Genomic DNA, 55,988 nt, shown 5'->3' with positions numbered 1-55,988 from the left:
GGGCGGCAGCGGCCTGGACCCCCATGACGCTCACGTGGTGGGCGACCACGTCGTGCAGCTCGCGGGCGATGCGCAGCCGCTCCTCGACGACCCGGCGGTCGGCGAGCTCGTCGGCCTGCTCGGCGAGCTGGCGGGCCTGCCGCTCCACCTGGTCGCGGGACCGCGCCTGCCGCCAGGCGGCCTGCCCGCCGACGATGCCGCCGCCGAAGAACGCCACGTTCATCAGGACGGTGTAGACGACGTTGGCCGCGACCAGCGGGAAGATCCCGCGCGGCGCCTTGCCCCTGCCCAGCTGGCGGACCAGGTCCGCCACCGCGCTGCCCAGCGCGAACTGCCAGGTGATCCACCCGAACATCAGCACGAGCACCGCGGCGACCACGCCCAGCATCGCCTGCCGGGAGCGCGCCCACGCCACCCCGCTGAACAACGAGAACACGTAGACGCACTGCATCGGGAAGGACTGCATGACCTCGGGCACCGTCAGGCCCACGAGGAAGAGGTGGGCCTGCAGGAGACCCAGGACGAGGAGCGGGTGGCTGCGGCGCCATACCAGCGGCAGCACCCCGACCGCGATCAGCAGCTGGTAGAGCCACCCCGGGTGGTCCAGGTAGGTCGCGTCCACGAAGCTGCGGAAGAGCTCCATCCCCAGCCCGGCCAGCGCCCAGACGACCAGGGCGATCCACAGGTCGTTGCGTCGCTGCGCGGAGGTCGGGCCGGGCCGCTCCCACAGGTCGTCCGTGGCGAAGAAGTCGCGCAGGTGCGCGGCCACGGCGGACGTCGGTCTGGGCATGCGGGTCAGCCTAGGGTCGGGCGTCGACGGACCACCTCCCCCTGCGGGGGATTCCCGGGGTATGTCGGGAAGCCCACCTAGGCTGGCCGCCATGACCGTCTCCCGCCTCGCCCCGCCCGCCGCTCGGGGTCCGGGCGCGGATCGCGGACGGACTCACCGCGCGACCGGGGACCGGCTGCGACGCTGGCTCCTCGCCCTGCTGATGCTGCCGGCCGTGGCCTGGACGTCGGGACCGCTCCCGCCCGCCGCGGCCGGTCCCTCCCCCCGCCCGGTGGTGGTCGTCGGACTCGCCGGGCTCGCCGTCGACGACCTCTCCCCGGCCACGACCCCGCACCTGTGGCGGCTCGTCGAGCGCGGGGGCGTCGGCGCCCTCGTGGTCCGGTCCGTGCACCTCGACACCTGCCCGGTCGACGGGTGGCTCACCCTCGCAGCGGGCACCCGGGCCGCCCAGCCCGAGGACGGGCCCTGCCGCACGCTGCCCGCACCACCCACGAGCGGGGGCGGGGTCGTGCCCGGGTGGTCGGACTACGTCGCCGCGGCGACCACCACCCGGCAGGACGCCCACCTCGGGGCGCTGGCCGACACCCTGACCCGCCACGGCACCTGCGTGGCCGCCGTCGGACCGGGTGCCGGCGTCGCGGCCGCCTCGGGGAGCGGGCAGGTGGCGCGCTGGTCGGCATACGCCACCTCCGGGCTGCGCGAGCGGCTCGCCGCATGCCCGGTGACCCTGGTCGACCCGGGCGCGGTGCGGGCGAGCGATCCCGACCGCGCCGGCCAGGTCCGTGCGCTCGACCTGCGGCTGGGCGAGGTCCTCGCCGCCGCACCGGCCGACGCCACCGTCGTCGTGGCGGCGCTGGCCGACGACGGCGCGGGAGCCCGGCTGCGACCGGTGGTCGTGGGCCCCGCCGGTGACCAGGGCGGCGCCGAGGGGGTGGGCGTCCTGCGCTCGGCCGCCACCCGCCAGCCGGGCTACGTGCTGCTGACCGACGTGGCGCCCACGGTCGCGGCCTGGGCCACCGGGGTGCGGCACCCGACCTGGGCCGCCGAGCCGTGGACGGTGCAGCCGGACGACGCCCCCGCCGCGGCCCGCGTCGCCGCCGTCGCCGACCACGCCGACGCCGCCCGCCTGGTGCAGCCGGTGGCGCTGGCCTTCTGGCCGACGTGGGCGCTGACGCAGCTGCTCGCCTGCCTGGTCGTGGGCCTGCTCTGCCGCCGGGCCGACCCGGACCGACGCGGGCGGCTGCTGCGCGGGCTGTCCCGGGGGGTCGTCGCGATGTCCTGCGTCCCCGCGGCCACCTACCTCGCCGGGCTCGTGCCCTGGTGGCGCGGCGGGGCCGTGGCCCTGTGGCTCGTGATCTATGCGTTCGCCGGCTCGCTCGCGGCCGTGGCCCTGCTCGGACCCTGGCGCCGGCGCCCCTTCGGCCCGCCCGCGGCCGTGGCGGCGCTGACCGCGCTGACCGTCGGGGGCGACGCGGTGACCGGCTCGCACCTGACGCTGTCCACGCTGCTCGGCGAGCAGCCGACCGTCGCCGGCCGCTTCTACGGCCTCGGCAACGTCGCCTTCTCCCTGCTCGCGACGGCGACCCTGCTGGTCATGGTCGCCGTCGCCGGGCACGATCGCCGCGCCGGGCGTCCCCGACGCGGCGCCCTCCTCGCGGGCCTGGTCGGCCTGGCCGCCGTGGCGGTCGACGGGCTGCCGACGTGGGGCGCCGACCTCGGCGGCCCGATCGCGCTGCTGCCCGCCGTCGTCGTCTTCGTCCTCGTCGCGCTCGGGCTGCGGCTGACCTGGAGCCGGGTGCTCGGCATCGGTCTGGTCACCGCGCTCGCCGTGACGGCCCTGGCCGTGGCGGACTACCTGCGACCCGCCGGATCACGCTCGCACCTGGGCAGGTTCGTGCAGACGCTCGGGGACGGGGGCGCCGCCGACGTGGTCGCCCGCAAGGCCGCCCAGAACCTCCAGATGCTGCTCACCGCGCCCCTGGCCTTCCTGGTGCCGATCGGGCTGCTGGCCGCCGCGTGGGTCGTGGCGCGGCCCGACTCGACACTCGGGCGGCTGCTGCGCCCCGGCTACGAGCAGGTCCCCCTGCTGCGCACCGGGCTCGCCTCGATCCTGCTGGTGTATGCCGTCGGCTTCGCCACCAACGACTCGGGCGTGGCCATCCCCGCGGTGGGCGCCACCGTGCTGATCCCGCTCGTGGTGGCCACCGTCCTCGCCATACGCCACCCGCGTCCCTGACCCCGTCCGCCCCTCGACCCCCATCCGGGGACCTGTGCTGCGCTCGCAGCCCGGCAACCGCACGTCCTGGGCCCCCAGAAGGTGCTTCTGCTGAGCTGCCGGGGGGCAGGAGGCACGCACGTCGAGCGTCAGGTGCGGCGGTCGTGGGGGTCGGGAGCGTGGCGCCCCGGGGCGACGTCGCGGCTGGAGGTAGGGCGATCAGCGGCCGAGCCGGCGGCGCAGCCGGCGCACGGCCAGGGCGCGCAGGACGTCGCGGTACTGCTCGGCGCGGTGGAGCTGTCCGCGCCAGTCCGACCCGGTCACCCGGTGGTGCAGGGCGCACGGCACCTCGAGCACCCGCAGCCCGGCCGACAGCACGTCCACCGTGAGGGCGGTCTCGACGCCCCATCCTGGCGCCAACGGCGTGCCGGCCTCGAGGGCAGCCGGGTTGAGGCAGCGCATCCCCGACAGCGGTTGGGTGGGGGTCCACCCGGTGAGCTCCTGGATCCCGTCCCGGGCTAGCCCGACGACCAGGCCCCGCCCGCCGCCGGGCGACCGCTGCGGGGGGAGGACAGCGATGGTCATGTCCGCCTCGCCCTGCGCGACCGGGGCGACGAGCACGTCGACCTCGGCCGCGGACTCCTCGAGATCGGCGTCGACGAAGAGCACGAGCCGCCGGCCGGTCCCGACGCGGCCCTCCCGCGCGTCCCGGCGTGCGACCACGTCGAGCCCGGTCTGCAGGGCGGAGGCCTTGCCACGGTTGCGGGGATGGCGGGCGACGAGGGCACCCGCCTGCGACGCGATGTCCTGGGTGGCGTCGCGCGAGCCGTCATCCACGACCACCACGAGGTCGACCCCGGGCAGCCCGAGGGCCGCCCGGACGGTGGCGGCGATGCGCGCGGCCTCGTCCTTGGCCGGGATGATCACGGCCACCGACGCGCCTGCGCCGGCCGCGTCAGGCCGGCTCGTCCCAGGACCGGCCGCATCGGGCCCGGTCGCACCCGGCGGGGTCTGCGTCACCTGGGGCCACCCGCTCAGCGCAGGGTGATCTGTCGGCTCTGCAGACCGGAGCGGGCACGACGCTCGTCGGCGGTCAGCGGCTCGGTGGCCGCCAGCGCCTCGGCATACCGCTCGCTCATCTGCCGCATCGGCGCGGCCCAGCTCTCCGGCTCGGCCTCGGGGTCGACCTCCCACACGGGCACGAGCAGCCCGCACGCGCGGAAGGCGCCGAGCAGACGGTGCGACTCGTCGAGCGAGGACTGGCCGCGGGCCTGCAGGCGGGCCAGGGCGTCGGTGGCGGCGTCCTCGTCGTCGGCCAGGACCTGGCGGACATAGGTGCGCTCGCCGATCTCGCACCAGTAGGCCGAGGCGACGCCGTCGAGCTTGACGGTGGGGATGGCGGACTCGTTGGCCCGCTGCAGCGACTCACGACCCTCGGCGTCGAGCTCGCCCTCGGGCACCCAGAACTCGAAGCCCTCGTGCACCTCGATCTCGACCGGGGTCGCGGGGTCGATCAGGTCCTGCAGCCGGGGGGTCTCGGCCGTGGCGAGGGTGAGCGTCGCGACGGGGTTGCCTGGCTCGGTCTGCGCGGCGACCAGGATCGCCTGGGCGAGGTCGCGGGAGGCGTCACCGCTGGAGGTGCCGGACTGCAGCCCGACGAGGACCTCGCCGTCGGCGCGGCGCAGTCCCGGCCAGGCCATCGGCAGCACGGTGCAGACCGAGACGGAGGAGATGTCGCCGATGGGCTCGCGCAGGGCCAGGGTCGCTGTGGCCGCGGGGACGATCTCCCGCATGGCGACCAGGTCGGTCTCGCCGTCCAGGCCCTCGAAGGGACGGCGCACGAACGGCGCGGGACGCGTCTTGGTGGTGTCGCCCTTGCGACGAGATGCCTTGCCCATGGGGCCACCCTAGCCGCAACCGGACGGGGCTCAGCGGGTCCGGCGCCGGGAGGGGCCGCCCAGGGAGGCCCACACGACGATCCCGGCGGGCTGGTCGAGGACCCCCCACTCGTGGGCATAGGCCCGCACGATGCGCAGCCCCCGTCCGCGGGTCTGCCAGGGGGTGATGCGGACCGGCTGCGGGTGGTGGGCGCCACCCGCGTCGGTCACGTCGACCTCGACGACGCCCTTGCGCAGGGTCCAGTGGACGCGGAGGACGTCGTCGGCGAGGGGGGCACCGTGCTGGACGGCGTTGGCGACCAGCTCGGAGAGCACCTGCACGGCCTCGTCGACGGTGCGGTCGGAGACCTCCTTCCCGGCGAGGGTATGCCGAAGGGCGGTGCGCGCCTCCGCGGCGCTGGCCAGTGCCCAGGGCAGCAGGCGGGACTCGTCGACCTCGTCGAGGGTGCGGACGCGGGGTGGCATGGCGCTCCAGGTGCTCGTCAGTCGACGACGAGCCGCAGCGCGAAGCTGCCGTCGCTCGTCCCAGTCTGGTCGGAGACCAGACCGATGCTGCGCAGGGCCCGCACCAGCGCGCGCCGGTCGGCGGGCACCTGGTCCAGATAGCTCGGCTCGAGCCGGTCCAGGGAGAGGTAGAGCGAGGTCGTCGAGGAGGTGGACGGGACGGCCTTGCGGAAGTCCTCCTCGGCCCCGAGGGTGCCGCCCTGCGCGAGGGTGTCGCGATAGGCCTGGTCGAAGGCGACCGTGAGGGTCTGGCCGTTGGCCTTGGCGCTCAGGGGGAGCGCGTCCGGCTGGGCCCCCGTCTGCTGGCCGAGCTTGGCCTGCATCGCGCGCACGACGCGCTCGCCCTTGGCGGCATCGGTGGTGACGCGGATGCCTGCGAGGAGCGGGTGCTGGTCGTCGACCGCGCCCAGGTCCTGGTCGGCGACGCTCAGCACGAGCTGCTTGCCGAGCAGGGTGGTCAGGTCGTCCGGGAGGGCGAGCCCGAGGGACTGCCGCACCTGGGCCACCAGCTCGCTCGACGACGGTGAGCGGGGGTCGCTCGCGTGCTGACGATCCAGCTCCTTCAGCACCGAGGGCCAGTTCTCGCGCACGGCCTGGCCGGCGCCTGCGACGCCGAGGCTGAGCATCGTCCCCGCGGGCACGGCACCGATGTCGACCTTGTCCGTGACGACCTCGCTCGCGGTGCGCCGGGCGCCACGCTGGATGCCCGCGAGCTCGACGTGACCGGGATCGAGCCGGACCGCCGCCGCGAGCCGCCCGGCCCGGTCGAGCTGCGTCTTCAGCCCGGCGACATCGGCAGGGGTGGCGCCCGGGGAGGGTCGGGTGGCTCCCGCCGGTCGCGGGGACTGCGTGGCCCGGTCCATCGCGTCGACCAGGGGTCGCAGGTCGGCCTTGGCCAGCGTCGTGAGGTCTCCCCAGAAGGACATCAGCCCGTCGCTGCCCAGGTCCGCCATGTCGGCCTGGAAGTGCGGGTTGTCGGCGAGGGTGCTCGCGGCCGCGGCGGTCAGCACCGCGTCGCCCTTGCCCTTGGGGGCGACGATGGCGTAGCCGTGGCGGAACCGCAGGTCCGTCGTCGCCTGGTCCACCCCCAGCTTGGGCAGCCCGGCCCGAGCCTTGGTCTCGTCGGTCACCGCCAGCACGAGCAGCGGCACCAGACCCGCGCCGTCGGCCGGCAGGTAGGCCGCTGATGCGGCGCGCTCGCCCAGCCAGGGCTTGACGTCCCGGTCGAAGTCCACGTCCTTCAGGGCGCGGTCCTCGCCCTTGGCCATCTCGAGGACGGCCTTACGGGGGTCCTTGTCCTCCCCCATCGCGTCCTTGACCTCGGGGAGCGTGCTCATCAGGCGGAAGGCCGCGATCTTCTGCCCCAGGTCGGGGTTGAGGTCGAGGCGGACGTACCCCACGGCACGACCGGGCACCACCTCGGCCGGGCCCGGGCCCACGCCCCCGAAGAGCCCCTGGTGGTATGCCGCATACGCGCCACCGCCTCCCAGCAGTGCCAGCACCGCCGCCCCACCCAGCACGCGCGGAGCCCGGCGCCGCCGACCGGGCCGGCGGACGTCGTGGACCGTCGAGCCGCGGGGGTGGCGCTGCTCCGTGGGGGCGTCTGCCCGGGGCCCGGCAGACCGAGAGGCAGCGACTCGGGTCTCCCTGGACCGGGACACAGCAGCCCGGGCCTCCCCCGAACGGGACACAGCAGCCCGGGCCTCCCCCGAACGGGACACAGCAGCCCGGGCCTCCCCCGAACGGGACACAGCAGCCCGGGCCTCCCCCGAACGGGACACAGCAGCCCGCGTCTCCCCCGAACGGGACGGGACCCGGGGCTCCCCGGGCCGAGGCGCGGCAGACCGGGACGCGGCAGGACGGGCCTCCCCCGACCGGGACACAGCAGCCCGCAGCTCCCCCGGACGAGACGCCGCAGGCCGGGCCTCACCGGACCGGGGGACAGCAGCTCTGGTTCCGGCCGAACGAGCCGCAGCCCGGGGCTCCCCGGGCCGAGGCGCAGCAGGCCGAGGCTCCTCCTGCCAGGAAGGCGCAGGTCCAGGCCCCGCGGACCGCGGCGGCCCGCCGCGCCTGGCCCCGCTGCGGGGCACGTCGGAGCGCCCTCCGCGTCGTGGCAGGTCCTCATGCTGGTCGGACATGGTGCTCCTGTTTCCGTGGTCCCGATTGGCCCCACGCTAACGCGTCGGCTCACCCGGGTACCGCTTCAGCCCGCCGCCCCGGCGCATACCTTCCCCACGCACCGGGTAGGTCTGTGACGAATACCCCTCTGACGCACAGGAGCCAAGATGCGGGACCAGACGAGTGACCGGTACGACCCCAACCACCCCGACCACGTCCTGGAGACCGAGCGCACCTACGAGGAACGGGCCCGCACCGAGCTCGACGCCACCGAACGCACCCACCTGACCGGCAACGATGCCGGCGGGGTCGCCATGACCCGCCACGAGGAGGAGCTCTTCGTCACCACCCGCCCGGTGGTGACCGGTCGGCTGCGCCTGTCCAAGCGCGTGGTGACCGAGGAGCGCACGGTCGTCGTCCGCCGGGAGGAGCTCGTCGTCGAGGAGATCCCCGTCGACGAGCACGACCGCGAGCAGGACCTCGCGGGCAACCCCGCGAAGGCCGCAGCCGTCGAGGCCTCTCGCGAGCACCGTCCCGTGGCGCTCGACGAGCACGGCGAGGCCGCGCCGGTGCACGAGATCGTGCTGCACGAGGAGCGCGTCGTCACCCAGGTGATCCCGGTGGAGCGGGTGCGCGTCTTCGTCGACCGGGTCACCCGTGAGGAGACCGTGTCGGCGGACCTGGCCAAGGAGGTCGTGGAGGTCGAGCACGTCGCCCCCCGGGGTGAAGGCCACTCGGGTGGCGCTGGGCTCACGGGCGACTACCGAGGATCACACCGCAACCGCTGACGCGACAGCTCGCCGACCTTCCACGAGGCCGGGCCGCCCCGAGGGTCCCGCCGCGCCGCGGGGCCCTCGTCCCACCGTCTTGCGCACCTGGATCAAGGACCGCACCGCGGCCTTCACGGACGCCGACTGGTTCACCGCGTGGGGGCAGGAGGTCGTCCCCGGCATCGTGCCCGGCGACCGCATCATCATGGGCGACGGCATCCTGCAGGCTTACGACGAGCTCGGCTACGGCGACATCGCCCGGCAGGGGGTCGTCGCCCACGAGCTCGGTCACCACGTGCAGTTCTGGATGGGCATGATCACGCCCATCCAGCGTCGTCGTGCGGCCGCCTCGGCCTGCCAGCTGCAGGAGACCTCGCGTCCCAGGCGCAAGGTCCTCGGCGCCCGCGCGTTCCAGCAGATCGTCGACGCGGCGCTGCCGACGATCGTGGCCCCCGACAAGGCCAAGGTCGCCTGAGCAGGCACGACGGTCGTAGGCCGGTCCCCCGCTCGTCGGCGGGTGACCGGCCTTCGGCGTGCCGCCTGGTCAGACGCCGGGGAGCTCCCGCCCGCGCGCCAGCCAGGACTCCGCGTCCGCGGCGAAGGGCTCCTCCTGGGCGACGACCGCGGCCATCAGGCGCTGCGCCTCGGCCTCGGCGTGGACGACGAGCTCGGGCGGATAGGCCATCTCGAGCTGGTGATCGGCGAACTCGTCCTCGTCGTCGAGGTAGGACGAGCCGTCGCGCCGTTCCACGACGTCGAGGTCCAGGTCGACCATGCTGACGGTGAGGATCCCCCCGATCCGGGACCACAGCGGCGGGGTGGTGATGTCGACGTAGTGCCGGACGCCGTGGGGTGCGGCGTGGGTGGTGAGCACGTGGCCGGACTCGCGCGGCACGCACATCACCGCGTCGTGCTCGGCGACCTCGCTGCGGCCGGGCCGGGCGAGCGGGGTGCCGGCAGGCATCCACAGCCAGCGGCCGTGGGCGTCGTGGCCGGCATACCGCGCGGCATACTCCCAGTGCCGCCCGCCGTCCCACTTGGTGAACCTGATGTCGACGCGCTCGCCCACCGTCCGCTGCATGCCCGCAGGCTAGCCCCACCGCTGCCCGGGCCCTCGCACCGGCTGCGACAATGGGGGTCGTGACCCTCCTCGACCGGTTCTACGACTCGCTGCTGCGCCCCTCCCTGTATGCCGTGTCCGGTGGTGACGCCGAGACCGTGCACCGCCGCACGGTGACCGCGATGTCCCTGGCCGACCGGCGTCCGCAGCTGCTGGCTCCCCTGGCCCGGCTGACCCGCACGGACGACCCGGTGACGGTCGGCGGGGTGCGCTTCGCCAACCGCGTGGGTCTGGCGGCCGGCATGGACAAGGACGGGCACGCCCTGTCGGTGTGGCCGGCGCTGGGCTTCGGCTTCGTCGAGGTGGGGACCGTGACCCGGCACCCGCAGCCGGGCAACCCGCGGCCACGCCTGTTCGCCCTGCCGGAGAGCGACGGGGTGATCAACCGCATGGGCTTCAACAACGCCGGGGCCGACGCCCTCGCCGCCCGGCTGGACCGCCATCGGCCCGCCGGCACGCTGGGCATCTCCCTCGGCAAGTCCAAGGTGACCCCGCTGGAGGACGCGGTCGAGGACTATCGCTACTCCTTCGGGCGGCTGGCCCGGCACGCGGACTACGTCGCGATCAACGTCTCCTCGCCCAACACCCCCGGCCTGCGCGAGCTGCAGGACAAGGACGCGCTGCGGGCGATCGTGTCCGCGCTGCAGGCCGACGGGCGGGCCCTCGGCCGGGCCGTCCCGATCTGGGTCAAGGTCGCCCCCGACCTCACCGACGCCGCGCTCGCCGACCTGGTCGGGGTCTGCCTCGACGAGCAGGTCGCGGGGATCATCGCCACCAACACCACCCTGTCCCGGGCGGGTCTCGCGGCGTCCGAGCGGCGGTATGCCGACGAGGCGGGTGGCCTGTCCGGTGCGCCCCTGCGGCTGCGGTCGCTGGACGTCGTGCGCCTGGTCGCCCGGGAGAGCGGGGGCCGCATCCCGATCATCGGGGTGGGCGGGCTGCGGACGCCGGAGCACGCGCTGGCGATGCTCGACGCGGGCGCCTCGCTCGTGCAGGTCTACTCGGCCCTGGCGCTGCACGGCCCGCAGGTCGTGCCGCCCATGGCGCGGGCGCTGGCCGGGCGCGCCTGAGCGCCCGACATACCCCTGGGACGACGCTGCCGGGGCCACGGCGTCCGTGAACCCCGGCAGCGTCGGCGTGGTCAGTGCTTGAAGGCGTCCTTGACCTTCTCGCCGGCCTGCTTGAGGTCGGACGCCATCTGGTCGCCCTTGCCCTCGGCCTGCATCTCGCGGTCGCCGCTGGCCTTGCCCGCAGCCTCCTTGAGCTTGCCGGACGCGTCCTGCGCAGCGTTGTCGAACTTGTCGTCGAGACCCATGGCGGGCTCCTCTCGATCGCCGTTCCCGGAACGGGTGCGCCCCGGTCGTTCCTGGTCATACCCGGTCGCTGTCGGTAGTACACGCGCTCCGGCCGCCACCTCGGTCGGGGCGGGCCGTGGCCTCGACCGAGCCGACGCCCTGACCAGGGCCCCTATGCTGTCGGCGTGAATTCGGAGGAGCCACCTACCCGCGAGGAGCGTCTGCTCGAGCGCCTGTGGTCCGCTCGCTATGCCGCTCCCAAGGCGCTCCGGTCCGGGCTCGACGCGGTCGGTGAGGGGCCGGGGCGGCAGGTCCTCGAGGCCTTCGTCGCCTGGCGCGAGCAGCGGCTCGACGAGGTGATCGCCACCACGGCGCGAGTCCTGGACGAGGGGAAGGTCGACCCTCGGTGGACCACCCGGGCGCTGGGGCTGCAGGCGGGGGTGCTCGCCGAGCTGGGTCTGGCCGAGGAGGCCGTGGCCGCGCACGAGGCCGAGGTGGCCCTCGCCCGTCGGTGCGACGACGCGGTGGCCCTGGCCCAGGCCGTCCACGACCTCGGCGTCGCGCTGCAGGTGGTCGACCCCGACCGGGCGGCCGAGCTCTATCTCGAGGCGATCCTGCTGGCCCGCGGCTTCCGCACCGGCTGGGGCCTGGAGGACACCCGGCACTCGTGCGCGATCGAGGCCCTCGCCGTCATCAACCTCTACGACCTGCACAGCGTCCGGGGCACCGGCCTGGCCCTGGAGGTCCCGGGACTGGAGGCGGCGGAACGGCTGGCGCTGCGCGGCTGGCCCGAGCTCGCCGGCCACATCCGGGCCGTCCGGGCGCTGGCCCGGCTGGACGCGGGTGATGTCGCCGGGGCCCGGCGTCTCGCCGCCGGCCTGCCGCGACCCGAGGACATGCGCGACGTCACGAACGCCTGCACCGTGGTGCGGGTGCTGGCGCGGCTGGGCCTGCTCGAGGGGCGCCACGACGAGGGCCGGCAGCTCCTGGAGAGCTTCGCCCGACGCCTGCCCGACGGCCACCTCGCCGAGCTCCTCGCCGACCTGGTCGAGCTCCTGGAGGAGCAGGGCGACCTGGTCGAGGCCGCCCGGGTCCGGCAGGCGCGCGAGGACTGCCTGGCGCGCGTCCACGAGACCCAGGCGCGCTCCGCGGAACGCGCGCTCGCCGTCTGGCAGCGCGTCCGTCAGGTCCCGCCCGACACCGAGGCGGACCAGGCCGGCGTGGCCCGCGTCGACGAGCACCGGCTCGCCACCGTGCGACCGCTCACGACGCTGGACGCCGTCTCCGGGCTGCCCAACCGGATGCACCTCGCCGAGCTCGACGTCTCCGGGACGGCCGGGGCCCAGCTCGCCGTGATCGACCTGGACACCCTCACGACGGTGGCCCACGGGCTGGGCCGGGAGGCGGCTGACGCGGTCGTGCGGCGGGTGACCACCGAGCTGCGAGCCCGGTGCGGCAGCCGCGACCTGTGCGTGCGGTATGCCGAAGGAACCTTCGTGGTCACCCGCCCGCCGACCGACGACTCCCCGCTCACCTGCGCCCTGGAGCCGCTGACCCGGCTGGACGCCTCGGCCGAGAGCCCCCTGGTCACCGCCTCGATCGGCGTGGTGACCGTGGGGGCGGACGACGAGCGGCTGGCCGAGGCGATCGCGCGCGGCCTGGAGCTGGTCGAGTGCGCCCGGGAGGCGGGCGGGGCGCGCGTCGTGCGGGCCTGAGCCTCCGCTAGGCCGGGGCGCCTTGCTCGCGCGTGCCGGGCGGGACCCGGCCCGTGCCGAGGCCGGCCTGCCAGCGGGTGATCGAGTCGTCCAGCTCGTCAGCGAGGTAGTCGAAGAACGCGGCGTTCTCCGTGAGCCGTCGTCGGGCCGCGCCGTCGGGCACCGCCTGCGAACCCTCGACCAGCACCTCTCCCCACACCCGCAGCAGGTCCAGGCTGCGGGCGACGTAGTCGGACCAGACCTCCTCCTGCAGCACGAACAGGTCGCGCCGGGAGCCCCGCTCACGGGTGCGGCGGACGAGCCCCACGGACTCGAGGTAGCGCGCCGCCCCGGAGATCGCCGCCGGGCTGACGTCCAGCGCCTCGGCCAGGTCGGCGGCGGTCGCGGCCGCGTCGTCCAGGCTCAGGAGGTGGGAGAAGGTGCGTGCCGCCATACGAGGCATGCCGCTGCCTGCACCCAGGTCGCCCATGCGGTCGACGAAGGCGTGGCGCGCGTCTTCCCGACCAGCCGTCATACCAGGACGGTAACCGGAGTTCACTCACGACACAATGCTCTGACTATTCACAAAGGTGTGAAACCTGGTTAGGGTCAGGGTGTCCCGGCGCGCCTCGCCTGGCTCACCACCGACCCCGCGGAGCAGTCACATGGTTGACGAACCCACCGGCCTCGCCCTGGAGATCCAGGACCTGACCAAGATCTTCGGCTCCACGCGGGCGCTCGACGGGCTGACGATGCGGGTCCGGCGCGGGGACGTGCACGGCTTCCTGGGCCCCAACGGAGCAGGCAAGTCCACGACGATCCGGATCCTGCTCGGGCTCCTGCGCGCCGACGGGGGCAGCGTGAGCGTCCTCGGTCGCGACCCCTGGAGCGACGCCCCCACGCTGCACCGTCGCCTCGCCTACGTGCCCGGTGACGTCAACCTGTGGCCGGGGCTCACCGGCGGCGAGGCCATCGACCTGCTCGGCCGGTCCCGGGGCGGCCTGGACGAGCGGCGCCGCGAGGAGCTGCTGCAGCTGTTCGAGCTGGACCCCCGCAAGCGCTGCCGGACCTACTCCAAGGGCAACCGCCAGAAGGTCGCCCTCGTGGCCGCCCTGGCGTCCGACGTCGACCTGCTGCTCCTCGACGAGCCCACCAGCGGCCTGGACCCGCTGATGGAGCGGGCCTTCACCGACGAGATCCGCCGCGAGCGCGACCGCGGCCGCACGGTGCTGCTGTCGAGCCACATCCTCAGCGAGGTCGAGGCCCTCTGCGACCGGGTGAGCATCGTCAAGGCCGGCCGGATCGTCGAGTCGGGGACCCTCGCGGACCTGCGCCACCTCACCCGCACCCTGGTCACCGCGACGGTGGCCCATCCCCAGCCGCTCGACCTCGCCGACATCCACGGCGTCCACGACCTGCTCGTCGAGGGCGACCGGGTCACCTGCCACGCCGAGCCGGAGGCCCTGTCCGAGCTGCTCGCCCGCCTCGCCCCGCTGGGCGTGCGGTCGCTGAGCAGCTCCCCGCCCACCCTGGAGGAGCTCTTCCTGCGGCACTACGAGGGCGGGCGGCCCGGGGGCGAGCCGGAGCAGGGTGGGCGATGAGCACCCTCACCGGCACGGGCTTCCTCGCCCGCGCGCTGCTGCGTCGCACCCGGTGGTCCTGGCCGGCCTGGCTGCTCGTCCTGGCCTCGATGTTCCCCGCGTCGGCGGCGGCCTATCGCACGGCGGTCCCCGAGGGGCCGGCGGGGGTGGCGATGGCCGAGTCGCTGGCCGGCAAGCCCACGATGCGGGCGATCCTCGGCCCGCCGTACGACCTGCTCCACGTGGGCGCCTTCGTCATGTGGCGGGTGGGCACCTTCCTCGTCACGGTGGCGGCGATCATGGCGCTGCTCGGCGTCGTCAACGCCACCCGGGCCGAGGAGGAGGACGGACGGCTGGAGCTGCTGCGCTCCGGCACCGTCGGGCGCCACGCACCGCTGGCCGCCGCGCTGCTGGTCACGCTCGGCGCCTGCGGCCTGCTCGGCCTGCTCGCCGGGGTGTCGCTGCTGGGGCCCAGCGGCGATCCGCGGGGCTCGCTCGTGCTGGGGCTGGCAGTCACGCTCGGCACGGCGGTGTGGGCGGGCGTCGGCGCCGTCGCCGCCCAGGTCTGCGAGTCCGCGCGGGGCGCACGGGGACTCGCGCTCGGCACCCTGGGTGCGGCCTACGCGGCGCGGGCCCTCGGGGACGGTGCGACCCCGCGCAACCCCCTGCTGCAGTGGGCCTCTCCCCTGGAGTGGCCCGCCCTGTCGCAGCCGTATGCCGGAAACCGCTGGTCGGTGCTCCTGCTCCCGGCCGCCCTCACCGCGCTGCTGATCACCTTCGCGATGGTCCTCGAGGGGCGCCGGGACCACGGCGCCGGGCTGCGTGCCGCCGGCCTCGGGCCCGCCCGCGCGACCTGGGAGCTGCGGGACGCCACGACCCTCGCCAAGCGGCTGGGCCACACCACGGTGCGCTCGTGGACCGCGGGGCTGGCGATCTTCGCCTACGGGATGGGCACGCTCGCGGCGTCCACGGACGACCTGCTCCGCGAGTCCCCGGACCTGGCCGACCGCTTCCGGCGGATGGGGGGTGGGGCGGCGAGCCTCACCGACGCGTTCTACGTCGCCATCATCGGCGTCCTCGTGCCCCTGGTCGCCGTGCTCTCCCTGCAGCTCTTCGCGCTGCTGCGGCGGGAGGAGGAGCGCGGCCACGCCGAGCTGCTGCTGTCGACCGACACCTCCCGCACCCGGCTGCTGCTCAGCCACCTGGTGCCTGCGACCTGGGCGCCGACGCTGGCGCTGGTCGTGATCGGGATCTTCCTGGCGCTGCCGCAGTTCGTGGGTGACGTGGGGCTCTTCGGCACCCTGCTGGTGGCCGCGCTCGCCCAGCTGCCCGGCGTCCTGGTGATCACCGGCCTCGCCGTGGCCGTCCACGGGTGGGCACCCCGGCTGGCCGTGCTGCCCTGGCTCGTCGTGAGCTGGTCGCTGGTGATGGGATGGTTCGGCGCGGCTGTGGGCCTGCCCGACCGGGTGGTGCGGGCGACCCCCTTCGCGCCCCTGTCCCAGCCGCCCGCGGACCCCTTCGACCCCGGTCCGGCGCTGGTCTGCGCGGGCCTGGCCGTGCTGCTGACCGTGATCGGACTGGTGGGTTACCGACGGCGTGATCTCTGCGCGGGCTGAACGCCGCGCGGCTCGTCCGTCCCTGCGGATCGCAGCCTCGGGCGAGCGGACTCCGGGTGCGGGTTCGCGGAGGGGGCGAGCCACGCAGGGAGTGGGAGTGCCGACGAGCTGGTGACAGCGGTCCGGGCGCAGAGGAGCCGCCCGCCCCGGGGTCGGGCGCGTCCCCCTCGCGCGCCCGGCCCCCGGGAGCGGGCGGCCTCTGACGGAGATTACAACACCTGTTGTCATGCCATGACAATGGGTATTTCTCGGCATACTGAGGGTCGTGACCGACCGACGCGCCCAGGTGCTGGAGGCCGCCCTGGAGCTGCTGGCCGAGGGCGGCGCTCGCGCGCTAACCCATCGCGCGGTGGACCGGCGGGTGGGAATTCCCTTGGGCAGCACCGCGAACTACTTCCCGACCGGCAGTCGCTCGAGGCCGCGGTGCTTGAGGAGATCTCCGCCGAGGACCAGCGGGCCTCCCAGGAGATCGGGGTGGAGGCAGCCTTCGCCGGGCTCGACCAGGCAGCGGAGCACCTCGCCAAGTTCATCCGAATGGGTGTGGACGGCCCCCTCGCCGTGGCATGCCGGGCCGCCATCGCCCTGGGGATGGCGGGGGTGGACATCTCGCCCCGCCAGCTGCGCAACGAGCGCGACCTCGTCGGCTGGTTCGGGGAGCTGGGCGTCCCGGACCCCGAGCGGCGGGCCAGGGTGGTGGGGTCCTACATGGACGGCGTGCTGCTGCGACACAGCACCTGGCAGACCGACGGCACGGTCGAGGAGTGGACCCGGACGATCCGGGCGCTGCTCGACTGAGCCTGCGGACGCGCCCGGACCAGGCTCGGCATACGCCCGGATCGCCGCCGATCGCGCCGGTCAGTCCCGGGCGGCGAGGAGCAGTCCGCCGGTGACGGCGACGTTGCTCATGAAGTGGTTGCGCTCGGCGAAGGCCTTGCCCGGGTCGTCCATGGTCCAGAAGGCGTGACCGACGACGTTGGTCGGCTGCAGCAGGCCCGCGAGCAGCAGGGCCGCGCGGCGGGGCACGACACCGAGGGCGAGGGCCGCGCCACCCGCGGTCATCAGGGCGCCGTTGAGCCGCACCAGGTCTCGGGAGGAAGGCAGCTGGGGCAGGCCGTAACGCTCCTTGGCCTGGTCGACCAGCGCGGCGGGATAGGTCGGGTCGCCGGTCAGCTGGTTCAGACCGCCTCCGACGAAGAGAGCACCGAGGCAGGCGCGGGCGACCATCGTGACGGGGTGGGGCATGAGGGGGCCTTCCGTGGGGGGGGGACCGGATCGGGCTGTGCCACCCCAACCTACCGGGGGCGGTCGGATCCGCCTGGGCGGCGAGAGCAGGCGGATCCGACGACCGGTGGTAGGTCTCAGGCGTGGGGGTGGTTGGCCACCTTGTCGACGAGCTTCACGCCCTCGACGTCGACGTCGGGGACGATCCGGTCCAGCCAGCGCGGGAGATACCAGGCACGCTCGCCGAGCAGGTGCATCACGGCCGGGGTCAGCGTCATCCGGACCACGAAGGCGTCGATCAGCACGCCCAGCGCAAGCCCGAAGCCGATCGGCCGGATCATCGTCAGGTGGGCGAAGATGAAGCCCGCGAACACCGACACCATGATGATCGCCGCCGCCGTGACCACCGCCGCCGCGTGGCTGAAGCCGCTGCGGACCGCGGTGCGGGCGTCCTGCCCGTGCACGTGCGCCTCGCGCATCCCGGACACGAGGAACATCTGGTAGTCCATCGCCAGGCCGAAGAGGACGCCGATCAGCAGGATCGGCAGGAAGCTCAGGACCGCGGACGGCCGGTGCACCGCGAAGACCGGCCCGAGCACGCCGTTCTGGTAGACCCCCACCACGCCGCCGAAGGCCGCGACCAGCGAGAGCAGGAAGCCGCCGGTCGCGATGAACGGCACCACCAGGGAGCGGAAGACCATGAGCAGCAGCACGAGCGAGAGCCCGACCACGATCACCAGGTAGATCGGCAGCGCCGAGGCGAGCTTGGCGGAGATGTCGATGTTGGCGACGGTGGCGCCGGTGATCTCCACGTCGGCGCCGGTGCGCTCCTTGATGGTGGGCGCCTCCTCGCGGATCTGCTTGACCGTGCGCACCGTCTCGGCGTCGGCCGGGCCGCCGTGCGGGATGGCCTGGTAGACCGCGGTGCGGCGGTCCTCCGACAGTCCGGCGGGCAGCACCCGGTCGAGCCCGGCCACCGCGGCGAGGCGCTCGCCCACGTCGAGCTGCTTGCGCTTCGCGTCGGTCGCGGACAGGCCCGCGGGCAGCGAGGCGACGGCGATGACCGGGCCGTTGGCCCCCGCACCGAACTTCTTCTCGATCGTGGAGTAGGCCTGGTAGGCCGTCGACGACTCGGGCTCGCTGCCACCGTCCGGCAGCCCGAGGCGCAGCCCCGCCGCGGGGAAGCCGAGCAGCGCCACCAGCACGAGGCTCGCGAGGATCGCCAGCACGGGCCGGCGGGTGACGGCCGCACCCCAGCCCCGGTCGAGGTGCTCCTCGTCAGGGCGGTGCTCGGCCTGGTTCGGGCGGCCACGGTCGTCGAAGCCGTGCTTGCGCCATACCCGCCCGGGCATGATCCGGTGCCCGGCGAGGGAGACCAGCGCGGGGAGCAGGGTGAGGTTGACGAGCACGGCGCACAGGACGGACCCGGCAGCCGCGAAGCCCATGGTCGCCAGGAAGCCGATCCCGGTCACCGCCAGGGCGGCCAGCGCGATGAAGACCGTGGTGCCGGCGAACCCGACCGCGTTGCCCGCCGTGCCGATGGCCAGGGCGATCGACTCGGTGCGGTCCATGCCGGCCTTGAGCTGCTGGCGGTGCCGGTTGACGATGAACAGCGCGTAGTCGATCCCGACGGCGATGCCGATCATCAGCCCGAGGGTGGGCGTGGTCGAGGTGAGGACGGTGAACTTGCTGACCGCCATCACCACGCTGATCGCGACGGCCACCCCGATGAGCGCCATGAGCAGGGGCAGCCCGGCCGCGACGAGGGTGCCGAGCATGACGAGCAGCACCAGGCCGGCGACGACGATGCCGAGGACCTCGCCAGGGCCGGCGATGCTCGACACGTCGTCGGTGAGCTCCTTGCCGAAGTGGGCGGTGACCCCCGCGGCCGCGAGCTGGTCCTTGGCGGCGACGACCTTGCGACGCTCCTCGGGCGCGACCGCGTTGGTCTCGCTCGTGAAGCGCACCTGCGTCATCGCCGTGGTGCCGTCCTGGGACACGAAGCGGGTGCCCTTGGCCAGGTCGGCCTCCCGCTTGCCGAGCTGCAGCTGCGCCTTGCCCGCCGCGAGCTTGGCGCGCCCGTCGGCGAGCTGGCGGTCGGCGGCCGCGAGCTGGGCGGCACCGGCGTCGACCTGCTTCTGGTATGCCGCGGCCTGCGCCGGCTTGATCAACCCCGCCGTGGCGGCGGCGCGCAGCTGGGACTGCTTGGCGGCGAGCTGCTGACGGCCGGCGGTGATCTTGGCCGCACCGGCGTCGATCTTGGCCTGGTTGGCGTCGAGCTGGCGCTGGCCGGCGGCGAGCTTGCTGCTGCTGCCGTCGAGCTGGGCCTGCAGGACGAAGGGGTCGAGCGCCCCGGCGACGGCCGGCTGGGCCTTCCACTCTCTGATGGCCGCGGCGACGGCAGCCTTCTGGGCGGGGGTGAAGGTGCCGGTCCGAGACTGGAAGACCACGGTCCCGACGCCACCGGACGCGGCGGGAAGCTCCTTCTTGAGCCGCTCGAGGGTGCGCTCGAACTGCAGTCCGGGGACGGACATCTGGGTGCTCAGCGGCTGGTGCAGCGCGGCGGCAGCACCGCCGGCCCCGCCGAGCAGGAGGAGCCACGCGAGGATCACGGCCCAGGGCTTGCGGGCCGAGAAGAGTCCGAGGCGATAGAGCAGGGAGGCCATAGGTAGGTGCTCCAGCAGGTCGAGGTGGCCGGGTGGGGTCAGGCGGGGGCCCCGCTGAGGCCCTGGTCGAGGTAGCCGAAGGCAGCGACCAGGTGCTCCCGCAGGTGGGTGGAGACGGTGACGGTGGAGTCAGGCGTGGTGGTGTCGGCGGCGCCGGCGTCGGGCGCGGCGGAGGCCGGCACGGCCGCCACCCAGGCGAGGAGCGCAGCCCGGCCCGTGGCGAGGACGCAGGCGGACAGCACCTGCAGCCGCAGGGAGTCGGGTTCGGCACCCAGGCGCCCGGCGAGGACCGAGGCGACCTCGGCCTCGGCCTGCCCCCAGACCTCACGCTCGACGCGGTCGGCGGTGGCGTCGGCGCAGCAGGAGCGGACGACGGTCGCGAACCGCTCGACGAGGTCCATGTCGGGGGCGCTGAGGGCCGCGGACAACGAGTCGATCAGCGGCTCGTCGACGGGCCGGGCGCGGAAGGCCGCGAGGGCCGCCCCCAGGAAGTCGATCGAGGGGACGGCGAGGACCGCGTCGGTGGTGGGGAAGTAGTTGAAGAAGGTCCGGCGCGACACCCCGGCCCGCGCCGCGATGGCATCGGCGGACAGCGCCGCGAGGCCCTCCTCGCGGAGCAGCTCGACGGCGGCCTCGACGAGGGCCGCGCGGGTCTCGAGCTTGGCGAGGTCACGTCGGGTCTGCACGTCGCCAGACTAGCTCTCTTGCACTGAGTGCACCAAAACTTCCAGGAGATTCGGGCTGCCGCGGCGCCGGCCAGCAGACCTGCAAGGACGAGCCGCTCACCCCGCGCTCCCGCACCCGCCACCACCTGGCAGCCACCCCGCCCGCTCGCGCCCGATGCTGCCCGCCGACCACCCCGTTGCGACCTGGAGTTCATCAAAACCGTTGTCACACAGCGCAATTGTCTGATCGCAGCTAGTTTCTCCCCATGACTCAGCCACCGGCCCCGAGCCGTCGCACCGTCCTCGGCGGGATCCTCACCGCCTCCGCGCTGTCCCTCACCGCGCCGGCCGCCTCGGCCGCACCGCGCCTTCGCACCGACGACGACGACGTCGTCGACCACCTGATCGTCGGGTCCGGCTACGGCGGCGCGGTCCTCGGTCACCGCCTCACCGCCGCCGGCCACCAGGTCCTGATGCTCGAGATGGGCCAGGACTGGTCCACCCCCGGCAAGGACGGCAAGGTCTTCACGAAGATGACCGAGCCCGACGAGCGGTCCATGTGGTTCCGCGACCGCACGGTGATGCCGCTCGCCACCTTCCTCGGCGTCCCGATCGACAAGGTCATCCCCCGCGGACCCGGCGTGCTGGACCGCATCGACTTCGCCTCGATGAGCGTGTATGCCGGGCGCGGCGTCGGCGGGGGCTCGCTCGTCAACGGCGCGATGGCGGTGGCCCCGCCCCGGTCGCTGGTCGAGGAGCGGATGCCGGACGTGAACCCCGACGCGTTCTACTCGACATACCTCCCGCGCGCCCAGCAGACGCTCGGGGTCCGCTCGCACGACGCAGCCTTCGTCGCCGAGTCGCCGTACTACCAGTTCTCACGGGTGGGCCGCGCCTCCGCGGAGAAGGCCGGTTTCCCGGTCGTGGAGGTGCCGTCGCTCTACGACCCCGATCACCTCCAGGCCGAGGCGGAGGGGAGGGCGCCTGCCTCCGCGACCGCGCAGGAGGTGATCTTCGGCAACAACCACGGCAAGCGAGACCTGACGAAGTCCTACCTCAGGCTGGCCCGGGCCTCCGGACGGCTCACGATCCGCACCCTCGTGCGGGCCACCACGCTCGCGCGCCGCCCTCAGGGTGGGTGGACCGTGACGATCGAGTCGGTCGGGCCGGACGGCACCATGCGTCCCGCCGGCACCGTCGCGGCGAAGCGGGTCTACCTCGCCGGCGGCAGCGTCGGCACCACCGAGCTGCTGCTGCGCTCGCAGGCGCACGGGACCCTCGCCGACCTGCCGGACGCCGTCGGGCAGGGCTGGGGACCGAACGGCAACATCATGGTCGGCCGCGCCAACCACGTCACCAGCCCGACCGGCATGAAGCAGTCCACGATCCCGGTCCACGGCATCGACGCCTGGACCGGCGCCGCCCGCGCGGACCGCGTCTTCGCCGAGATCGCTCCGCTGCCGGCGGGCATCGAGACCTGGGTGAGCCTCTACCTGGCGATCACGGACAACCCGAGGCGGGGGTCCTTCGGCTGGGACCCGGCACGCGACCGGCTCACGCTGGACTGGTCGCCCGAGCATGCCGCCCCGTCGGTGGCGGCCACCGAGCGGGTCCTGGACGCGATCAACCGCGCCGCCGGCACGAGCTACCGCGTGGACCTGTTCGGCACGGGCAAGGCCTTCAGCGACGGCTTCACCTATCACCCCTTGGGTGGAGTGCTGCTGGGGCAGGCGACCGACGCGGGTGGTCGGCTCCGCGGCCACGAGGGGGTGTATGTCGTGGACGGCTCCCTCCTGCCCGGCGTCGTGGGTGTCAATCCCTACCTGACCATCACGGCCGTCGCCGAGATGATCGCCGAGGGCGCCGTCCGGGACGCGAGCGCCTGAGCCGCCGTGCCGGGCCCCGCCCGCGGCGCCGCCTGCGTCGCAGCGCCCGGGTCCGGCCCGCTCAGGAAGCGGGGGCCACCTGGTCGAAGAGGGCGCGCAGGCCCTGCTCCAGGGTCTCCGCGGCCGTCTCGTCGCCGAGGTAGTGCGCCACCAGGCAGTGCTCGAACAACCCGTCGAAGGCGGCGTAGACCAGCAGCGGCGGCGGCGCGGGGACCCCGGCGAGGTCGGCATACCGCTGCGTCACGTGCCGCATCATCTCCAGCAGCTCGTCCTCGACGCCGTGCACCACCTCGCGCAGGGAGGGTTCGTACATCGACTGGGCGCGCAGGTCGTACCACAACCGGTGCATCGTGCACTCCTCGGCCATGGTGCGGCGGCACTCGGCGGCCATCCCGTCGCGCACCTCCGCGCAGGTCGCGGCGGACGCGACGAGCTCGTCGTACCGGCGCACGCAGGTGCGCTTGTAGCGCCCCACGCAGTAGGCGATCAGCTCGTGCTTGTCGGCGAAGTAGTAGTGGACGACGCCGTGGGACAGGTCGCTCTGGTGGGCGATCTCGCGCAGCGAGGTGCGGGCGTAGCCGAGGCGGGCGAGGGTCTCCAGCGCGGCGTCCGCGAGCTCGTCGCGTCGCCGCTGCGCCTTGTCCGCGCGGGCCCCGCCCTGGCGCGCCTCCTCTGCTGCGGTGGTCGTCGCCGCGCTCACAGGCACTCCTCTCGTCGACCCCGGCCGTGGCCACCACAACCTACTCCCCCGTCGGTGCGCCCCGACCCCGCCCGATCGGGGGTGGCGAGAGGAGGCCGTATGCCGTCATGCTGCGCCCGCATCCCCGCCGGAGGGCGCGCGTCTGGTGTGATTGCCCTCGTGAGCGACGACGACTGGCGGCGAGCCGCCCCGACCTGCGAGCCCCTGGACTGGCAGCCGCTGTGGGCCGACGAGCGGCACGGCGGCTGGCAGGTGCAGGTGGCCGAGCGGGAGACCGACGGGTGGACCCGCCCCAACCTGCGCCTCGTGCTCGGGGACGAGGAGCGCCGCCTGGCCGGGGCGGTGTGCGTCTGCGTGCGCCGCGACGGGCGCACGGGCGACGGGCCTGCGGGCGCGGGCGACGCGGACGCCGAGTCCCAGGACCGGGTGCTCCTCGTGCTCCAGGACCGCCCCGCACCGGGGGTGCGGCTGTGGGAGCTCCCGCGCGGGATGGTCGACCCCGACGACGCGTCGCCCGCAGCCTCGGCGCTGCGCGAGCTCGCCGAGGAGACCGGCTCCCGGGCGTCGGTGGCGGCCGACCTGGGCGAGGTCTATCCCGACACGGGCGTCTTCGGCGGCTCGGTCGCCGTGGTCCTGGCCGAGCTGACCCGGGACGGCGACCCGGACGAGGACGAGCCCGAGGTGGAGGCCACCCGGTGGTTCACCCGGACCCAGCTGGACGAGCTCGTCGCCCGCGGGGAGCTGCGGGACGGGATCAGCCTCGCGGCCCTGACCCTGGCCCGGGTGCACCGGGCCAGGACTCGCTAGGCCAGGACTCGACAGGCCGGGGCCGGTCCCGGAGCGCGGACTCAGCCGGCGCAGACGCGGGGCGCCTTCGGGTCCGCGTGCCGCAGGCACGCCCCGCCGTCGCGTCGCGCCGCGTAGGTCAGCTGGTCGGCCTGGTCGAGGGCGACGAAGAAGCCCTGCTCCCCGGTCCGCACGACGCCGATGCTCGTGGTGAGTGCCGGGACCTGGCCGGCGGCGGGTCGGCGCAGGAGCGGCCCGAGGTCCTCCACCAGCAGGCCCGGCGAGCCCGCGGGGCGCACGACCACGAACTCGTCGTCCCCGAAGCGCGCCACCGTGTCCCCGGCACGGCAGATCTCCCGCAGCTGCGCGGCGACGTCGCGCAGGACGGCATCGCCGACGCCGCGGCCACCGGTCTCGTTGATCTCGTGGAAGGAGTCGATGTCCAGCAGCGCCACCTGGTGCCCGGCCCCGTCGCCGAGCTGGGCCAGCAGGTCGAGCAGGTGCTGCCGGGTCGCCAGGCCGGTGAGCACGTCCTGGCGGCTGCGCTCGCGGAAGAGGTCGGCCATCTCCTGCGCGATGCGGGCGTCCTCCTCGGCCCGGCGGGTGCGGTGCCAGACCTCCAGGGCCCGGACGGCGGTCCGGGACTCCTCGGCGTGCAGGGCCAGCAGGCAGGTGGTGGCCTCCTTGGAGGCGCGCAGCGCCTCGGCATACCGTCCGCGCTGCTCGTGGATCGTCACCAGCGTGCGCAGCAGGTCGCTGCGATAGAGCGGAGGAACGACCTCCAGGGCGCGCTCCAGGAGCGTCAGGGCCTCCTGGTCGCACCCCTCCTGCTCCAGGAGGAGCGCCTGGACCTCCGCGACGAGGACCGCGTTGGCCACGTCCCGCATCGAGGCGGGGTCCAGGTCGGCAGGGACGAGGGCGCGGGCCTCCGCCAGCCGACCCTGCTCGACGAGCGGGCGAGCCCTCAGGGCCCGGATCGCGTGGGCGAGCTCGGGCCACGCCCGCTCGGCCAGCACCTGGGCGTCGTCCAGCGTGGGACACATGACCGGCAGCTCGATGCTGTCGTAGGTCTCGGCGAGGTCGTACAGGTTGACGATCGCGAGGGCCTCGATCCCGTAGGACTCGCGAGCGATGTGAGCCGGCGCCCGCCGAAAGCCCCGAGCCAGCCGGATCGCCTCGAGAAACTGCTCCTGGGCCCGCTTCGGATCGCTGAACTGGTAGGTCACGCCCAGGTCGTGCGTGATCGAGGCGAGCGCCACGGGGTCCCCGCTGCGCCGGGCCTCGACCAGCTCGTCGAGCTGGGTGGTCAGCGATGCCTCGGTGAGGCCGAGCTCGCCGAGGACGGCGGCCTGGATGCCGTAGACCTTCGGCGCCCACAAGGGATCCAGCGTGCCGCGCTCGATCAGGTCGCCGGTGATCGTCAGCGCCTCGTCGAGCCGCTGCTCGCGCCAGGCGATGAAGGCCTCCAGCACCGAGCGGCGCGGCCCGGGCGTCATCGTGGCCACGAGCCGCGGCAGCTCGGCGGGGTCGGCGTAGCGGATCGACCACGCGCGGTCCTCGATGGTCGGCGGCTCCATAGGCCAGGTGAATCGAGGCTGGTCGGAGACGGCGGAGTCGGGGGTCACGATGGCAGGCACGCTGCTCAGGGTAAGCGCGATCCGTCCCGATGCCTCACCGTCGCCCCGGTCCCCTCATACCATTCATGCCATGGTCAGACGGGGTATGACGGCCCTCGCGGGCACGGTGACGGCGTTGACGGTCGGCGTGGGCATCGGCGCGCTCGCCGCCGCCCGACGGATCAGCGGGCCGCAGCGGCCGGCGATGGACCTCGGCTTCTCGCCCTTCGAGGTGGGCGTGCCGGCCGAGGACGTCACCTTCCACGCCTGCGACGGGACCCGCCTGGCGGCCTGGTGGCTGGACCGGCCGGGCTCGGACCGGGTCGCGGTCGTGTGCCACGGCCACCGCGGCAGCAAGGCCGACATGCTCGGCATCGGACCCGGTCTGTGGCGGGCGGGCTGGTCGGTGCTGCTGTTCGACTTCCGCGGCAACGGCGCCTCCGCCGACGGCCCGCAGTCGCTGGCGCACTACGAGCAGCGGGACCTGGAGGCGGCGATCGACCTGGCCGCGACACGGCGCCCGGACGCCGAGATCGACGTCGTGGGCTTCTCGATGGGGGCGGCCGTCTCGATCCTGGTGGCGGCCCGCGACCCGCGGGTCCGGCGGGTGGTGGCGGACTCGCCGTTCGCGGACCTGCACGGGGTGATCAGTGCCGCGGCCCGGTCGCTGCGCCTGCCTCCGGTGCCGCTCGTCGAGCTGGTCGACCGGGTGACCCGGCTGCGCTACGGCTATGCGTTCGACGAGGTGGAGCCGGTGGAGGTGGTGGGGGAGATCGCGCCGCGTCCGCTGCTGATCGTCCACGGGACCGAGGACGGGGTGATCCCGGTCGAGCACTCGCACCGGCTTGCGGCGGCCGCCGGGCCGGGGTCCCGGGTGCGCGTGGTGGAGGGGGTGGGCCACTGCGGGGCCTACTTCGCGGACCGGCCGGGCTACATCGCGATGGTCGCGGACTTCCTGCGGGGGCGGTGAGCCACCATCCCCGGCACACAGGTCCGCCCGGGACCTGGGCGAGGTCCCGGGCGGGCGGGGTTGGCGCGTCGGTGCGCCAGGGTCACCAGACCCGTCGACGCGAACCGCCGATCGGGACCAGGTTGAGGATCAGACCCACCACGATGAGGATCAGACCGACGTTGACCAGGACCTTCAGGGAGGGGACGAGCAGACCGAGGACCAGGAGGAGGAGGCCGAGGCCGACCATGAGGAGCTCCTTTCGACGTCCGCCCCGGGGGGGTCGAGGCGGGCTTGCGGCATTCCTACCCGGGTGTCCGGTCCGGACACGTCGTGTGGCCGGAGCGTGACCTGCCACTCAGGTCGCTCTCAGGTCCGACGCGCTTCGCGAGACCCGCCGTGCCGTGCGCGTCGACCTCGAGAGGCCGGCTGGCCCGGCACGGCTGCCGAGGACGAGGTTTCACGTGAAACCTGCTGCGACATGCGGCGAGTCGCCATGAGCGGCATCGCTCAGAAGGCGAACGAGTTGTGCGGCTCGGGGTCGTGGGCCAGCAGGCGTCCCAGCCGGCCGAGGGCCTCGGGTGCTGCGGTGAGCAGCCCCGCCTGGCCGAGGTGGTGGACCGACATACCGCCCAGGCAGAGGGCGCTCAGCCCGGGGATCGTGGCCACCACGTCGGGGGCGCCCTCGGTGCGCGTGCAGCTCGCGCCGTCGGGGTGGGCGTCCAGGCGCCAGCGGCCGACGTTCGCGGGGCACATAGGGGCCTCGGCGATCTCGACGACGAGGGAGTCCGCGACGGCATACCCCCGCCCCTCGAGCGCGCGGGGACGTCGAGCAGCCGGGCCCACAGGTTGTCGCTCTGGCGGTGATGCGCAGGGCGCGGGGGTTGGCGAGCAGCCAGCGCAGAGGCTCGTCGCGAGGGCGGGTGTGGGCGACGACGCGGGCCGACAGGTCGACGTCGAGGAGCAGGCCCCACAGTGCGCGGGTCGCCTCGGGCGTGAGGGTCTCGAAGGCCTCGACGACGACGGTGCCGGCGTCCTCGGCGCGGGCGGCCCACGGCTGCCGACAGCCCGCGATCCCGTCCACGACGCCGTCGGCGGCGCGGTGCACCAGGTGGCGCGGGGTGCCCTCGGTGCCCTGCGGGGTGTCGGTGAGGTGGGCCCAGCGGCCGGGGTCGGGCGCCTCGTCGAACATCCGCTGCATCATCCGGCGCAGGTGCCCGCGACGCCGGTGGGTCGCGAGGACGCCGGTCGAGGTGACGCCGCCCATCGGCAGCTGCCGTCCGCCCGGCACGGTGATCTCGAAGGTCAGCATCGCCGAGGCGCCCACGCACCGCCCGCCCTCGAACGCCCCGACGGGGTGGAAGGTCTCGTCCGCGGCGTCCTGGTCGGCGCGCTCCTCGAGCTGCTCCCGGGTCCAAGGGGTGGCGGGCGGTGGCCACGGCTCGGGGCCGCCGTGCCAGGCCGCGGGCGCCGGCTCCCAGTGCGGCGGGCCGGTGGCCATCGGCAGGCAGCGGTAGCAGTCCGGGAGCTCGTCCCGGCGCGGGGTCCTCCCCTCGACGGTCATGGGTCCAGTGCAGCGGCGAGGAGCGAGGCGCTGCAACCGGATTCCTGCCTCCCAGGATCGTGCACGTGGGACTCCGGGTGCAGCCGCACCCGATCCCGGACGCCGGCACGGGCGGCGGGTCACCAGATCCCCTGATCTGACGGATTCGTATGCCGAGGCGGCGCCGACCCGGTCAGGATGCGGCGAGCTGGGCCACGGCCCGGTCCGGATCGACGAGGCTCAGCACGATCCGGCGGAAGCGTGGGTCCCGCGTCTGCAGGACGACCCCCGGCATACCGCGATAGGTGACCGCGAAGGTCTCCCCGCCGACGTCACCCGCCAGCAGGAGGCCCGGGATGCCGACCGGGGGCAGCCCGAGCGGCCCGAGCGGCCGGGCCTGGTCGAGGCGGCGCCGACCCACCTGGTCCTCGGCGACGCGCATGGCGTCGGCCACCGCCTCGACGGCGTGGATGGCGTCCCGGCGGACCCGGACGTCGCCCCGCAGGGCGACGATCCGGTCGAGCAGGGCCAGCCTGATGGTGATCAGCTCGGGGCGGACGTCCAGACGCGGCATAGGACCAGGATCCCGAGCCCGCTGCCTTCACGCTCGACGAAGGACTCCTCACCCCACGGCTGTCACCGGGCGATCCGGTCAGCGCTCTCGGACCGGCCCCTGGACCCCAGCCAGAACGCGCAGACCATGGTGCAGAGGCCGACGAGCACCAGCACCATGGACCACGACTCGTGCTCGGGCCAGGCGCGACCCAGCAGCTGGGCGAGGAACACCAAGGAGAGGGCGGTGGTCGACAGCGCCGAACGCGCCTCGGCGGGTCCGGGGGTGCGCTCGATCCGGGTCTGCCAGACCAGGAAGCTCGCGGCCGACAGCCCGTTGAACACCAGCAGCCCTACCAGCGCGAGGCCCCACCCACCCACGGTCGACCGGCCGAGCAGCCCGACGACGATCCCGGCGACGCCGGCGAGCAGGGTGATCGCGTGACCGACGGCCGTCGCCCGCGGTGCAGAGACGTTCATGACGCCAGCCTAGGACCCCGCCCCCGACGGCTGGTCGCGGTCCAGGGAGGCCTGTGCCGCCAGGCCGCCGTACCGCGCACGCCGTGGGGCTGGCACGACCGTGCACCGACCGGCCGGCGCCATGATGCCGGGCGTGCCACGACGGTGAGCTGGATGCCATGAGCCACGAGGACTTCGCCGTCGTCGCACCCCGCACGGGCCCCGCGGCACGGCGCCCGTCGGTGGTGCGCCATAGTGTGCGCATGGCTCGGTCCTCGCTGCCCACCGGATCGGTCGCCCGCCGCGCGGCGCAGGCGCTCGGGCTCGCCTTCAACGACGACGGGACGTGGACGTCGTTGCGACTCAAGAGCGCTCGCGGCGAGGAGGTCATGGCGCGGCTGCGGCCCCCCGGCTCCCGGGCGCGGACCGCGACCACGATCGTCCTGTATGTCGAGAGCCAGCGCCGGGCCACCGACTTCTATGCCCAGGTGCTCGACCGGGAGCCGTCCCTCGACGTGCCCGGCATGACCGAGTTCGACCTCGGCGGGGCGACGCTCGGCCTGATGCCCGTCGCAGACCTGCCCGAGCTGCTGCCCGGTGTCACCGCGGGGAGGGGACCGCGGTGCGAGCTCTCCCTGCGGCGGGCGGACGCCGGGACGGTGCTGCGGCGCATCGAGGTCGCCGGTGGCCGGCTGCTGTCCCCGCTGTCCGAGCGCACCTGGGGCGAGCACGTCGGCTATGCGCTCGACCTGGACGGTCACGTGCTGGCGGTCGCCCAGGCCTGAGCGTCCAGCCCCCAGAAGCCCGCCAGCCCGACCAGAGGGCAGCCGGGCGGATTTCGGCTACCCCGGAGCAAAGGATCTGATCGTGGTCCCCTAGGGTGTGCGTGACCTCGCCCTGAGGTCCTCGCCCATCCAGTGGGAGGTGGCTCGTGAACTCGGATCCCGTCTCGATGAGCGGCCGGCCGATCCGGCCCGAGGACGAGCGCTCCGACGGCATACCGCCGCCGGACGCCCCGCACGACCACCCCGATCCTGCCGACGACCACTGGGACTTCGACGAGTCCTTGACAGAGGCCCTCCCGGCCTCCTTCGACGAGTCCTTCGCAGACCCCCTCCCGGCCTCCTTCGACGAGTCCTTGACAGAGGCCCTCCCGGCCTCCTTCAGCGAGTCCTTCGCGGACCCCCTCCCAGAGTCCTTCAGCGAGTCCTTCCCCGACGCCTTCCCGACCGTGGACCACTTCCCGCCGGGTGAAGCCCCCGACGCCGACCCAGCGAGCGTGGCCGCGGAGCCCAGGTCTCGGCGCAGCCTGTGGTCCCGGATCCCCACGACCGTCAAGGTCATCGTGCCCACGTGCATGCTCCTGGCCCTCGGCGGCGCCGGGTTGGCCCAGGTCGTGCTCAGCGACGGCGCCCCGACGACGGCCATCACCTATGCCAAGGCGCCCGCAGACCTGGCCGAGGAGCCGGCCACCACGCCCACCCACGGCGACGAAGCCTCCACACCGGCGGTGCCGCCGAGCCCGAGCGATCCAACCGATCCGAGCGATCCGGTCGACCCGGAGACCACCGACCCGGAGACCACCGACCCGACGCAGACGCCGTCGACCACGACGGCTCGCCCCACCCCGACCCACTCGCGGCGGACCACCGAGGCGCCCCACCCGGCGGACGTGCCCGACCCGCCGGCGCGGCCCACTGCCCGTCCGCCGGCGCCGCCCGCGCCTCCTAGGCCGAGGCCCCCCGCACCGCCGCGCCCCGCACCGGCGCCCGCCCCCACCGCGCGGCCGAGCACACCCGTTCCCCTCCCGCCGTGGGTCCCCAAGCCTCGCGTCACGCCGACGACGACGCCCCGTCCCACCTCCACCACGTCGCCGCGTCCCAGCCCGACCGAGACGTCAGAGCCCTCCCCGGAGAACCGTCGCGACTGATGGCAGCCAGGTCGGCAGGGACCCGGTCGACGGTCAGTCCTGCACCGCTCGTCGGTCCTGCGCCGCCGGTGGGTCCAGGCGCAGGGCGGCGTCGAGGGTCAGGGCGTACCACCGCACCGCGAGCTGCTCGACGTCCTGGTGCGGCGCCGAGAGCTGGTGCAGCTGCAGGCCGTCCAGGACCGCGGCGAGCAGCCGGCTACCCGCCGCCGGGGCCGTGGCACCCTCGGCCGCGAGCACCGCGGCGCCCAGGTCGACATAGGTCTGCCGCCAGTCCGCGACGACCGACTGCAGGTGAGGCCGTCTCGCGGCATACAGGAAGAGCTCGAACCGGGCCAACGTCAGGTCCTGCCGGCTCGTGAGGCCCGTCACCATGCTCGCCATCACCGCGTGCAGGTCGGGGTCGCCGCTGCCGCCGCCCTCGGCCAGACGTTCGGTGCAGGCCGCGACGGCCTGCTCCAGGTCGCCGCGCTCGATGTCGACGAGCCGGGCGAGCATCGCCTCGATGAGCGCGTCGCGGGTCTTGAAGTGGTACGTCGTCGAGCCGTGGGAGACCTCGGCGCGCTTCTCCACGGCCCGGTGGGACAGCGCCTGCAGGCCCTCCTCGGCCAGCAGGGCGAGCGCCGCGTCGAGGATGCGCACCCGGGTGTCGTCACTCACGGCCCCGAGGGTACTCTTTCTACGTTCGTAGAACTTCTACACTCGTAGAAAGCGAGCGGCGCATGCCCTCCCAGGACACCACCCGACCCGCCCTCGTCCTGGCGACGATGGCCCTGACCCAGTTCATGGTGATCCTCGACGACACCGTGGTGAACGTCGCCCTCCCCTCCCTCGGCCGCGAGCTGGGTTTCACCCCAGGCGGTCTCGCATGGGTCGTCGATGCCTACATGCTGGCCTTCGGCGGCTGCATGCTGCTCTGCGGACGGCTCGCCGACCTGCTCGGACGTCGCGCCGTGTTCCTCACCGGCGTCGCGGTCTTCACCCTCGCGAGCCTGTGCTCCGGTCTGGCCCAGGACGACTCGACCCTCGTGGCTGCCCGCGCCGCCCAGGGCCTGGGCGCCGCCGCCCTCACCCCCTCAGCCCTGGCGATCGTGCTGCACACCTTCACCGAGCCGACCGCCCGGCGCCAGGTCATGGGGCTGTGGAGCGGGCTGCAAGGCGTGAGCGGGGTGCTCGGCGTGCTCGTCGGCGGGATCGTCACCGACCGGGCCGGCTGGCGGTGGGTCTTCCTCGTCAACGTGCCCGTCGGGGTCGTCATGGTGCTCGGCGTGCTCGCCGCCCACCTGCCCGCCCAGCCCCGGCACGCGCTGCGCGCCCTCGACGTCCCCGGCGCGCTCACCGCGACCGCCGGCCTGACCCTGCTGACCTGGACCGTGCTCGGCACCATCCACCGCAGCTGGACCGACCCGGCGACCCTGCTCGGCCTGGGCGCGGCCGCGGTGCTGCTCGGCGCCTTCGGGGCGCTGGAGCGACGAGCCCCGCAGCCCCTGGTCGACCTGAGCATCTTTGCGCGGCGGGACTTCTCGGTGGCGGCGTCGGCGACGGCGCTGCTCTCGGGGGCGTTGTTCGCGTTGTTCTTCTTCCTGACGCAGTACATGCAGGTCGTCCAGGGCTTCACCCCCTGGCAGACCGGGCTGCACTGGATCCCCTGGAGCATCACGCTCGTGCTCGTCGCGGGCGCCTCCACGCAGCTGCTTCCCCGCCTGGGAGCCCGTGTCATGGTCGTCTCGGGCGGCCTGCTCGGGGCTGCCGGCTTCCTGCTGTGCACCCGGTTGCAGGCGGGCGGGAGCTATGCGGCGCAACAGCTTCCGGCGCTGCTGTGCCTCGGCGTCGGCGTCGGCCTGGCGATGCTGCCGCTCGCCGTGGTGCTCACCCGCAGGGTCGCAGCCGCGGCCGCAGGCGAGGTGTCCGCGGTGATGGGCACCCTCCAGCAGGTGGGCGGCGCGCTGGGCGTCGCGTCCCTCGCGTCGATCGCGGTGGCGCGCGGCCAGGAGGCCTCCGCGCGGGCGCCGCACGACCCGGCCGGGGCGGTGGTCGAGGGCTTCCACCGCGGGTTCCTCGCGGCCGCGGGGCTGATGGCCGCCGTCGCCCTGCTCGGGCTGCTCCTGCCGAGCCTGCGCGGCGAGATCACCGCCGAGGACGCGATGACCGTCTGAGCCACGGCTCCGGTATGGCGACAGACCCCGCCCACCGTCGGCCGCGGACGGGGTCTCCCGGCATACGGCCTGGTCCGACCTCAGCCGCGATGGCCGAAGCCGAGGCACACGAGCCGCCCGTCGAAGGGATGGCTGGACAGGCGGATGCTGCGGCCCTCCTCGTTGCCCCCGATCGTCGTGAGCACGCCGTCGGCGAGACCGAGGACGTAGTTGGTGTGCTGGTCGAACGACCCGCCGTGGTCGTAGATCGCGATGTCACCCGCCACCGGCACGTAACCGCTCGCCGCGGGGTGCCAGGCGCGCGTGTCCCGCAGGTGGTCGAGCAGCGTCATGGTGCCGGGGATGCGCCAGCCGCCGCCGTTGGGGTTGCGCAACGGGGCGCCGCTCGCCCGCTCCACCCAGCTGACGAAGTCCGAGCACCACGGCTCGCCCTGGACCGGTGTGTAGCGCGAGGGCGGGGGCTGTGCGGCGTACTCGGCGCGCAGGACGTCGAGGACCTTGCGCTGGTGCGGCGAGAGGGCGGCGTGCGAGAGGTCCGGGAACGGCGGCGGCGTCGGGGCGGCCGGGTGGACGCCGGGCAGGCGCGAGCACCCGCCCAGGACAAGCGCACCGGCGGTCAGGGCGAGCAGGTCGCGGCGCCCGACGTGAGTCATGCGGGCGACCCTATCCGGCGCGCCGCCACCCCTCGCGGGCGCCTCACGGTCGCGTCGCCGGCCACCCACCCGCCGCGCCCTCCTCCACGCTCGCAACTGACCGCGTGCACGTCCTCGCGTCCACGACGTGCAGTTCTTGAGCTGCGAGCGCAGGCACGGCGCGGGCGGGCGTGGCGGGGCGAGACGCGCTGTGCCCCAGGTCCGCAGCGTGCGGTGGCCGGGGTCCGCCGCGGCTGACAGGATCGACGTGTCCGCGCTGCGAACCTCAGGAGATACGGTGACCACCGAGCCGTCCACCGCGCTGCCAACCCTTTCCTCCGCGGCCGACGATCGCACCATGCTCACGGCCTTCCTCGGTCAGCCGTATGACGCCGTCGGCGAGCCCTGGTCCTCCCGGCGCGGCACCGACCCGGACTGGGAGTGGGACGTCAGGGCCGACAGCGGGCCGCGGCTGCTGGCGTGGTTCGACGAGGCATGCGAGGCCGCCCGCCAGGCCTATGCCACCGCGGACTCCTGCGCCACCCTCAGCCGCATCGCGGGCAGCCCCGACCCCGGCGAGGAGCCGGGCGAGGACGAGACGCCGCACGAGTTGCGGTGGATCCTCACCCATCTCATCGAGGAGCACGCGCGCCACGCGGGTCACCTGGACCTGCTGCGGGAGCACCTGGACGGCACCACCGGCGACTGACGGCCGGGCTACGCCCTCCAAACCTGTTGCCGCCTAGGGACAGCCGTGGTCGCATGACAGCCATGACCGACCTGAGCACGCCCCGCCTGCTGCTGCGCCCCGTCGACGTCGCCCAGGCGCAGCGCATCGTCGCCCGCCGGCCCGACGCGAGCGACCGCTGGGCCTCGGACTTCCCCTTCGAGGGGGACGTCGTGGGCGCCCGCATGCACCTGCGGGCCACCCAGGAGAGCGGCGAGCAGCAGCCCTTCGGCCTCTACCTGATCGTGCGCGCCGCGGACGGACTCGCCGTCGGGGCCTGCGGGTTCAAGGGTCGACCGGTCGACGGCGTCGCGGAGATCGGCTACGGCCTGGTGCCGTCCGCCCGCGGTCAGGGGTATGCCGCGGAGGCGGCCACCGCACTCGTGGATCTGGCCCGGCGCCAAGGACTCTCGCGGGTGCTCGCGGACACCGATCCCGAGGACGTGGCGTCCCGGCGCACCCTGGAGCGGGCGGGCTTCACCCAGGTCGGGGCGGACGCCGGGCTCTGCTCCTACGAGCCCCGCCTCTGAGCCCACCGACCGCGCCGCCCCGACGCTGCCGAGATCCCACCCGCGAGAGGACTCGTCGTCAAGATCGACCTCGAGGACCTCTACCAGCCGCCCACCGGGCGATTCGTCGAGGTGGACGTCCCCGCGATCCGGTATGTCGCGATCGACGGCCACGGCGACCCCAGCACACCTCCGGCGCGACCACCCCCGTGCCGTGGAGTCGCTCTACACCTCGGCATACGCCATCCGTGCCCTCGCGAGGGCCACCGGCGTCGAGATCGTCGTCGGGCCGCTGGAGGGGCTGTGGGCCAGCGCCAACCCGGCGAGCTTCACCGCGCGGGACAAGGACTCGTGGGACTGGACGATGCTGATCGCCATACCGGACGCCGTCGCCGAGGACCATGTCCACGAGGGCCTGGCCGCCGCGGCCACCACGAAGCCGCAGAGGATCGCGGGGGCGGGATCGCCGGTCCCCTCGCACCGGGTGCCGGAGCCGTCCCGCAGGACTAGCGTGCGAGGTATGACGGAGACCCAGCTCGACCAGATGTTCCCGCTCGGCGAGCCGAACGACGCCTACGCGCAGTACTTCTCGGGCCAGAGCTATCTGGCGCCGCTCACCGACGGCCCGGTGCCGGTCAGCAACGTGACCTTCGAGCCGGGGTACCGCAACACCTGGCACATCCACCACGGGACGGCCGGCGGCGGCGACCAGATCCTGATGTGCACGGCCGGGAGCGGGTGGGTGCAGCTCGACGGCGAGGAGCCGGTGAGCCTCACACCCGGCACGACCTTCCGCGTGCCCGCGGGCACCCGGCACTGGCACGGCGCCAAGGCCGAGTCGTGGTTCTCCCACGTCGCTTTCATCACGCCGGGCGAGGACGTGCGCAACGAGTGGCTGGAGCCCGTCTCCGACGAGGCCTATGCCGCGCTCCACGCCCCCACCGACGAGGAGTCCCGGTGAAGCAGCGCGAGCTCGGACGCTCCGGCCTGCACGTCTCCGCCATCGGTCTGGGCTGCATGAGCCTGACCACCGCCGACCAGGCCCATGGGGTGATCCGCGCGGCGCTGGACGCGGGCGTGACCCTCTTCGACACCGCGGAGGTGTATGGCGCGCACGAGAACGAGCGGCTCGTGGGCGCCGAGCTGCGCGGGGTGCGCGAGACGGTCCAGATCGCCACGAAGTTCGGCTTCAACGTCAACAACGGCCAGGAGGGCCTGAACTCGCGCCCCGAGCACGTCAAGGAGGTCGTCGACGGGTCGCTGCAGCGGCTGGGCATCGAGCAGATCGACCTGCTCTACCAGCACCGCCTCGACCCGCAGGTGCCCATCGAGGAGACCGCCGGCGCCGTCCGGGAACTGATCGCCGCCGGCAAGGTCGCCCACTTCGGCCTGTCCGAGGTCGGCGTGGACACGATCCGGCGCGCCCACGCGGTCCAGCCGGTGACGGCGCTGCAGTCGGAGTACTCCCTGTGGTGGCGCGAGCCCGAGGCCGAGATCCTGCCCGTCCTCGACGAGCTCGGCATCGGGCTGGTGCCCTTCAGCCCGCTCGGCAAGGGCTTCCTCACCGGCACCATCCGGACCGCCGCCGACGTCGCGGGGCAGCACATCTCGATGTTCCCGCGGTTCAACGACGAGACCCTCGCCCGGCACCAAGCTCTCGTCGACGCCGTCGCCGCGGTGGCCGAGCGGCACGGGTGCACGCCGGGCCAGGTGGCGCTGGCATGGATCATCGGGCGGCTGCCAGGTGCCGCGCCGATCCCCGGCACGAGCAAGCCCGAGCGCGCCACCGAGAACGCGCACGCCGCCGACGTCAGCCTCACCCCGGCCGACCTCGCCGAGCTCGACCGGGTCTCCGCGGACTGCCAGGTCGACCCGCTGCGCTATCCCGACCACATGCAGCAGATGATCGATCGCTGACCGAGGTCTCCCCAGGGCGTATGCCGGATCACGGCAGCGGGCGACCCCGCCGGACGGCATACCGGTGGGGTCGCCCGCTGCTCGACGGTGGCCTTCCTCCTGCCCGCAGGGCCTGGAGCAGAGCAGATCGAGCCAGACCCGCGCGGCGACCGGCCCCCCTGCCTAGGCTCGAAGGACCGCCGGGTGCACGAGGCCCGGCATGGCTGGGGGAGGTTCGTGGTGAAGCGCGCGCTGATGTGGGTGGGCGTGGTGATCGGGGGCGTGGTGGGGCTGCTCTTCCTCCTGGTGGGAGTCCTGCTGCTGCGCGACGGGGAGGTCGGGGCGGCAGTCTTCGGGCTGGTGGTCGCGGCGGGCCCGCTCTGCCTCGCCGCCCTGTGCCTGCGGTGGTTGAACCGGCACCGGGGAGAGCCGGTGCGCCGCGGCACGGTCGGGCCTGCGCCGACGCCATCCACGCCGCGGTCGGCTGCGCAGCCGACACCTGCGCAGCCGACACCGAGCCCTCGCCCGTCGGCGGCACCGGCCCCCGGGCGGACGCCCGTCATACCGGCTCCGGCTCCGGCTCCGGCTCCGGCCAGGGTGCGCCGGGTGGAGCCTCCGCTCCCGCCGCGCACGTCACGGCCCCGGTTTCGCCGCGGCGCCCCCGGCATCGAGTTCGGTTATGCCGAGCACGGTGGGCCGCGCGAGCACAGCGGCCCGTTCGCGATCGTCGACGTGGAGACGACCGGGTTCGCCGCGGACCAGGACGACCGGGTCATCGAGGTAGCGGTGGCCCGGGTCGACGCCACCGGGCGGATCGAGGACGAGTGGGCCACCCTCGTCAATCCGCGACGGGACACCGGGCCGGTGTTCATCCACCACATCACCGACGAGGCGGTCGCCGGGGCACCGACCTTCGAGGAGATCGCGGACGAGCTGCTGGCCAGGCTGGAGGGGGCGGTCGTCGTGGCGCACAACGCGTCCTTCGACGAGCGGTTCCTGCGGGCCGAGCTGGCGCGCGCCGGGTATGCCGGGCTTCGGGCGCCGGCCCTGTGCTCGTTGTGGCTGAGCCGACGGACCCTCGACACCCCCAACCACAAGCTGGGCACCCTCGGACGGCACTACGGCTGCGCCGCCGTCGACGCGCACAGCGCGCTGGGTGACGTCCGCACCGTCGCCCGGCTCCTGCCCATCATGCTCGACCGCCACGGGGAGACGTTGACCTTCCCGTTCGACCCTTACGTGCACACGCCCTCGGGCGGCGGGTCGACCCGGGTGGTCACCCGGGCAGCGACGCTGCGCAAGGGCGAGGTCGGGTGGATGAGCACGCTCCTGGACCGGCTCCCGCTGACCGCCAACGACATCACGGACGACGTCGCCGCGCGGTATCTCGACGCTCTCAGCGCCGCGATGGAGGACGGCAGGATCGTGGGCGAGGAGGCGAAGCTCCTGGCTCGCATCGCCGGCCAGGGCGGGCTCGGTGCCGGTCAGGTGCGAGCGCTGAACGAACGCTTCCTGGAGGGGCTGCGCGAGGCCGCCTTCGAGGACGACGTCCTGACCCGGGACGAGCTGCGCGCCCTGACCCGCGCGGCCGACGCGCTGGGAGCGACGGGGTACTTCGCCGATCTCACCCCCTCGTCGCCGTCGCCGTCCCTCGACGACACCCGGGCCAGCGAGCCGGCCGGGCCTGCGGCGCCGGTCGTCGCCCCTGCGCCCGCCGAGCGCAAGGTCCGGCGGTGCGGCTACTGCCGACAGCCCGGCCACTACCGCCCCCGGTGCCCGGAGCTCGCGTCCGGTGAGGTGGCGGGCTGAGTCTCCGTGCGCCCTCGGCCGACGCGCACTGCCCTGGCCGTATGCCGTGCGGTCAGCCCGGGGTCACCTGGATCAGCGCCGCCACGCCGCCACCGGAGAGGGTCACCGTGGCCGTGAGGTCGGTGAGCACGTCCAGCGGGGCGACATGTGCTGCCGTCGAGCCCGACTCGGCGCGCAGTCGACCGGCGAGGATCGCGACGAGCGTCGCTCCGGCGGGGTCGACCTCCATTCGGCCGCCGGCGATCCGGTGCGTGGTGACCGTCCCCCGGCAGCGGTCCCGACGAGTCATCAGGTTGAGGTCGACGGTGGGCTGCGTGACCTGGCAGTCGATCTCGTCCTCGCCCGCGAAGGCACAGGGCTCGTACGGCGCGAGCTCGTGGACGACGCTGCCCGAGCCGGCGCTCCCTGGACCTACCTGCGGCCGGATCGTCAGCCGCATCCCGGGCCCCTCGACCAGCGTGATCACCCGATCCACGCCCGGATAGGCCGAGAAGGGTCCGGACCGGTCGACGTGCGCGAAGCTGACGCGCCAGTCGAAGTCGCCGGTGCGCGGCGCGCGGGCGACCTCGAGCGTGCGGCCCCCGCCGTTGAGCCAGGGCATCTCGGCATGGTCCTCGCGGCGCAGCACGGTGAAGGTCATGCCGCCAGCATGCCCGAAGCACCCCGTACGCCGAGCACCAGGGATCCGCACACCGCGAGACCCGCGGCGTCTGAGGGGCCGGTTCGTTCCTCAGCTCTTGAGCGGCGCGGTGCCGGACACCTCTTCCACCGCGAAGCGGGCGTCGTTGTCGTCCATCTTGGCGACGACGGCCTCACCCAGGTCGATCCCGAGCGCGTTCGCCAGGTGGAGCAGATAGATCAGCACGTCCGCCATCTCCTGGCCGGCCCGCGCCCGCGACACGGAGTCACCTGACACCGGCGCCCACTGGAACAGCTCCGCGAGCTCGCCGACCTCACCCGTGAGCGCGAGGATCAGCGACTTCGGATCGTGGAACTGCGTCCAGTCGCGAGCCACGGTGAACGCGGCGGCCCGCGCGGCGAGATCGTCGAGCGTAGGCCGAGAGTCCATGGGACGAGCGTGCCACCGCGAGCCCGCAGGCGCCAAGGAACGTCGCCTCCGTAGGCTGGCCAGGTTCACCATACGAAACGGAGAGGGACGACGTGACTCCACGGGCATTCGTCAGGCGCATCCCCTTCACCGAGGTCGAGCTGACCGCGCTGATCGAGGAGCTGCGAGGCGCCACCTCTCCTGCGGACAGGGCCGTGGCCACGCACCTGCTCGACTTCCCGACCGTCTACGTGGTGCACAAGGGCGCGGGGGCGGGCAAGTACGACGTCTACGTCGGCGAGACCTCCGACATACGCAGTCGCACGGTGCAACACCTGCGAGCCGACATCCTCGTCCGTGAAGAGTGGTCCGGCCTCGTAGCGGCCTCGGACGCCCAGATGTACGTGATCGGGCACGAACACTTCCACAAGTCGATGACCTTGGACGTCGAGAACAGGCTGATGCACTGGCTCCAAGGCTCCGACGCAGTGGACCACCTGTACAACCGGCAGTTCAATCCCCAGAACGACTACTACCGGCGCGACCTGCTGGACGAGACCTTCCGCGACACCTGGCGGCAGCTGCGCGCGCACGACGAGCGACTCTTCCCCACCGAGAAGATCGTCCGTGAGTCCGCCCTGTTCAAGGCGTCGCCCTTCCACAAGCTGACGCAGCAGCAGCTGGCGGCCAAGGCGCAGATCCATGACGCGATCGTGGACGCGCGCGCCGCCAGGTCCACGGGCCGGCTGATCCTGGTCGAGGGCTCCGCGGGCACCGGCAAGACGGTGCTGCTCAGCAGCCTGTTCTACGACCTCTTCGTCGACGACGTCGCCGACGACGTGACGGTCGGTCGCAAGGACCTGGACGCCAGGCTGCTCGTCAACCACGACCAGCAGCTGACCGTCTACGAGCAGATCGCGCGCAAGCTCGGCCTGTCGAGCCGCGCCCACGAGCGGGTCTCCAAGCCCACCCGGTTCATCAACGGGCACCCCGTCGACAAGGAGCCGGTGGACGTGGTGCTCGTCGACGAGGCCCACCTGCTGTGGACGCAGGGCAAGCAGTCCTACCGGGGCAAGAACATGCTGGCCGACCTGCGGGCCCGGGCACGCGTCGTGGTGGCGATCTTCGACCCGATGCAGATGGTCGCCACCAACCAGTACTGGGAGCCCCACCAGCTCGCGGCGCTGCGCGAGTCCGCGACCCAGGTCATCGAGCTGGACCAGCAGATGCGTATGGCATCGTCCGAGGCCACCTATCGATGGATCCGTGGTCTTGTCGAGGACCGCCGGGTGGACCCCATCCCGCACGACCCCGGTTATGACGTCGTCGTCTTCGACGACCCTCACGAGCTGTATGCCGCCGTGCGGGAGCGGGCGACCGATGAGGGCCACGGGCTCTCGCGGCTGACGGCCACCTTCGACTGGAAGTTCGTCGAGAAGCGTCGTGACGGCGGACAGACCTGGGACGTCGTCGTGGATGACTTCCGCCTGCCCTGGAACCTGCAGGTGGAGTACACCGCGACCGAGGCGCGCCATGCACGTGGCCTGTCCTGGGCGGAACGCCCTCGGTCGTTGGAGGAGGTCGGGTCCACCTTCACGGTGCAGGGCTTCGACCTCGACTACGCGGGGGTGATCATCGGGCCGTCCGTGACCTATCGCGACGGGCGAGTGGTCTTCGACCCGAAGGCCAGCGCCAACCGGAACGCCACCCAGCGGCGCACCCTCGCGGACGGGTCCACGGTCTCGATCGCCGAGGAGCTGCTGCGCAACGAGCTCAACGTCCTGCTCACGCGTGGCGTCCGCGGCCTCTACCTGTATGCCGTCGACCCGGCCCTGCGAGAGGTCCTCCTGCGGGCGGCCTCGACCTGACAGCATCCTGGCGGCATGGCCACGGGCACGACCGACACATTCGCCGGTCTGCCGCCCTGTTGCTCGAGACAGCCTCCGACCTGGCAGCTCGTCGGCGAGGTCGTGCTGAACGAGTGGCGACGAGGACAACCACGCGCGCAGCTTCCGCACTCTGATCGGGTCGGCCGGTCGCGGTCGCGGGCGCGGCACCGAGGCCACCCGCCTGGTCGTCGAGCACGGCCTCACCACGATGGGGCTGCACCGGATCAGCCTGGAGGTCTACGACGTCAACCCGCGGGCGCGGCACGTCTACGAGAAGGTCGGGTTCGTGCGCGCGGACCTCGTGGCGGCGACCTTGATGACCGTCCCGTCCGGCATACGCACGCAGGAAGTCTCGCAGCCCAGCCACCGGATCTGCGGGACGAGGCCCGCTCGATCCCGACCCGTCCGTGACCTGCTGCTGCCGCTCGGCGGGGACGGCGAGCACCTCGTCGACGTCCCACGGCTCGCGGGAGGTCGTCGTGATCGCGCCCTCTCCGCTGGCGGACACCTGCCCGATCTCGTGGTCGTCGTCCACGACGCTCGACCTCCTCCCACGTGGGCGCCCGGTGCCCGCTGATGTCGGACCGGCGCGCCTCGACGCGGCGCCGGTGCTCCTGCGGGTCCGGCAGCGTCGTCTCGACCTGGATCAGGCGAGCACCTGCCGCTCGCCGGCTCACGGTGATCAGCCTGGCGGGGCGCAGCCTGTGGCAGTCTTGGCTGGCCACCGTGAGCCGGCAGGAGAACCTGACCGGCGAGAGATCAGGGACGGGGGAGCTTGCAGGCGGGGCCGGGGTTGAAGGCGCTCGCCTTGAAGCAACCTGCGGCCCACCAGGTCTGCTGCCCATAGGTGGTACCTGCGGGTGCGGTGACGCCGTTGCGGCCTTCGCAGGGGTTGTTCTCCGAGCAGGGAGACCCGTCGCCGGTCTGCACCGTGTTGACGACCCCGACGATGTCGCCGGAGCTGTCATCGATCATCGGTGAGCCGCTGGCGCCAGGACGCAGCCCGGTGCAGCTGTCCCCGGCCAGCCGCATGGAATCGTTCCAGGTCCAGTCGCCCTCGCGCAGCACAGGAACGATGGCATCGACGGCGCAACCGAGGCCGGCGGTCTTCCAGTATGCCGACGGCACGTTGACGGCCGTGCCGGGAGCTGGCCGAGTCGTGGACAGGGCACGCACACGCACGTTCGCCGAGGCGAGCTGGGAGTAGGTGGTGTTGGTCCGCACGACGGCGATGTCGGTGCGGTTCATGGTGGCGTAGACGATGCGCTCGAGCTTGATCTTGCGGACCACCCTCATCTGGCCCTCGTTGCCGGACATGACCTGGGCATCCGCAGATCCGGAGGGCCATGCCTGATCCACGACGACTTCGGTGCCGTTCAGGCGGCCCGCAGGCACGCAGTGCCCGTTGGTGAGCACGAGCGCCTTGTCGCGGTCTTGCGAGCCGGGCAACCGGACCAGCGCCGCGGAGCAGTTGTGGATCCGGACAGTGGAGTCGAAGTCGTCGAATCCCCCGGCGGCCTGAGCCACCGGCGATGAAGCCACCACCCCGACGGCGGTCAGACAGATCGATGCGGCATGGACGAGGACAGGTGATCGCATGATGTCTCCTCGAGCGTGGATCGGGATCGGGCGCACCGCCACTGCGTGACCCGCACCACCCATCGTGACCTACCCCGACACCACTCCGCCCGCTGAATGTCGTTGCAGGACAAGGTAAACAGCCGCCCACCAACATCGTGACCACCAGATCTGCCCGGCCTGGCAGAGGATCTCAGGCCGCACCGGCGCAGAGGCGGAGACCGAGAGATCCGGCACCGTCAGGGGTGGCACGTCCCGCTGACACGATGCGCCGTCACCTCCGGCACGAGCGGAGAGCGCTTCTTCGCCGCCACGCGTCTCAGACGAGGCGTGGCGCGTCGAGGTCGGTGCTGTCCAGGACCCAGGTGGCGGCTGCGCGAGGGTCCGCCTCGGCGAGGTAGAGCCGCTGCCCTCCGACATACCGGTGGTTTCTGGGGGCCTCCGGGTCGGGGTCGTGCTCCCCGAGGTAACGGGCGTAGCCGCGGGGTACCGAGGCGGCGATGGGCAACTCCACCCCGATCGAGGCGTCCCAGACATCCCGCAGCTCGGGACGGTGCCGGAAGATGCCGTCCACCAGCACGACCGTGTCGGGCCGGGGATCGACGGCCGGGGCGACGACGCCTGCGGCCCGGGCTTCCAAGGCAGTCCTGGCAGAGACACGAGCGACAGGCCCGGCGAACACTTCCCGCTGCCTGGGATGGACGGCGGGGGAATCTCGCTGTCCTGGCTATCGGGTGCAGTTCCATGCGAAGGAGAGCATGTGGGCCGCGCGGCTGTCGAGCTGGTCGAGGTCGGGGGTCACGTGGGCGGAATCCGCTTCGCGGATGTGGGTGACGTGACCGCGTCGGGCCCATCGGCGGGCGAAGTCGTTCGCGTCGTCGGCGACTCGCTCGTCGCGCCCCATGGACGCGAGCCACAGGGGTGGCAGGGGTGTGTCAGCGGAGGCCACGACGTGCAGAGGTGACACGGCTGCTCGGCCTGCACCCGAGCGCGGGAACTCGTCGGCCCAGAAGCGACCGTTCCCGTGTCTGGAGAGATCGCGGACGTCGAGGAGCGGGGCGGTCACCGCGACCCCGCCCACCTCCGGGTGCCGGGTGTCCTCGTCCAGGGCGGCGAGCAGCGCGACGAGGCCCCCGTGGGACGCGCCGCACAGGATGATCCGGCCAGGTCGGGTGAGTCCGTCAGCCACCACGTGGCGGATGATCGCGAGCAGGTCCTGGACCGCCCGACGCTTGCGCTCGCCGCGGCCGGCGGCGTGCCAGGCCGGGCCGTGCTCGCCACCGCCGCGGACCTGTGCCGTGACGACGAGGCCACCGGCTCTGGTCCAGGCCGCTGTGGTGGGTTCCGCCTCGGGCCAGTGCTCGACCCCGAAGCCGCCGTAGACGGTCAGGAGCACCGGCGGGTCGTCGCGCCTGCTGCCGCAAGGGCTGGCCGTGACGACATAGGGCACGGATGTGTCCTCGTCGCCCGGGGTGCGACGGCGTTCATGGAGGCACTGCCCCGGCGAGCCCTGGGCAGGGGCAGGGGGTATGTCGGCGGTGAGGTCGAGGCGTTCCAACCGGCTCGGGTCCTCTGCCCGGCGGGTGACCAGCCACAGGGAACGGTCGTCGTGCACCGTCATGCCTCGCAGGTCGGTCCCCAGCGGGGCCCGCCACAGCGGGGGTGTCGGATCGTCGCCCGGCTGCAGGCGCCTGACCTGCAGCTCACCGTCCTGCCGGGTCACGGCGAGGAGGGGGCCGGGTGAGGCGGTGGGCGGCCCGTCGGGACGACGATGATGGTCTTCCTGGACGACGGCGGACACGCGCCCGGCGGGCAGGCGCCAGATGATGTCCCCGGCGGGGGTCGTCAGGTGGTCGTCGACGTGCAGCAACGGACCGCTGCTCACCAGGTGTGTGGGGATCGAGCTCGGTATGTCGAGAAGCGGGCTGCCGGCCGGCTCGGCCACGACCGGTGCCGGACGCCCGGGACGCTCGTCGGGCTCCCGGACGAGCGTGATGCGGGTGCTCCGTGTCGTGCGTTCCACCAGGACGACCCGCGTCCGGCCCTCGTGGACCGTCGTGGCCAAGGACCGGACGGCGCCGTCGGGGTGCTCAGGGCACAGCAGGACCTGGCCCTGCGTCGTCAGCAGGGGTCTCGTCGTGGGCGAGATCCCCTGGGCCAGCACGTCACCCGGCGGGTGTCCGGGGCCGCAGACCCAGCGCAGGGCGCGTCGCTCGCTGCCGGGCTCGCGCTCCAGGACGGCGCAGGCTCCACCTCCCGACAGGATGGACACGGGATCGGTGACCGGCAGGTCCAGCCGGCCAGGGTCCTGGTGGACCAGCTGATACCGGGTGCTGCGCCATACGCCGACGTCTGCCTCGCGGCCGTCTCGTGCTGGGCGGTGGATGTGCATCAGACCCCAGGGCGTCGGCCTCGGCACGGACCACCTGGCGCCTGCGCCGATCTCACGGATCTGCTCGAGGAACCACTCCGCCGAGCCGACCGCCGTCATCGACCGATCCCGTCGAGGCCGCCGGCGGACGGCGCGGCGAACCATCCCACGTGGCCGCCGTCGCGCAGCGGGCTGGGTGCGGCAAAGGTACGTAGCGGTGTGCCCGGCGCGTGGACGTCGACCAGGTGCACCTGACCGTGGCCGCCGCGGGTGACGAGCACGGTCTCTGCCTCGGGACAGGCAGCGACCGATCGCCGGTCTGCGTCGTCCCAGGGCTCGTGCCCGCGGCGGGGGCCGTGGGCCAGTCGCGGCAGGGACCATGTCCCACGCGATCTCAGGTCGGTCAGGTCGTGTGCGATCAGCTCGTCCCCGTCCGGGTGCACGCGGGTGGTGACCAGAGCGGTGGGGGTCAGGGCACATCGGAACACCAGACCGGGGCCGATGGGTGCAAGGTGGGTACGTCCGGTGTCCAGGTGATGGACCCACAGGTGGTTGTCCCAGTCGTCCCACCGCAGGGGATCCTCACCGCCGCGGCGCAGCGTAGCTGCGACGAGCCGTCGGCGGGGGCAGCACCGCAGGTAATAGGCCCGGCCCACGTCGCTGCTGGTCCCGCTCTGCCCAGCGTTCCAGGGAACGACCCCCAGGGGGCGAGGCGAGCCGTCCTCCACCGCGAATCGTTCCAGCCCGCGCTCGGTGGCGATCAGCAGGCAGCGGCTGATCGGGTCCCAGGCATCCCCGTGGCCTGCGTCTCCCACCTCGTGGATGACCTGTCCGTCGAGGTGGGGCACGTGTGGACCTGCAGCAGCCACCTCGACGATCCCCAACGCCTGGACGGCCCCTGGCGCGCGATGACGCAGCAGGACCTCGTGATCGGTGAGCGCGATGCCCGGCTCACCCACCCGGGTACGGACCCGCCGCGCTCGTGGTCGCCCGGGAGCAGCCAGGTCCACGAGCGTGAGCTGATCGCTGCTCGGTTCGAAGGAGTCTCCCGCCCCGGTGCTCACGGCAAGCCAGCGCCCGTCGGGGCTGCACGCCAGGTGCTCTCCGGGGATGGCGACCGGGACCCGCTCCACCGACGTTCGGCCGGAGCCGGGGGTGAGCAGCACCAGCTCCCCCGCCGCGTCGTCGACGAAGGCGATCCGCCCGTCCGGGAGCTGGAGCAGCCCGGCGTGCTCGGCGAGAGCGGTATCCGTCAGAACGGTCTCCCACCGGGCCGACTGCGGATCGAAGGTATGGACGGTCTGGGCGCGCTGGTCGGCAACCACCAGGAGCGTCGTGTGTGGATCCTGTGAACAACCCATAGTGTTGAGAACGATACTCATTAAAGTTATGGTCGGATAGTCATCGACCCTCGGTGACGTTGCATCACTGAAATGAGAGGAGAACACCATGGAGAACGACATCGCCGTGGAGATCCAGGAGACCGAGCACCTGGCCCACCTGTCTGCGTCGCACTCGAACGCCCTCGTGGAGAACCCCTTCGAGGTCTGACGCGTTCGCTGCGGGCCCGTGGCCACGTCGCTGCGGGCCCGCAGCCCTGACCGAGACCGTGCTCATGAGCTGTGAGGACCTTTCATGCCGACGAGTCCCCCCTCGTCCGGGTCGCGTGTCGTCCGCGCGGCCGACGGAGCCTTCCTTCGCATCGCCCCCCAAGCCTCGACCGCTCAGGTGGACGAGGTTCTCGCGCAGCGCGCCGCACGTCGGCGTCCTCAGCGAGCCGGGATCCGCGTCCGTGGGGACGCACCGCAGATCTTCGGCCCCGCCCTGAGCGCGCTCGCGCAGGTGGGCAGCCCGCAGGAGGTCACCGACCGCACCTGTGCCGCCCCTGCCGACGCCTCGCTCACCCTGGCCCTGCACGCCATCCGCAACCAGGACGACGAGGACATCGCGGACGCGGACCTGGCGGCCGGTCTCGCGGTCGTGCGGGTTCACCGCGAGGACGATGTGCTCTTCGTCCACCCGCTCGCCGACCCGTCAGATCCGCGCGCCGTCCGGGCCGTCGACGTGCGCGCCCGGAGGATGGCGGCCAGCCCCGCACCCGAGCACCTCGCACGAACCTGGCACGAGGTGGGCGGCGACCCGCTCCTCGACCTGCCACCAGTCGCCGCGGCGCTGGCGGCCGCGCACGTCCTGGAATCCTGCTTGGACCTTCTCCACCAGGTTCCCACCCGCGGACCGAGCCTGCTGTTCCGGCTGGAGATGACCCCCCTGCGTCGCAGCGAGCACCCCGTGCTGCGGGTGCCCGAGACGGAGCCGCTTCCATGAGAACTCGTTCGACCGATGCGACCCCGACCGATGCGACCTTGATCGACGTCGTCGCCGGCGACGGCACCACGCTGCGCACCCTGCACGTGCCGTCCTGCCCCGAGCGGGCTCGCGGCACCGTGCTGATCCGGACCCCCTACGACGCGTCGAGGCTCGTGCCCGAGGCGTCGAGCTGGGCCCGCGCGGGATACCACGCCTACGTCCAGGACGTGAGAGGCCGCCACGGATCTGGCGGGCGGTGGATCCCCTACGAGCACGAAGGATCGGACGGAGCCGACACCGTACGCGCGCTGGCGACGGCCGGGCGGGTGCAGGGTGCCTTGTTGCTGAGCGGCTCGTCGTACGGCGCCCATGCCGCCCTCGAGGCCGCCAGGGTGCTGACCCGAACAGGCGGACCCAGGCCGGCCGGGATCGTGGCCATGGTGCCGGCGCTCGGGCTGTGGGACACCGCGCATGCCCCCGACGGGACCCCCCGCGTGCGAGACCGCCTCGGGTGGTGGCTGCAGCACGGGTGCGGACGGGTCTCAGGTCCGCCCGTGTCCCCGGCCGCCCTCGACCTGCTGTGCGCCCGGGCCGAGCAGGGCGGCGTCCGATCGGTGCTGGACGACCTGCCGCCGGAGATCCTCGCCGTCCTGCCCCGGTCAACGGCTGCCACCGCGCAGGCGGACCTGCCCGTGCTGTGGCGACGGCTCTGGGACGCACCCCGGCCTGACCCCGTCGCCCGGTGGTCGCCGATGAACCTGCCTGTCCTGGTGGTGACCGGCGACCACGACTTCTTCGCCGAGGACGCGCGGCTGCTCGCCGGATCGTGGCCCGGCCCGGCATCCCTGGTCACGGGTGACTGGGGCCATGGGATGGGCACCGAGCTGGCCCAGGACCACCCGGTCAGGGCCGCGCTGCGCACCTGGGGCGGACTGATGCCTGTCGTCACGGCCTGGGCCGAAGCGGCAGCCGCGTACCACCCCACCACCCTCCAAGCGCGGCGGCTGCAGACCTGGCTGCGCCTGGACCCCCGCTCCGGATGGATCCCCACCTCCCCCAGGAGAGCTGCATGAGCATCACCGACCGCCAGGCCTGGCCCCTGGACGCCCTCGTCGACGAGCAGTGCGGGATCATCCGCCGAGTGCGTGAGGTCCTCACTCCCGAGCGGGCACCACAGGCCTACACATCCCTGACCGCAGAGGTGTCCGACGCACGCCGCCTCGGCGAGTGGCCCGCCGATCGGGTATCGCTCGGAACGACCTTCGGCGACGCCCAAGGCGCCTGGATGGCCGCGGTCGGCGAGGCCTGCGAGAGGTACTGCGGCAACCACCTTCCTCCCGGGGGCGAGGGTCTGCGCCAGGGGACCGCACGGGAGCTGCGTGCCGAGGGCCTGGAGGTGATCGACCTCGAGACGCTGCCACGGTTCGCGGACTGGCAGCTCGCCCGCCCGGGGTTCGAGTGCACCGACCTCACGCAGGACACCCCGACCCTGTGGGTACCCTGCGCCGAGGACCATCCCGACCTGGCTGCCCGGGGTGCCGGCCCGCAGGTGTGGGCGCCGTCCAGCCTGGTGCACCTGAACTGGCGGCTGCGCCGCTACCGCCACCTGCCCAGGGTGCACCATCTCAACTACGCCGGCATCGCGACCGGTCAGGGTCTGGCCGACGCGATCGACCGGGCACTCTTCGAGGTCGTCGAGAGGGACGCCCTCGAGCTGTGGTGGCACCTGGACGGCCCTGCCCGCGGGATCGATCCAGCCACCGTGCCCGGGCTGACCGAGGCCATGCAGGGATGTGACCTGCGGTTCTGGGTCGTGGTGATGCCCTCCGACCTAGCACCGGCCTTCGCGGCCCTGGTCCACGATCCCCTCACGGACGTGTATGCCGCAGGCTTCTCGGCCAAGGCAGACCCGGCCGAGGCCGCCCGCAAAGCGGTTCTGGAGGCGGTGCACACCTGGATCTACACGCTGGGCACCGTCGAGGCCGACGGGTGGGTCTACCAGGCCGTCGAGGCGGGCCTCATGGCCAAAGGCCTGCACCTGGAGCACCGGAGCGACCGACGCTACCTGGACAGCGCAGGGGACCAGCTGCGCCTGGTCCGAGACCTGGGCGCCCACGTCCAGCTGTGGCAGGACCCTCGGCTCCACCACCTCGCAGGCAGGTTCACGCAGCCGTCGCTCGGGACGGGGTCGTTGACCGAGGTGTCCCCGGTGCCGGCCTCCATCCTGCGCCGCCGGCTGGCAGAGGCCGGGCACCGGGTCGTCGTCCATGACCTCACGACCCCGGACATCGCCCCCACGGGGCTGCGCGTGGCCCGGGTCCTCGTGGGCGACCTGGTCCCCAACGCCCCAGCCGCGTTCGCCTACTACGGCATGCCGCGGTTCGCGCAGGCGGCCCGGTCCTGGGGCCGTCCCGTCCCCGCCGGGCCGGACGACCTGACCCTGGCCCCCGCACCGCACATGTGAGGATGCGATGACCTCTCCCACGGACGACCGGGCCTTCACTGCGCTCTCTCCCGGACCCATGACGCACCCCGGTCCCCGCGCGAACCGGTGGCTCGGACCCGCCGTACGCCCTGGCAGCGGATGCGAGGCCCCGCTCGGGAAGCTGGTCCGGATCCTCGGCTGGGGACCCGACCACCACCTCGAGCCCGGGACGGGCCGGCCCACCCGCCTCAGGCGCCGGGGCGCACCCTCCGCCGGCGCGTGCCAGCCCGTGCAGTGGCACGTGGCGTGCGGACGTGGCTTCGACCTGCCCGTCGGGCACCACGTGCTCGACCCCGACACCGGGTCGTTCACCCGGCGCGCCTCCGGCCCGGAACGGGGTGCGACCGCACCGGGCCGGGCCAGGGTGACCCTGACCGCGCTGCCGCGGCGCACGGCGGCGCGCTACCACCATCGCGCAGCACCATGCGTCATCGGTGACGCGGCCTATGCCTACGCCTTGCTCAGGGCGGGTCTGACGGGCGCCGGCGTGCCCTGGCAGACCGTCCGTGCCGATGCCGCCGCCCTCGCGCAGGCCGTCGGCCTGCCCGACGTGGACACCTGGTCCCTCGTGTGGCCGGGATCCGCCCCGGAGACCGCCCTGCTGGCGGTCGAGATCCGTGCCGGCACCACCGACCCGGACACGGGAGTCGAGGGCGATGCGGACCCGCTGGGCATCGCCCTCCCCGTCGGGCTGGACACACCTGCCCCTTCCTGGATCCCCGGCATCGTCGAGCTCGGTGTCGACCGACCTCCACCTCTGCCGCAGGAGCCGCCACCGCCCCTGTCGTACGCCGTGCTCCGCACCCGGCGCAGCCCGGATCCCCGCAGCCTGACCGACCGCACCCGAGCCGGCGGCGCTGGCACCGCGCACGGTCGGCCACCGCTGGGACCGTGGTGCTCCGGGCAGCACTGGATCGACGGCTGCCGCACGGTCCGGCTCTACCACGCCGAGCCTGACCCGGCCCAGCAGTGGCAGGCCCACCACCAGGCCGCCCTCGACCTGACCCGTGCCCTGGCCACCGGACGGGGCGGGCGCCCCGTGTCCGGGTGGGTCCACGGCCCGGTCCACGGCCACGTCAGCCACGCCCTCGTCCTGGAGGACGCATGATCAGCCCCGCCGTCGAGGCTCCGGCTCCGCTCGCTGCAGAGGAGCGGTCCGATCCACCGATCACCAGGCTCGTCGCCCGCGCCGTCGACGTCCGCCTGTGGCGGCTGGCTGCGCGGCATCCTCGACGGCTCGGCGCGACCGTGCTGCTCCAGCTGGGGGTCACCGTCACCTACTGGGTCCAGGCGATCTGCCTGGCCCTGACCCTGGCCCGGGTCGCGGGCGCGGCGCGGGGGGCAACGGCTGCGCAGGACGTCTGGGGACCTGTGGCCGGGGTGCTGGCCTGCCTGATGACGCGGGCACTGCTGGTCCTGGCGCAGGCGCGCGCGGCGGCCCGTCTGGGTGCGGCGGTGCGTGGATGCCTGCGAGAGCAGGTCCTGCGGTCCTTGCTGACCCCGGCTCGGCTGTATGACGCGTCCGACCGGATGGGCGCCCGCCGGCTGGCGCTCACCGAGGGGGTGGAGGGGGTCGATGCCTACGCCAGCACCTACATCCCGGCGGCGCTGCAGGTCTGGTGCCTGTGCCCGGTGATCCTCGTGGTGCTCGCGGTGCTGGATCCTTGGGCTGCGGCGGCTCTCGCGGCGTGCATCGCGGTGGCCGTCCTGGGGCCGCGCGCCTGGCGCCGGCTTCTCCTGCGGCGTGGGCGCAGCCACTGGGACAGCTACGAGGCCCTGAGCGCAGACCACCTGGAGTCCTTGCGGGTCATGCCGACGCTGCGGGTGCTGGGCGCGGTGCACCGTCGTCGGGCGGCCCTCGCGGCGCGCTCGGACGCCCTGCACCGCGACACGGTCTCGACGATGCGGCTGTCGCTGCTGGACACCGGGCTGATCGATCTCGGCATCCAGGCGGGTCTGCTGCTGGCCTCAGGTCTGGCAGCGCTGCACGCGGTCGGCCTCGGCCCCGGCGGTGGCGAGACGGCTCAGCCCTACCTGGTGCTGCTGCTGGCCTCGGAGGCCTTCCGACCCGTGCGTGACCTGGCACGGGCCTGGCACGCCGGCTACCTGGGGCTGTCGGCCCTGGACAGCCTGGACGCCGCGCTGCATCCCGGGTCGTCCGCCGTGGCGTCGCCCACGGCTTGCGCCGGGCGACCGGCCGCCGAGCCGAGCCCGCTCGCGGGCCAGGAGGTCCGCGAGCTCGTCCTGGAGGACGTCGAGTTCAGCTACGGCCCGGAAGTCCCCGTCCTGCGCGGTGCCACGCTCGCGCTGCGGCCCGGCCGGCTGGTCGCCCTCACGGGCCCCTCGGGCTCCGGCAAGTCGACGCTGCTCGACCTGGCTCTCGGTCTGCTCCAGCCCCAGCGGGGGTCGGTCCGGCGCCCGGACCACGTCGCCGTGGTGTCCCAGCGCTCCTACCTCTTCCCCGGGACGGTGGCGCAGACGTTGCGCACGAGCAACCCCTCCGCCCCGGAGGCAGAGCTGTGGGAGGCGCTCGAGTCCGTGGGGCTTGCCGGGACGGTGCGAGGCTGGCCCGACGGGCTGGCCACCCGCATCGGGGAGGCAGGGCACGACCTGTCGGGCGGGCAGCGTCAGCGCCTGGCGGTCGCCCGAGCCCTGCTCGCCCGGGCCGACCTCCTGCTGCTGGACGAGCCCACCAGCGCCCTGGACGAGGGGGCCTCGCGTCAGGTCCTCGCCACGCTGCGGACCCGGTCCCGGAGTGCGATCGTGGTGATGATCGCCCATCGCCCCGAGGCCCTGGCCGCCGCCGACCTGGTCCTGCGCCTCGAGGAGGGCAAGGTCGTCGAGGTCCCGGCCGAGGAGTCGAGCGGATCCGACGTCCCGGTGGACGACGGTGTCCCTGCGGGGACCGGCGTCCCCGCACCCGTCGGCGGTGACGACAAGCAGGGCCGGGCGGCGCTGGAGGGGCCCGGGACGACCGGGGGCCGATCGACCGTCCAGGACATGGCCCGCCTGCTGCCCCACCTGCGTCCGGAGCGAGCAGCGCTGGCCTGGACCACGGTGGTGGACCTGGCCGCGGCCGTCTCTCTCGTGGGCCTGTCGGTGGCCACGGCCCACCTCGTCGCCACCGCCGTCGTGGACCGCCGGGTCGACGGTCCGGGATGGTGGGTGGCTGCCGTCCTGCTGGCCCTCGTGCGGCCGGTGCTGACCTGGCACGAGATGGACATCTCTCACGACGTGGCCTACCGGGTGCTGGCCCGGCTGCGGATGGCCCTGTATGACGGCTACGCCCGCGGGGTGCCGTCACGACGCGCCGTGCACTCCGGCCGGTTGGCGGCCACGGCGATGTCCGACGTCGAACGGCTCGAGTTCTTCTACGCGCATACCGTCGCCCAGCTGGCGGCCGCCGCCGTGCTGGTGCTGGTGGCGGTGCCGCTGCTCGCTCTGCTCTCTCCCGCCATGGCGGTGGTCCTGCTGCTGGGCACCTCCCTGCTGGCCCTGGTGACGGTCGCGGTCCAGGGCCGGGGGGACCGGTGGGGCGAGGCGCAGCAGGCGAGGTTGGCGGACCTGTCCTCGACGGTCGTCGACCTCCTGGCTGGCACGAGAGAGATCCTGGTCCTGGGCCGGCGCGAGCAGGCTGTGACCGACCTGTCGGCCCTGGCGGAGCACATGGACGTGCCGGCGCGCCGCATCCGCCTGCTGGAGGCACTGGGGACCACGGCCCGGGAAGCCGTCGTGGTGGCTACCGCCGTCGCGCTGCTCCTCGCCGCCTGGGCGCAGCCGGGGACGGACCCGGTGTGGCTGCCGTGCCTGCTGGCAGGGGCCCTGACGGTGCTGGCGCCGGTCGCGGAGGCGATCGCCACCACGGCCCGTCTGCAGCCGCACCGGGCCTGCGCCCGCCGGGTGGCCGACGGCATCGACCTGGGCTGCGACGCGTCTGCTCCCGCCGTGGGGGACGACCACGTCCCAGAGGTGCCGGCGGAGGCGGACCGGCGAGCCGTGGTCACGCGTGGGGCGGTCGTCAGGCTCGGCGACCGGTCCCGGGTGCGGGTGCCCGACCTCGACCTGGGCGCGGGGGAGCATGTGGGCATCGCGGGCCCGTCGGGCATCGGGAAGTCCACCTTGGCGCGGCTGCTCGTGGGCCTGTGGGAGCAGGACGAGGGCCTGGTGCTCGTCGCGGGGCGACCCCGGCCCGGATCCCGGACGACGAACGGCCACGAGTGGTGCAGCTGGTCGAGCAGGACGCCCCCCTGGTGCACGGGACCCTGGCCGACAACCTGCGCCTCGGCGCGTGGCAGGCATCGCCGGAGGAGCTGACCGACGCCCTGTCACGAGCCGGCCTGCCCCTGACGCGGGCGACCTTCCCCGACGGCCTGGACACCCTCCTGGGCGAGGGCGGGGCAACCTTGTCCGGAGGCGAGCGAGCGCGGGTCTGCCTGGCCCGGGCGCTGCTGCTGGATCCTGCGATCCTGGTCCTCGACGAGGTGACGGCCTCCTTGGACGCCGCCGCCGAAGACGCGGTGATGACTGCGGTGTCCCGGCTCGGGTGCACCGTCCTGGTCATCAGCCACCGGGAGCGGACCCTCGCCACCTGTCATCGCGTCGTGCGGTGGTCCTGAAGGAGGCTTCGCCCCGGACAGTCCTCAGCCCGGGTAGAGCGCGGCGTTGATGGTCGTCACGGCGTCAAGATTGCCCCAGGTGCCGGGCAGCAGCTGGGCCGCAGGGATGCCCACGAGCCGGCTGGCACGCACAGCCTTGATGTCAGGCAGATTCCGGCGCAGCCACTCCCGGGTGCGACGCTCGTGCTCGGGTCCGGTGGTCCCGAAGACGATGACCTCGGGATTCTTCGCAAGCAGCGTCTCGCGGGAGACCTCTGCGGCGAAGAAGGACGCGAAGGCCGGGTCCTGGGGGGTGAACACGCTGCGGCCACCGGCGGCCTTGCCGATGCTGTGCTCGACCCCGGCACCGATGGCCGTGATGGTGTCCCCCTCGACGAAGAGCTGAGCCATGGTCGGCTGCGGCTTGCCGCGAGCCCGGTCAGCAGCGGCCCGCAGCTGTGCCTCGGCCTGGCGACGCAGCTCGGCAGCGGCCGGCTGGACGTGCAGGATCGCACCGAGCGCGTCGATGTCGCTCAGCAGGTCGGTCACCTCGGCCGTGGATCGGCGAGCGGGGCAGCCGGCCGCCGCGACATACGTCGATGCCCCCGCTGCCTTGAGCTGCTCCTGCGTGGCATAGCCCTTCTCACCGGTGAACTCGTATGTCGTCGGCGAGAGCACGAGATCGGGCTGGGCGGCCAGGAGAGCCTCACGCGCCGGGGGGCCCATGGTGCTGAGCACACGCGGGTTGCCGCCGGCCGAGCTCACCGACGGCGGGACGGGCTGGCCGTCCGTCTGGGCGACACCCACGACGGCACGCCCGGCCCCCACCGAGCAACCAGGTCGGCCTGACCCGGGTTGAGAGCGACGATCCGTCGAACGGTAGCGGGATAGGTGGCGGCCTTGCCGCACATGGTCACGTGGGAGCGGCCTCCCTGCAAGGAGGCCGACGACCCGGTGGGGGTGACCGCGCCGCCGCACCCGGTCAGCAGGATCGAGATCCCGGCGAGCGCGACAGCGCCGAAGCATCGAGATCGCCTCGCCAGCAGGCGGTCGTAGGTGGACGTCATGGGCTCTGCGCTCCGATCAACTCATGGACAGGGTCGGTCCGAGTAGGGGTAGAGGGTCGACGGAAGGAGAGGACGGTGCCACCGCGCGGGTCCGGCAGGGCACGAGACGACACCCGGAGCACCTGGTCCACCACGGCTGGAGTCAGGACGGACTCCACGGGACCCTCCGCGCATACCGTCCCCTGGTCGAGAACCACGGCCCGGCGGCAATAGGTCAGAGCCAGGTTGACGTCGTGCAGGGCGGCAAGGACGGTGGCGCCCCGGTGGGTGACCAGGTGGAGAAGCTCATGCTGGAAGCCCAGGTCCGCATGGTTCGTCGGCTCGTCGAGGATCAGGACGGGCGCCGCCG

At 73.6% G+C, this 55,988-nt stretch carries 55 protein-coding genes and 1 pseudogene (1 of these 56 running past the window's edge); 28 read left to right on the top strand and 28 right to left on the bottom strand.

The window, feature by feature from the left end:
• Positions 1-790 carry the 5' portion of a sensor histidine kinase gene (locus tag MM438_RS00270; protein WP_241449253.1) on the bottom strand. It extends 572 nt beyond the left edge of the window, so 790 of the gene's 1,362 nt are visible here — the first part of the coding sequence; its start codon is at positions 788-790; its stop codon lies beyond the left edge, outside the window.
• Positions 791-881: 91 nt separating this feature from the next.
• Between MM438_RS00270 and MM438_RS00265 the strand changes: the two genes are divergently transcribed.
• Positions 882-3,026: a hypothetical protein gene (locus tag MM438_RS00265; RefSeq protein ID WP_241449252.1), complete on the top strand. Its 2,145-nt coding sequence runs from the start codon at positions 882-884 to the stop codon at positions 3,024-3,026.
• A gap of 198 nt (positions 3,027-3,224) precedes the next feature.
• Here the strand turns inward: MM438_RS00265 and MM438_RS00260 are convergent, their stop codons facing one another.
• The 4 genes from MM438_RS00260 to MM438_RS00245 all read right to left on the bottom strand — a co-directional run bounded on the left by MM438_RS00260 (position 3,225) and on the right by MM438_RS00245 (position 7,545).
• Positions 3,225-3,938, bottom strand: coding sequence for a glycosyltransferase (locus MM438_RS00260; protein WP_241449251.1), 714 nt, complete (start codon positions 3,936-3,938; stop codon positions 3,225-3,227).
• Positions 3,939-4,039: 101 nt separating this feature from the next.
• The gene (locus tag MM438_RS00255) at positions 4,040-4,903 is read right to left on the bottom strand and encodes a DUF5926 family protein (RefSeq protein ID WP_241449250.1); all 864 of its coding nucleotides are present in this window, start codon (positions 4,901-4,903) and stop codon (positions 4,040-4,042) included.
• A 30-nt stretch (positions 4,904-4,933) separates the two neighbouring features.
• Entirely contained in the window at positions 4,934-5,368 is a 435-nt protein-coding gene (locus tag MM438_RS00250; protein ID WP_241449249.1) for an ATP-binding protein, read from the bottom strand.
• A gap of 17 nt (positions 5,369-5,385) precedes the next feature.
• Positions 5,386-7,545 carry a DUF3352 domain-containing protein gene (locus MM438_RS00245; RefSeq protein ID WP_277627895.1) on the bottom strand — a complete coding sequence of 720 codons (2,160 nt, stop codon included), beginning with the start codon at positions 7,543-7,545 and terminating at the stop codon, positions 5,386-5,388.
• Between the two features lie 147 nt (positions 7,546-7,692).
• On the opposite strand from MM438_RS00245, the gene MM438_RS00240 reads away from it, so the two are divergent.
• Together MM438_RS00240 and MM438_RS00235 are read left to right on the top strand one after the other, a co-directional pair.
• On the top strand, positions 7,693-8,313 hold the full coding sequence (locus MM438_RS00240; RefSeq protein WP_241449247.1) for a DUF2382 domain-containing protein: 621 nt from the start codon (positions 7,693-7,695) through the stop codon (positions 8,311-8,313).
• A 79-nt stretch (positions 8,314-8,392) separates the two neighbouring features.
• Entirely contained in the window at positions 8,393-8,770 is a 378-nt protein-coding gene (locus tag MM438_RS00235) for a neutral zinc metallopeptidase (protein ID WP_241449246.1), read from the top strand.
• Between the two features lie 69 nt (positions 8,771-8,839).
• Here MM438_RS00235 and MM438_RS00230 read toward each other — a convergent pair whose 3' ends face one another.
• Complete coding sequence (locus MM438_RS00230; RefSeq protein WP_241449245.1) at positions 8,840-9,376, bottom strand: ribonuclease FAU-1 family protein; 537 nt, start codon at positions 9,374-9,376, stop codon at positions 8,840-8,842.
• A 50-nt stretch (positions 9,377-9,426) separates the two neighbouring features.
• On the opposite strand from MM438_RS00230, the gene MM438_RS00225 reads away from it, so the two are divergent.
• Complete coding sequence (locus tag MM438_RS00225; protein ID WP_407568226.1) at positions 9,427-10,485, top strand: quinone-dependent dihydroorotate dehydrogenase; 1,059 nt, start codon at positions 9,427-9,429, stop codon at positions 10,483-10,485.
• Between the two features lie 71 nt (positions 10,486-10,556).
• On the opposite strand, the gene MM438_RS00220 is transcribed toward MM438_RS00225, so the two are convergent.
• Positions 10,557-10,730: a CsbD family protein gene (locus tag MM438_RS00220; protein ID WP_241449243.1), complete on the bottom strand. Its 174-nt coding sequence runs from the start codon at positions 10,728-10,730 to the stop codon at positions 10,557-10,559.
• A gap of 165 nt (positions 10,731-10,895) precedes the next feature.
• Here MM438_RS00220 and MM438_RS16555 point away from each other — a divergent pair, with 165 nt between their 5' ends.
• Positions 10,896-12,425: a diguanylate cyclase domain-containing protein gene (locus MM438_RS16555; protein WP_241449242.1), complete on the top strand. Its 1,530-nt coding sequence runs from the start codon at positions 10,896-10,898 to the stop codon at positions 12,423-12,425.
• Positions 12,426-12,432: 7 nt separating this feature from the next.
• On the opposite strand, the gene MM438_RS00210 is transcribed toward MM438_RS16555, so the two are convergent.
• Complete coding sequence (locus MM438_RS00210; RefSeq protein WP_241449241.1) at positions 12,433-12,939, bottom strand: MarR family transcriptional regulator; 507 nt, start codon at positions 12,937-12,939, stop codon at positions 12,433-12,435.
• Positions 12,940-13,069: 130 nt separating this feature from the next.
• On the opposite strand from MM438_RS00210, the gene MM438_RS00205 reads away from it, so the two are divergent.
• The 3 genes from MM438_RS00205 (at position 13,070) to MM438_RS00195 (ending at position 16,395) form a co-directional block, all read left to right on the top strand.
• Positions 13,070-14,005, top strand: a complete 936-nt coding sequence (locus MM438_RS00205; protein WP_241449240.1) for an ABC transporter ATP-binding protein — start codon at positions 13,070-13,072, stop codon at positions 14,003-14,005.
• Complete coding sequence (locus tag MM438_RS00200) at positions 14,002-15,600, top strand: ABC transporter permease (protein WP_241449239.1); 1,599 nt, start codon at positions 14,002-14,004, stop codon at positions 15,598-15,600. Before MM438_RS00205 ends, MM438_RS00200 begins: the two co-directional genes overlap by 4 nt.
• Before the next feature lie 423 nt (positions 15,601-16,023).
• Positions 16,024-16,395 (top strand): hypothetical protein, encoded by a 372-nt coding sequence (locus MM438_RS00195; RefSeq protein ID WP_241449238.1) that lies wholly within the window; start codon positions 16,024-16,026, stop codon positions 16,393-16,395.
• A gap of 60 nt (positions 16,396-16,455) precedes the next feature.
• On the opposite strand, the gene MM438_RS00190 is transcribed toward MM438_RS00195, so the two are convergent.
• The 3 genes from MM438_RS00190 to MM438_RS00180 all read right to left on the bottom strand — a co-directional run bounded on the left by MM438_RS00190 (position 16,456) and on the right by MM438_RS00180 (position 20,173).
• Positions 16,456-16,842 (bottom strand): DoxX family membrane protein, encoded by a 387-nt coding sequence (locus MM438_RS00190; RefSeq protein ID WP_241449237.1) that lies wholly within the window; start codon positions 16,840-16,842, stop codon positions 16,456-16,458.
• Between the two features lie 116 nt (positions 16,843-16,958).
• Positions 16,959-19,487, bottom strand: coding sequence for an MMPL family transporter (locus MM438_RS00185; protein WP_241449236.1), 2,529 nt, complete (start codon positions 19,485-19,487; stop codon positions 16,959-16,961).
• 38 nt (positions 19,488-19,525) lie between these two features.
• Positions 19,526-20,173: a TetR/AcrR family transcriptional regulator gene (locus tag MM438_RS00180; RefSeq protein WP_241449235.1), complete on the bottom strand. Its 648-nt coding sequence runs from the start codon at positions 20,171-20,173 to the stop codon at positions 19,526-19,528.
• 245 nt (positions 20,174-20,418) lie between these two features.
• Between MM438_RS00180 and MM438_RS00175 the strand changes: the two genes are divergently transcribed.
• Positions 20,419-22,038 (top strand): GMC oxidoreductase, encoded by a 1,620-nt coding sequence (locus MM438_RS00175; RefSeq protein ID WP_241449234.1) that lies wholly within the window; start codon positions 20,419-20,421, stop codon positions 22,036-22,038.
• Between the two features lie 61 nt (positions 22,039-22,099).
• Here MM438_RS00175 and MM438_RS00170 read toward each other — a convergent pair whose 3' ends face one another.
• Positions 22,100-22,738, bottom strand: a complete 639-nt coding sequence (locus MM438_RS00170) for a TetR/AcrR family transcriptional regulator (protein ID WP_241449233.1) — start codon at positions 22,736-22,738, stop codon at positions 22,100-22,102.
• A 159-nt stretch (positions 22,739-22,897) separates the two neighbouring features.
• Here MM438_RS00170 and MM438_RS00165 point away from each other — a divergent pair, with 159 nt between their 5' ends.
• A complete protein-coding gene (locus MM438_RS00165) occupies positions 22,898-23,545 on the top strand; it encodes an NUDIX hydrolase (protein ID WP_241449232.1) in 648 nt (215 codons plus the stop codon).
• A 41-nt stretch (positions 23,546-23,586) separates the two neighbouring features.
• On the opposite strand, the gene MM438_RS16550 is transcribed toward MM438_RS00165, so the two are convergent.
• Positions 23,587-25,161, bottom strand: a complete 1,575-nt coding sequence (locus MM438_RS16550; RefSeq protein ID WP_241449231.1) for a diguanylate cyclase domain-containing protein — start codon at positions 25,159-25,161, stop codon at positions 23,587-23,589.
• A 70-nt stretch (positions 25,162-25,231) separates the two neighbouring features.
• Between MM438_RS16550 and MM438_RS00155 the strand changes: the two genes are divergently transcribed.
• Positions 25,232-26,110, top strand: a complete 879-nt coding sequence (locus MM438_RS00155; RefSeq protein WP_241449230.1) for an alpha/beta hydrolase — start codon at positions 25,232-25,234, stop codon at positions 26,108-26,110.
• An 82-nt stretch (positions 26,111-26,192) separates the two neighbouring features.
• On the opposite strand, the gene MM438_RS00150 is transcribed toward MM438_RS00155, so the two are convergent.
• The 5 genes and pseudogenes from MM438_RS00150 to MM438_RS00135 form a co-directional block, all read right to left on the bottom strand.
• On the bottom strand, positions 26,193-26,339 hold the full coding sequence (locus MM438_RS00150) for a hypothetical protein (protein ID WP_241449229.1): 147 nt from the start codon (positions 26,337-26,339) through the stop codon (positions 26,193-26,195).
• Positions 26,340-26,599: 260 nt separating this feature from the next.
• Complete coding sequence (locus MM438_RS00145) at positions 26,600-26,935, bottom strand: sterol carrier protein domain-containing protein (protein ID WP_241449228.1); 336 nt, start codon at positions 26,933-26,935, stop codon at positions 26,600-26,602.
• 31 nt (positions 26,936-26,966) lie between these two features.
• Positions 26,967-27,590 (bottom strand): annotated as a pseudogene (locus MM438_RS16875) (GNAT family N-acetyltransferase); the annotation flags it as partial.
• Positions 27,591-27,825: 235 nt separating this feature from the next.
• Complete coding sequence (locus tag MM438_RS00140; RefSeq protein ID WP_241449227.1) at positions 27,826-28,206, bottom strand: hypothetical protein; 381 nt, start codon at positions 28,204-28,206, stop codon at positions 27,826-27,828.
• Positions 28,207-28,268: 62 nt separating this feature from the next.
• Positions 28,269-28,664, bottom strand: coding sequence for a hypothetical protein (locus MM438_RS00135; protein WP_241449226.1), 396 nt, complete (start codon positions 28,662-28,664; stop codon positions 28,269-28,271).
• A 158-nt stretch (positions 28,665-28,822) separates the two neighbouring features.
• On the opposite strand from MM438_RS00135, the gene MM438_RS00130 reads away from it, so the two are divergent.
• Both MM438_RS00130 and MM438_RS00125 read left to right on the top strand, forming a co-directional pair.
• Positions 28,823-29,428 (top strand): VOC family protein, encoded by a 606-nt coding sequence (locus tag MM438_RS00130; protein WP_241449225.1) that lies wholly within the window; start codon positions 28,823-28,825, stop codon positions 29,426-29,428.
• Between the two features lie 146 nt (positions 29,429-29,574).
• The gene (locus MM438_RS00125; protein ID WP_241449224.1) at positions 29,575-30,573 is read left to right on the top strand and encodes a hypothetical protein; all 999 of its coding nucleotides are present in this window, start codon (positions 29,575-29,577) and stop codon (positions 30,571-30,573) included.
• 33 nt (positions 30,574-30,606) lie between these two features.
• Here the strand turns inward: MM438_RS00125 and MM438_RS00120 are convergent, their stop codons facing one another.
• Complete coding sequence (locus tag MM438_RS00120; RefSeq protein ID WP_241449223.1) at positions 30,607-31,230, bottom strand: TetR/AcrR family transcriptional regulator; 624 nt, start codon at positions 31,228-31,230, stop codon at positions 30,607-30,609.
• A gap of 62 nt (positions 31,231-31,292) precedes the next feature.
• On the opposite strand from MM438_RS00120, the gene MM438_RS00115 reads away from it, so the two are divergent.
• Entirely contained in the window at positions 31,293-32,726 is a 1,434-nt protein-coding gene (locus MM438_RS00115; RefSeq protein ID WP_241449222.1) for an MFS transporter, read from the top strand.
• 80 nt (positions 32,727-32,806) lie between these two features.
• On the opposite strand, the gene MM438_RS00110 is transcribed toward MM438_RS00115, so the two are convergent.
• Positions 32,807-33,379: a CHAP domain-containing protein gene (locus MM438_RS00110; RefSeq protein WP_241449221.1), complete on the bottom strand. Its 573-nt coding sequence runs from the start codon at positions 33,377-33,379 to the stop codon at positions 32,807-32,809.
• A 277-nt stretch (positions 33,380-33,656) separates the two neighbouring features.
• Here MM438_RS00110 and MM438_RS00105 point away from each other — a divergent pair, with 277 nt between their 5' ends.
• From MM438_RS00105 to MM438_RS00085, 5 genes are all read left to right on the top strand, one after another.
• Positions 33,657-34,067: a mycothiol transferase gene (locus tag MM438_RS00105; RefSeq protein WP_241449220.1), complete on the top strand. Its 411-nt coding sequence runs from the start codon at positions 33,657-33,659 to the stop codon at positions 34,065-34,067.
• A gap of 62 nt (positions 34,068-34,129) precedes the next feature.
• The gene (locus MM438_RS00100; RefSeq protein ID WP_241449219.1) at positions 34,130-34,615 is read left to right on the top strand and encodes a GNAT family N-acetyltransferase; all 486 of its coding nucleotides are present in this window, start codon (positions 34,130-34,132) and stop codon (positions 34,613-34,615) included.
• Between the two features lie 193 nt (positions 34,616-34,808).
• Entirely contained in the window at positions 34,809-35,555 is a 747-nt protein-coding gene (locus MM438_RS16545) for a cupin domain-containing protein (RefSeq protein WP_241449218.1), read from the top strand.
• The gene (locus tag MM438_RS00090; RefSeq protein ID WP_241449217.1) at positions 35,552-36,511 is read left to right on the top strand and encodes an aldo/keto reductase; all 960 of its coding nucleotides are present in this window, start codon (positions 35,552-35,554) and stop codon (positions 36,509-36,511) included. The genes MM438_RS16545 and MM438_RS00090 overlap by 4 nt, the downstream gene beginning before the upstream one ends.
• Positions 36,512-36,730: 219 nt before the next feature.
• Positions 36,731-38,299, top strand: a complete 1,569-nt coding sequence (locus MM438_RS00085; RefSeq protein ID WP_338155482.1) for a 3'-5' exonuclease — start codon at positions 36,731-36,733, stop codon at positions 38,297-38,299.
• A gap of 52 nt (positions 38,300-38,351) precedes the next feature.
• On the opposite strand, the gene MM438_RS00080 is transcribed toward MM438_RS00085, so the two are convergent.
• Positions 38,352-38,939, bottom strand: coding sequence for a HutD/Ves family protein (locus MM438_RS00080; RefSeq protein WP_241449216.1), 588 nt, complete (start codon positions 38,937-38,939; stop codon positions 38,352-38,354).
• A 90-nt stretch (positions 38,940-39,029) separates the two neighbouring features.
• Positions 39,030-39,368, bottom strand: coding sequence for a nucleotide pyrophosphohydrolase (locus tag MM438_RS00075; RefSeq protein WP_241449215.1), 339 nt, complete (start codon positions 39,366-39,368; stop codon positions 39,030-39,032).
• A 92-nt stretch (positions 39,369-39,460) separates the two neighbouring features.
• Here MM438_RS00075 and MM438_RS00070 point away from each other — a divergent pair, with 92 nt between their 5' ends.
• Positions 39,461-41,215 carry a DNA/RNA helicase domain-containing protein gene (locus tag MM438_RS00070; RefSeq protein ID WP_241449214.1) on the top strand — a complete coding sequence of 585 codons (1,755 nt, stop codon included), beginning with the start codon at positions 39,461-39,463 and terminating at the stop codon, positions 41,213-41,215.
• Between the two features lie 151 nt (positions 41,216-41,366).
• Positions 41,367-41,813 carry a GNAT family N-acetyltransferase gene (locus MM438_RS00065; RefSeq protein ID WP_338155556.1) on the top strand — a complete coding sequence of 149 codons (447 nt, stop codon included), beginning with the start codon at positions 41,367-41,369 and terminating at the stop codon, positions 41,811-41,813.
• Positions 41,814-41,995: 182 nt separating this feature from the next.
• Here MM438_RS00065 and MM438_RS00060 read toward each other — a convergent pair whose 3' ends face one another.
• The 4 genes from MM438_RS00060 to MM438_RS00045 all read right to left on the bottom strand — a co-directional run bounded on the left by MM438_RS00060 (position 41,996) and on the right by MM438_RS00045 (position 46,510).
• Entirely contained in the window at positions 41,996-42,835 is an 840-nt protein-coding gene (locus MM438_RS00060; protein ID WP_241449213.1) for a trypsin-like peptidase domain-containing protein, read from the bottom strand.
• Positions 42,836-43,133: 298 nt separating this feature from the next.
• Positions 43,134-43,454 carry a nucleoside/nucleotide kinase family protein gene (locus MM438_RS00055; protein WP_241449212.1) on the bottom strand — a complete coding sequence of 107 codons (321 nt, stop codon included), beginning with the start codon at positions 43,452-43,454 and terminating at the stop codon, positions 43,134-43,136.
• Positions 43,455-43,541: 87 nt separating this feature from the next.
• On the bottom strand, positions 43,542-45,305 hold the full coding sequence (locus MM438_RS00050; RefSeq protein ID WP_241449211.1) for a prolyl oligopeptidase family serine peptidase: 1,764 nt from the start codon (positions 45,303-45,305) through the stop codon (positions 43,542-43,544).
• Positions 45,302-46,510 (bottom strand): NHL repeat-containing protein, encoded by a 1,209-nt coding sequence (locus MM438_RS00045; RefSeq protein WP_241449210.1) that lies wholly within the window; start codon positions 46,508-46,510, stop codon positions 45,302-45,304. The genes MM438_RS00050 and MM438_RS00045 overlap by 4 nt, the downstream gene beginning before the upstream one ends.
• A 124-nt stretch (positions 46,511-46,634) precedes the next feature.
• On the opposite strand from MM438_RS00045, the gene amiA reads away from it, so the two are divergent.
• The 7 genes from amiA (at position 46,635) to MM438_RS16070 (ending at position 54,593) form a co-directional block, all read left to right on the top strand.
• Complete coding sequence (gene amiA, locus MM438_RS00040; RefSeq protein WP_241449209.1) at positions 46,635-46,736, top strand: streptamidine family RiPP; 102 nt, start codon at positions 46,635-46,637, stop codon at positions 46,734-46,736.
• Between the two features lie 84 nt (positions 46,737-46,820).
• Positions 46,821-47,510 (top strand): hypothetical protein, encoded by a 690-nt coding sequence (locus MM438_RS00035; RefSeq protein WP_241449208.1) that lies wholly within the window; start codon positions 46,821-46,823, stop codon positions 47,508-47,510.
• The gene (locus MM438_RS00030) at positions 47,507-48,565 is read left to right on the top strand and encodes a CocE/NonD family hydrolase (RefSeq protein WP_241449207.1); all 1,059 of its coding nucleotides are present in this window, start codon (positions 47,507-47,509) and stop codon (positions 48,563-48,565) included. The genes MM438_RS00035 and MM438_RS00030 overlap by 4 nt, the downstream gene beginning before the upstream one ends.
• Entirely contained in the window at positions 48,562-49,956 is a 1,395-nt protein-coding gene (locus MM438_RS00025) for a YcaO-like family protein (RefSeq protein WP_241449206.1), read from the top strand. Before MM438_RS00030 ends, MM438_RS00025 begins: the two co-directional genes overlap by 4 nt.
• A 7-nt stretch (positions 49,957-49,963) precedes the next feature.
• The gene (locus tag MM438_RS00020) at positions 49,964-51,085 is read left to right on the top strand and encodes a hypothetical protein (RefSeq protein WP_241449205.1); all 1,122 of its coding nucleotides are present in this window, start codon (positions 49,964-49,966) and stop codon (positions 51,083-51,085) included.
• The gene (locus MM438_RS00015) at positions 51,082-54,291 is read left to right on the top strand and encodes an ATP-binding cassette domain-containing protein (RefSeq protein ID WP_277627892.1); all 3,210 of its coding nucleotides are present in this window, start codon (positions 51,082-51,084) and stop codon (positions 54,289-54,291) included. The genes MM438_RS00020 and MM438_RS00015 overlap by 4 nt, the downstream gene beginning before the upstream one ends.
• Positions 54,228-54,593 carry an ATP-binding cassette domain-containing protein gene (locus MM438_RS16070; RefSeq protein ID WP_338155481.1) on the top strand — a complete coding sequence of 122 codons (366 nt, stop codon included), beginning with the start codon at positions 54,228-54,230 and terminating at the stop codon, positions 54,591-54,593. The genes MM438_RS00015 and MM438_RS16070 overlap by 64 nt, the downstream gene beginning before the upstream one ends.
• Positions 54,594-54,617: 24 nt before the next feature.
• Here MM438_RS16070 and MM438_RS00010 read toward each other — a convergent pair whose 3' ends face one another.
• On the bottom strand, positions 54,618-55,337 hold the full coding sequence (locus MM438_RS00010; RefSeq protein ID WP_338155555.1) for an ABC transporter substrate-binding protein: 720 nt from the start codon (positions 55,335-55,337) through the stop codon (positions 54,618-54,620).
• Entirely contained in the window at positions 55,334-55,639 is a 306-nt protein-coding gene (locus MM438_RS16540) for a hypothetical protein (RefSeq protein WP_241449203.1), read from the bottom strand. Before MM438_RS16540 ends, MM438_RS00010 begins: the two co-directional genes overlap by 4 nt.
• Between the last annotated feature and the right edge of the window lie 349 nt (positions 55,640-55,988).

This window comes from Arsenicicoccus dermatophilus, from assembly GCF_022568795.1.
Lineage (GTDB): Bacteria > Actinomycetota > Actinomycetes > Actinomycetales > Dermatophilaceae > Arsenicicoccus > Arsenicicoccus dermatophilus.
This window is presented reverse-complemented; position numbering and strand designations above follow the sequence as displayed.

Excerpts from the sequence above, each read along its gene's own strand:
- MM438_RS00265 (WP_241449252.1), top strand. The coding sequence starts at position 882 with ATGACCGTCTCCCGCCTCGCCCCGCCCGCCGCTCGGGGTCCGGGCGCG.
- MM438_RS00255 (WP_241449250.1), bottom strand. The coding sequence starts at position 4,903 with ATGGGCAAGGCATCTCGTCGCAAGGGCGACACCACCAAGACGCGTCCC.
- MM438_RS00250 (WP_241449249.1), bottom strand. The coding sequence starts at position 5,368 with ATGCCACCCCGCGTCCGCACCCTCGACGAGGTCGACGAGTCCCGCCTG.
- MM438_RS00245 (WP_277627895.1), bottom strand. The coding sequence starts at position 7,545 with ATGTCCGACCAGCATGAGGACCTGCCACGACGCGGAGGGCGCTCCGAC.
- MM438_RS00240 (WP_241449247.1), top strand. The coding sequence starts at position 7,693 with ATGCGGGACCAGACGAGTGACCGGTACGACCCCAACCACCCCGACCAC.
- MM438_RS00230 (WP_241449245.1), bottom strand. The coding sequence starts at position 9,376 with ATGCAGCGGACGGTGGGCGAGCGCGTCGACATCAGGTTCACCAAGTGG.
- MM438_RS00225 (WP_407568226.1), top strand. The coding sequence starts at position 9,427 with ATGGGGGTCGTGACCCTCCTCGACCGGTTCTACGACTCGCTGCTGCGC.
- MM438_RS00220 (WP_241449243.1), bottom strand. The coding sequence starts at position 10,730 with ATGGGTCTCGACGACAAGTTCGACAACGCTGCGCAGGACGCGTCCGGC.
- MM438_RS00210 (WP_241449241.1), bottom strand. The coding sequence starts at position 12,939 with ATGACGGCTGGTCGGGAAGACGCGCGCCACGCCTTCGTCGACCGCATG.
- MM438_RS00205 (WP_241449240.1), top strand. The coding sequence starts at position 13,070 with ATGGTTGACGAACCCACCGGCCTCGCCCTGGAGATCCAGGACCTGACC.
- MM438_RS00200 (WP_241449239.1), top strand. The coding sequence starts at position 14,002 with ATGAGCACCCTCACCGGCACGGGCTTCCTCGCCCGCGCGCTGCTGCGT.
- MM438_RS00190 (WP_241449237.1), bottom strand. The coding sequence starts at position 16,842 with ATGCCCCACCCCGTCACGATGGTCGCCCGCGCCTGCCTCGGTGCTCTC.
- MM438_RS00185 (WP_241449236.1), bottom strand. The coding sequence starts at position 19,487 with ATGGCCTCCCTGCTCTATCGCCTCGGACTCTTCTCGGCCCGCAAGCCC.
- MM438_RS00175 (WP_241449234.1), top strand. The coding sequence starts at position 20,419 with ATGACTCAGCCACCGGCCCCGAGCCGTCGCACCGTCCTCGGCGGGATC.
- MM438_RS00155 (WP_241449230.1), top strand. The coding sequence starts at position 25,232 with ATGGTCAGACGGGGTATGACGGCCCTCGCGGGCACGGTGACGGCGTTG.
- MM438_RS00150 (WP_241449229.1), bottom strand. The coding sequence starts at position 26,339 with ATGGTCGGCCTCGGCCTCCTCCTCCTGGTCCTCGGTCTGCTCGTCCCC.
- MM438_RS00140 (WP_241449227.1), bottom strand. The coding sequence starts at position 28,206 with ATGCCGCGTCTGGACGTCCGCCCCGAGCTGATCACCATCAGGCTGGCC.
- MM438_RS00135 (WP_241449226.1), bottom strand. The coding sequence starts at position 28,664 with ATGAACGTCTCTGCACCGCGGGCGACGGCCGTCGGTCACGCGATCACC.
- MM438_RS00130 (WP_241449225.1), top strand. The coding sequence starts at position 28,823 with ATGAGCCACGAGGACTTCGCCGTCGTCGCACCCCGCACGGGCCCCGCG.
- MM438_RS00115 (WP_241449222.1), top strand. The coding sequence starts at position 31,293 with ATGCCCTCCCAGGACACCACCCGACCCGCCCTCGTCCTGGCGACGATG.
- MM438_RS00110 (WP_241449221.1), bottom strand. The coding sequence starts at position 33,379 with ATGACTCACGTCGGGCGCCGCGACCTGCTCGCCCTGACCGCCGGTGCG.
- MM438_RS00100 (WP_241449219.1), top strand. The coding sequence starts at position 34,130 with ATGACCGACCTGAGCACGCCCCGCCTGCTGCTGCGCCCCGTCGACGTC.
- MM438_RS00080 (WP_241449216.1), bottom strand. The coding sequence starts at position 38,939 with ATGACCTTCACCGTGCTGCGCCGCGAGGACCATGCCGAGATGCCCTGG.
- MM438_RS00075 (WP_241449215.1), bottom strand. The coding sequence starts at position 39,368 with ATGGACTCTCGGCCTACGCTCGACGATCTCGCCGCGCGGGCCGCCGCG.
- MM438_RS00060 (WP_241449213.1), bottom strand. The coding sequence starts at position 42,835 with ATGCGATCACCTGTCCTCGTCCATGCCGCATCGATCTGTCTGACCGCC.
- MM438_RS00050 (WP_241449211.1), bottom strand. The coding sequence starts at position 45,305 with ATGACGGCGGTCGGCTCGGCGGAGTGGTTCCTCGAGCAGATCCGTGAG.
- amiA (WP_241449209.1), top strand. The coding sequence starts at position 46,635 with ATGGAGAACGACATCGCCGTGGAGATCCAGGAGACCGAGCACCTGGCC.
- MM438_RS00035 (WP_241449208.1), top strand. The coding sequence starts at position 46,821 with ATGCCGACGAGTCCCCCCTCGTCCGGGTCGCGTGTCGTCCGCGCGGCC.
- MM438_RS00030 (WP_241449207.1), top strand. The coding sequence starts at position 47,507 with ATGAGAACTCGTTCGACCGATGCGACCCCGACCGATGCGACCTTGATC.
- MM438_RS00025 (WP_241449206.1), top strand. The coding sequence starts at position 48,562 with ATGAGCATCACCGACCGCCAGGCCTGGCCCCTGGACGCCCTCGTCGAC.
- MM438_RS00020 (WP_241449205.1), top strand. The coding sequence starts at position 49,964 with ATGACCTCTCCCACGGACGACCGGGCCTTCACTGCGCTCTCTCCCGGA.
- MM438_RS00015 (WP_277627892.1), top strand. The coding sequence starts at position 51,082 with ATGATCAGCCCCGCCGTCGAGGCTCCGGCTCCGCTCGCTGCAGAGGAG.
- MM438_RS16540 (WP_241449203.1), bottom strand. The coding sequence starts at position 55,639 with ATGACGTCCACCTACGACCGCCTGCTGGCGAGGCGATCTCGATGCTTC.